The following is a 55,554-nucleotide window of genomic DNA, read 5'->3' as shown; positions in this document are numbered from 1 at the left end:
ACTTCACCACCCAGTTCCCGGCGATGGTGTTCCTGCTGCTGTGGGGCATGCCGTTCCTGGTGGAGGCGCAGGGGCTGTCACGGACCACCGCGGGCGGGCTGCTCACCCTCGTCGTCGCCGCGAACATGGGCTTCGGGCTGGTCTACGGCCGGCTCGTCGGATGGCGCCAGTCCGCGCGGATCCCGCTGGCGCTGGGCACGGTGGCGGTGACGGCCCTGCTGTGGGCGTCGGTCCTGGCGTACCCGGGCGACCGGGCCCCCATGTGGCTGCTGGTCGTCCTGTGCGTGGTGCTCGGCACCTGCGGACCGGCCTCGATGATCGGCTTCGACTTCGCCCGTCCGGCGAACCCGGCCGAACGGCAGGGAACGGCCTCCGGGATCACCAACATGGGCGGCTTCCTCGCCTCGATGACCACCTTGCTCGCGGTCGGCGTCCTGCTCGACGCCACCGGCGACAACTACCGGATCGCCTTCTCGTCGGTGTTCTTCCTGGAGGTGCTGGGCATCACCCAGATCCTCCGGCTGCGAGGCGGGGCGCTGACCCGCGAACGGGAACGAGCCCAGGAGCGTCGGCCCGTCGTCGCGGCGCCTTCCGGCGAGCCCGACCCGTCACGCCCCTCGGGTCCCGTCGCCCCGGCGTCCGCGTCGGCGTGAACCGGACGAGGGCCACGGGGCCACCGGATCAAAGGATCACGGGGTCACGGGGTCACGGGGAAGTGCGCCAGGATGGCCTCCGCCAGGTCGGGGTCGCCCTCGACCTTCACCCGGTCGGCGACCGCGCGCGGCCGTACCCGGCCCCCCGCGAGGCGGACGTACGTCTCCCAGTCCATCGTCAGCGTCACGGCCGGCCCCAGCGACGGCGACTTGTCCAGGGTCCCCTGCCCCGCCGCGTCCACCCGTACCGTCCGCATGAACTCCAGCACGCCGTGCACGTCCAGCACCACGGCGGAGTTCGCGGGCGCCCCCGCGTCCTTCGCCACCACCTTCGGCAGCCCGGCCAGCAGCATGTCCCGTGCCACGTACGCGCCCGGCGAGTCCCAGTTGCCCGGCGCGCCCAACGCCGCCCGCAGGTCCTGCTCGTGCATCCACACGTCGAACGCCCGCAGCCGCAACGCCTGCTCCAGCGTCACCTGCTCGCCCAGCGGCCCGCGCACCATCGTGGCCGGGTCCCGCTTCTCGTTGCGCAGCTGCCGCGCCCGACGGATGACGGTGTACTCCAGCTCCGAGGTCATCTCCGGCGCGGTGTGGTGGCGCCGTACGTCAACCTGCACCTCCATGTACCGGGTGAACTCGTCCACCACGTGCCGCAGATCCCGCGGCAGCGTGTGGATCGGCCGGGGGTCGCCGAGCTGCTCGCACTCGATGCCGATGACGTGTGACACCACGTCACGGACGGACCAGCCGGGGCACGGGGTCGCCCGGTTCCACTCCCCCTCGGGCAGGGGAAGGACCAGCTCGGATATCGCCTCGATGGAGTGGGTCCACGCGTCGGCGTAGGGCTGAAGGCTGGGATGGACGGTCAACGGGACCCCTCGCGTGCTGTTCAGTGGCGCGTTGTGGACTATTCCCAAAAGTACGCTGCCGGTGAGCACCCCGGCAGTGCTTTCGTGTGACGATCGTAGGCCCGAGTTGAGGGCTACAAGTCCAGGACGGTGGTAGTGTGCGCGCCTCATTGATCCAAATCGCGGTGAACGACGGGGAGTCGGTGTCCTCCCGGCGGACGCGGGTGGCCGAACTCGTACGGGAGCAGAGCGGCTCCGACCTCGTCGTGCTGCCCGAACTGTGGACGGTCGGCGCGTTCGCCTACGAGCAGTTCGAGACCGAGGCCGAGCCGATCGACGGCCCCACCTACGAGGCGATGTCCAAGGCCGCGCGCGACGCCGGGGTCTGGTTGCACGCAGGTTCGCTGGTGGAACGCGCGGGTGACGGCTCGCTCTACAACACCGCCCTGGTCATCTCCCCGGCGGGCGAGCTGGCGGCGACCTACCGCAAGATCCACCGCTTCGGCTTCGACCAGGGCGAGGCGGTGCTGATGTCCCCCGGCGACTCCCTGACCACGGTGGCCCTGCCGGAACAGACCCTCGGCGTCGCCACCTGCTACGACCTGCGCTTCCCGGAGCTGTTCCGGGGCCTGGTCGACGCCGGGGCGACGACGATGGTCGTGGTCGCCGGGTGGCCGGCCCGGCGCCGCTCCCACTGGACGCTGCTGAACCGGGCGCGGGCCGTGGAGGACCAGTCGTACGTCCTGGCCTGCGGGCTGACCGGCACCCACGCGGGCGTCGAGCAGGCCGGGCACAGCCTGGTGGTGGACCCGTGGGGCGAGGTCCTGGCAGAGGCGGGAACCGGCGAGGACGTGCTCACGGTGGAGCTGGACCCGGCGAAGGTCGCCGGGACCCGCGAACAGTTCCCCGCGCTCAAGGACCGCCGGATGGGACGCTAGGCCCTGTCAGGCGGCAGGCGTGGTTCGACACCGACAGGAAGCGGGCGTGACGTGCTGGAAACGGACGGGAACGAGAACGGGCGGGCCGGCGCCGAGGCCGCCGGGGCGGCGGCCCCGGACACGCGGGACACCGAGGCCGTGATCGAGGCGGCCCTGGAGCCCCACGACCCCTCGGCCGGGGAGGTCGCGGCGCGCGACCGGGTCCGTGCCGAGGCGGAGGGCATGGCCCACCACGAGGCCGCCGCCGCCCTGGAGACGGCCCTGAAGGCGGCGGGCGACCTGTCGCGGGCGGATGCCCCGACCCGGGCGGCGGTCGCGGAGTGGCAGCGCCTGACCGACCTCCTCCTCGACCACGGAGGCCCGTACAGCACCGGGTCGGACGCCTACGTGCAGGGACAGCTCACCGCCCGGGACAGCCACAGGCACGACCGGGTGACCGGACGGTCTTCGGGCTAGTCGTCCCGGTCGTCCGGGCGCCCGGTCGTCCCGGGCGCCCGTCCGGTCTCAGTCGTCCTCGTCCCGTTCCTTCTCGGCCATCCGGATCACACAGACCGCTACGGCGATGAGCAGCGCCGCGTCCGCGTCCTCCCGGACCACGTCGACGGCGTACGTCTCGCGGACCCGGTACCACTGGCGGGAGATCAGCGCGAGCAGTTCCCCGTCGTACTCGACCTTGAACCCGCGGTCGAGGATCCGGCCGCTGACATCGACCTCGGTGCCCTCGGCCAGCGTGACGCGGTAGTGGTTGCGCAGCAGCGACAGGCGCTTGCGCCGGATCACGGCGAGGCGCCGCTCGTCGCGCTCCAGGGTCATCGCGTCGCGGAAGGCGAACCACTTCTCCCGCAGCGTGATCAGGATGTGCCCGTCCGGGTCCTTCAGCTCCAGGGTGTCCCGCATCCGCAGGGCTTTCCCGTCGACGAGGAAGGCGTGCCGGCCCTCCTCGTCCTCGATCCGGTAGTCGTCGCCGATGGCGAGCATTTTGTCCCGTACGAGGTATTTCATGCGCTGATCCGTGCCCGCGATAGGTTGCGTGCATGCCTCTGCTCTTCGTGACCGACCTGGCGTACCCGGCGCGTGGCCGCCGCTACTGCGACGAGGACATATTCCTCACCTCCCGGCTTCGCGGGCACTTCCCGCTCGCCCTGTGCCATCCGCTCGACGCGGAGCGGCTGATGCCCGGCTTCGACGCGGTCGTGGTCCGCAACAGCGGTCCGGTCCTGCACCACCAGGCGGCGTACGACTCCTTCCGCGCCGCCGCGACGGCCGCCGGGACGCGGGTCTACAACCCGCTGACCGGCCGCGGCGACATGGCCGGCAAGCAGTACCTGCTCGACCTGACCGAGGCCGGCTTCCCGGTGATCCCCACCGTCGACGACCCGGCGCTGTTGCACCGGCTGCCGTCGGTGCCCTCGTACGCGGTGAAGCCCAAGCAGGGCGCGGACTCCATCGGGCTCACCTTCACCGCCGACCCGGGCTCGGTGACGGCGGGCGAGTTCCTGATCCAGCCGCGCGTCGACTTCGCGTACGAGGTGTCCTTCTACTTCGTCGACGACGCCTTCCAGTACGCCCTGTACGCCCCGGACCCGGCCCGCCGCTGGGAGTTGGAACGGTACGAGCCCACCGCGGCGGACCTGGACTTCGCGCGGTCCTTCATCGCGTGGAACACGCTCGCGCACGGCATCCAGCGCGTGGACGCCTGCCGCGCCCCCTCCGGGGAACTGCTGCTCGTCGAGCTGGAGGACCTGAACCCGTACCTGTCCCTGGACCTGCTCCCGGAGCCGGTCCGGGAGTCCTTCGTGACGGCCCTCGTGGCCTCGCTCAAGACCTTCACGGAAGCCGGCGACTGAAGTCGGACCGGCTGTCAGACCCGGGTGCCAGGCTCCACCCATGGACAAGCAGACCTTCTGGAAGCTGATCGAGACGGCCCGCGCGGACGCGGAGGACGACGGGGTGGCGCGGCGGGCGTCGGAGCTCCTGGCCGCGTACCCGCAGGGGCGGATAGCCACCGCCCAGCAGGTGGTGTGGGACCTGCTGGCGGAGTCCTACCGGGCGCCGCTCTGGGCCGCCGCGTACCTGATCAACGGTGGCTGCTCCGACGACGGGTTCGACTACTTCCGCGGCTGGCTGCTGACCCAGGGCGAGGCGGCCTTCACGGCGGCCCTGGCCGACCCCGACTCCCTGGCGGACCACCCGGCGGTGCGCGCGGCGGCCTCGGCCGGCGAGGAACTGTGGGACGAGGAGGCGCTCTCCATCGCCTGGACCGCGTACGGGATCGCCACGGGCCGGGAACTCCCGGCGGACTCCTTCACGATCAGCTACCCGGCCCTGGACCCGGACTGGTCCTTCGACTTCGACGACACCGCGCAGACCGCGGCCCGCCTGCCCCGCCTGAGCCTCCTGCTCGCCTCGGCGTGATGCGGACGGCGTGATGCGCGGGCGGCGTGACCCGGACGGCGGGTCGTTGCCGGCGGGGTCCTACAGCCCGGTGGTGTCGAGTTCGAGGTCGAACGGCTCCGGCAGCCGCACCGGCGTCCCGAAGGGATGGGGGCCGTCGGTCCGCGTGTAGCCGAGCCCGCCCGGCTCGGAGAAGACGGTGACGGTCTTCTCCACCCGGTCGACCAACAGGTACAGGGGCGCGCCGTACTCGGCGTACCGCCTGCGCTTGACGACGCGGTCGGTCTCCGCGTTGGACTCGGAGGTCACCTCGACGATCAGGAGCGTCTGGTCGGGGACGAGGGCGTCTCCGCCCCTGGCCAGATCTCTGGGTGCGACGGCGATGTCGGGGACGTACCAATTGGGCGATCCGGGCAGATCCAGATTGCCCGAACCGGTGACGCAGCCGAGTTCCCGGACCCGGGGTTTGATTTGATCCCGGATCTCTTCGGCGGCGTTCTCGTGGTCCCAACTCGGTGTCACTTGCGTGATGGTCCCTTCGACGATCTCCGTTCGGTCACCGCTGTGGTGACGGATCGCGTACTTCAGCGCGTGCTCGGGGTCGATGCCCCAGCCGTAGTCGTGCGCGGTGGTCATGCCGGATGCCTCCTTCGCCGTGCGGCCAGCGTGCCACGGAGGGCCCGGCCCCGTCGTCACCCGCACGGATGCTCTCGGGCGGGGCGTTCCGCCGCCGTGAGCGTGTGATCCCGCGTTCACATCAGGATGGCAAGCTTGAAGCATGAACGATGCCGCCCCGGCGCCCACCCCCGCGCCCCGCCGCCGTGCCCGAGTCCGTGCCCCCGAGCTGATCGGCAAGGGCGGCTGGCTGAACACCGGAGGCAAGGAGCTCACCCTTGCCGACCTGCGAGGACGCATCGTCGTTCTCGACTTCTGGACCTTTTGCTGTGTGAACTGCCTGCACGTGCTCGACGAGCTGCGGGAGCTGGAGGAGAAGCACCGGGACACCCTGGTGATCATCGGTGTGCACTCGCCGAAGTTCGTGCACGAGGCCGAGCACGCGGCCGTCGTCGACGCCGTCGAGCGCTACGGGGTGCACCACCCCGTGCTCGACGACCCCGAGCTGGCGACCTGGAAGCAGTACGCCGTCCGGGCCTGGCCCACGCTCGTCGTGATCGACCCCGAGGGGTACGTCGTCGCGCAGCACGCCGGCGAGGGGCACGCCCACGCCATCGAGCGGCTGGTCGAGGAGCTGGAGGCCCAGCACGAGGGCAAGGGGACCCTGCGGCGCGGTGACGGGCCGTACGTGGCGCCCGAGCCCGTGGCGAGCGACCTGCGGTTCCCCGGGAAGGCGCTCGTCCTGCCCTCGGGGAACCTCCTGGTGTCCGACTCGACGCGGCACCAGCTCGTGGAGCTGGCCCCCGACGGGGAGAGCGTCGTACGGCGCGTCGGCAGCGGCGCGCGCGGCCTCGGGCCGGATGCCTTCAACGAGCCGCAGGGCCTCGCACTGCTGCCCGACGGTCGGGTGGTCGTCGCGGACACCGTCAATCACGCGCTGCGGACCTTCGACCCGCAGAGCGGGGTCGTCGAGACCGTCGCCGGGACCGGTCGGCAGTGGTGGCAGGGTTCGCCCACCTCCGGCCCCGCCCTGGAGGTGGACCTGTCCTCGCCGTGGGACGTGGCCTGGTGGCAGGGCAAGGTGTGGATCGCGATGGCCGGCGTGCACCAGCTGTGGACCTGGGACCCGGAGTCCGGCACGGTCGAACTCGCCGCCGGCACCACCAACGAGGGGCTGGTGGACGGGCCGGCGGCCGAGGCCTGGTTCGCGCAGCCCTCCGGGCTGGCGGCCACCGAGGACCGGCTGTGGATCGCGGACTCCGAGACCAGCGCGGTGCGTTACGTCCACCGCACCGACACCGGATACGCGATCACCTCCGCCGTCGGCACCGGCCTCTTCGACTTCGGTCACCGCGACGGGCCCGCCGGGCAGGCGCTGCTCCAGCACCCGCTCGGGGTGACCGCGCTGCCCGACGGCTCGGTCGCGATCTGCGACACCTACAACCACGCCCTGCGCCGCTTCGACCCGGCGACGGGCGAGGTCACCACGCTGGCGACGGACCTGCGCGAGCCCAGCGACGCCGTGCTGGTCGGCACGGACATCGTGGTCGTCGAGTCGGCGCGGCACCGGCTGACCCGACTGCGCCTGCCGGACGAGGCGGTACGGGTGGACGCGGTCGCGCACCGCACGCAGCGGGCGGCGACCGAGGTGGCCCCCGGTCGGCTGCGCCTCGACGTGGTGTTCCGGGCGCCGAGCGGGCAGAAGCTCGACACCCGCTACGGCCCCTCGACCCGTCTGTTGGTCTCCTCGACCCCGCCGGAACTGTTGGCGGGGGGCGAGGGACCGGGCAGTGACCTGTTCCGCGAGCTGGAGTGGAACCCGGACGTCACCGAGGGCGTGCTGCACGTGTCGGCGATGGCGGCGTCCTGCGACGACGACCCGGCCAACGAGTACCCGGCCTGCCACGTCCACCAGCAGGACTGGGGCGTGCCGGTGAAGGTCACCGCCGGCGGCGCGGACCGCCTGCCGCTCGTCCTCGCCGGGATGGACGACTGAGCCCAGGCCCGGGCCCGGGGCCTCGAGGTCAGGACTTCAGCAGTACGTCGAGCAGCCGGTCCGCGAACGCGGCCGGTTGCTCGACGCAGCCGACGTGTCCGCCGGGGAACTCGGCGAGCGCGACACCGAGTCGGTGCGCCAGCGCCTCGGCCGGGCGGCGCAGGAGCAGCCCGTGCGACTCCTCGCCGGCCGCCGGGACCAGGCGGTCGGCGTGCGGGGCCAGTGCGTCGAGGTCGGGCAGGTGCCCGGTGAACTGGCGCAGTTGGTGTTCGAGGAAGAACGGCGCGTTCGCCGACATCCGCCGGAACACCTCCGGCGGCGGGGTGTGCGGGGCGGGCGCGCGGCGGTCGCCCCCGGTGCCGTCGCCCCCCGCGCGGCCTCCGGCGTCGCCGCCGCCCGTGCCCGCCGCCATCACGGCCATCGCGGCCTCGACGCCGCGCTCGCGGTGGGCCTCCACCACCGAGGCGAAGAAGCTCCGCTGCTCGGCGGCGTCCGGCAGCAGCTCCACCAGCGGCGGTTCGTGCGCCACCACCCTTCGTACCAGCGCCGGGTGACGCTGGAGCAGGTCCACCGCGACGATCGCGCCGGCGCTGATGCCGAGGACGTACGCCGGTTCATCGGTGACCGCGGCCAGCAACAGGGCGGCGTCGTCGGCCTGTTCGGCCGGGTTCTGGTCCTCGGGAGGGCCGTCGAGCGGGCTGCGCGTGGTGCCGCGCGGGTCGCAGGCCACGACCGTGAAGTGGTCGGCGAGGGTGTCGGCGAGGGGGTCCCACACGGCGGCGTCGGCGCCGCCCCCGGGCAGGAGCAGCAGGGCGGGACCGGAGCCGCGGGTTTCGTAACGGAGGGTGGCGCCGGGGACCTTGAGCGCGTGGACGTGCATGGTGCCGCAACCTTTCCTAGGGCTTCTAGGTTTCAACCTAGCCCCTCTAGGATCTTGGCGCACGGCAAAAGCCCCGCCCCGGACGGGTCCGGGACGGGGCCGTGGAACCGGGGGCGGTCAGCCCTCCAGGAACGCCACCAAGGCGTTGGCCAGCAGGAACGGGTCGTCCGCGCCGCACAGTTCACGGGCGCTGTGCATCGACAGGATCGCCACGCCGATGTCCACGGTCTGGATGCCGTGCCGGGCGGCCGTGATCGGACCGATCGTCGTGCCGCAGGGAATGGAGTTGTTGGAGACGAAGGTCTGCCACGGCACCCCGGCCCGCTCACAGGCGTCCGCGAACACCGCCCGTCCGCTGCCGTCCGTCGCGTACCGCTGGTTGACGTTCACCTTGAGGATCGGTCCGCCGTTGGCACGCGGGTGGTGCGTCGGGTCGTGCCGCTCCGCGTAGTTGGGGTGCACGGCGTGCCCGGTGTCCGAGGACAGGCAGACCGTGCCCGCGAAGGCCCGCGCCCGGTCCTCGAACGTGCCCCCGCGCGCGAAGACGGAACGCTCCATCACGTTGCCCAGGAGCGGGCCGTCCGCGCCGGTGTCCGACTGGGAGCCGCTCTCCTCGTGGTCGAACGCGGCCAGGACGGGGATGTGGTCCAGGGGCCTGTCCGAGCGCGCCGCCGCCGCCAGCGCCGCGACGCCCGCGTGGACCGACACCAGGTTGTCCATGCGCGGTCCGGCGAGCAGTTCGCGGTCGCGGCCCAGGTAGGAGGGTGCCTCGATGGAGTGGACCATCAGGTCCCAGCCCGCCACCGAGCCCTGCGGCAGGCCCTCTTCCTCCTCCAGGAACGCGATCAGATCGCCCTCCCGGACCTCGCCCAGACCCCAGATCGGCTGCATGTGCCGCTGCTTGTCCAGCTTGAGGCCGTCGACGTTCACCGACCGGTCCATGTGCACGGCCAGTTGCGGTACGCGCAGCAGCGCGCGGTCCACGTTCACCAGGCGCTCGGTTCCGTCGCGCAGCGTCAGCCGCCCGGCCAGGCCGAGGTCCCGGTCCAGCCAGGTGTTGAGCAGCGGGCCGCCGTACACCTCGACGGCGATCTGCCGCCACCCCTGGGAACTCATGTCGGGGACCGGCTTGACCCGCAGGTTGGGGGAGTCGGTGTGCGCGCCGACGATGCGGAACGGGGTGTGCGCGGCGGCACCCTCCGGCACGTACCAGGCGACGATGGCGCCGCCGCGGAGCACGAACCTGCCTCCCGAGCCCGCGTCCCAGGCGTCAGTTTCCGACACCTGCCGAAACCCTGCCTCCTCCAACCGCGCCGCGGCGTTCGCCACGACGTGGTACGGCGACGGACTCGCCGTCAGGAAGGTCTTCAGATCGTCGGTGTGGCCGCGATCGAAGCGGGTGGGAGAGCTCATGTGGTTCACCTAACGACGGTCGTGTTCGCCTTGGCCGGGCTGCGGCGGATGGCAAGGGGTCGGGGCGACGCGGGATGTGTGGTCCGCGGTCCCGTGGTCCTCAGCCCGGCGGACGCTCGAATCTGCGCTGCAACTGCCGCCGCTCGCCCCGACGGATGCGCGGGAGCATCTCGGGGGTCTGCGCCGGTCGCTGCGCGCGTCTTCTGCGTCCGGCGCAGAAGATACAGGCCTCGCCCGGCGGGGCGTCGGGGTCGATCGGCGCCCCGGGGTGTTCGGAGCATCCCGAGGCGTTCCGCGGCCGGGACAGTTCCCGGGCCACGATGAAGGCGCGGTGCAGGTCGTCCGCCATCCGCACGAACTCCTCCGGCGGGGAGGAGAGACCCAGGTGGAAGCGCCGGTCCTCGATCGTGCGGAGGAAGGCGCGCAGCACGTCGTGGGTGTACGGGGGGTCCGGCACGGGATAGCCGAGCCGGCGCTGCTCCCCGGCGGCGGGTGCGGCGCCGGCGGGCCGGCCGCCCTGGCCGCGCAGTCCGAGGCGCCGCCGGTCGTTGCAGATCAGGCAGCGGCCCCAGCCGTCGGGGGCCTCGGGGTCGAGGGCGCCGTTGGGGTGCTCGGCGCAGCCGGTGTAGCTCTTGGCGGGCGCCAGCCCGGACGCGGTCTGGAAGGCGATGTAGAGGGCGTCGGCGACGCCGTCGTACTCGGCGGGATGGGCGCCGTCGTACAGCTCCCGCATGTGGTCGCCGAGGCTGCCCAGGGTCGCCTGCAGCTCCTTGAGGGCGTACGGCCGTCCGGTCGGGACGGAGTACCCCCTGCTGCCGTGCTGATCCTGTGGGCTCATGCCTACGAGCGTGCCATGAACGACCGACAAGGGAGGAACGGCCCCGGGGAACCGGCCGGGAAACGGGCCGTGGAAACGGCGCCGGCCGGACCCCGTGACGGGATCCGGCCGTTGCCGCGTACGTACACCGCGTACAGCTGTGGGGTGCCTCGGGGCCTAGAAGGCGGCCTCGTCGAGCTCCATGAGGGTGTTGTCCACGGACTCGGCCAGCGCGCGCTGGACCGAGACGCCGGGGAGGACCTCCGCGGCGAAGAACTTCGCCGCGGCGATCTTGCCGGTGTAGAAGGGGACGTCCTTCGCGGAGGCCGTCGCCAGCTTCTCGGCGGCCACGGCCGCGCCCTTGAGCAGCAGGTATCCGACGACCACGTCACCGGAGGCCATCAGCAGGCGGGTGGTGTTCTGGCCGACCTTGTAGATGTTCTTGACGTCCTCGCCGGTGGCGGTGAGGTCCACGATCATCTGGCCGACGATGGCCTCCAGGTCCACGGCGGCCTTGGCGAGCGCGTCGCGGGCCGGGGCGAGGTCGTCGCCGCCGACGGCCTCGGCGAGGAACTTCTTGATCGTCTCGGAGAGCACGTTCAGGGAGGCGCCCTGGTCGCGCACGATCTTCCGGAAGAAGAAGTCCTGGCCCTGGATCGCCGTGGTGCCCTCGTAGAGGGTGTCGATCTTGGCGTCCCGGATGTACTGCTCGATCGGGTATTCCTGGAGGTAGCCGGAGCCACCGAAGGTCTGCAGCGACTGCGCGAGCTGCTCGTACGACTTCTCCGAGCCGTAGCCCTTCACGATCGGCAGGAGCAGGTCGTTCAGGCCGACGAGCGCGGAGGCGTCCTCGCCCGCGGCCTGCTTGACCTGGATCTCGTCCTGGACGGAGGCGGTGTACAGCACGAGGGCGCGCATGCCCTCGGCGTACGCCTTCTGCGTCATGAGCGAGCGGCGCACGTCGGGGTGGTGCGTGATGGTGACCTTGGGGGCCGTCTTGTCCATGAAGTTGGCCAGGTCCGGACCCTGCACGCGCTCCTTGGCGTACTCCAGGGCGTTCAGGTAGCCGGTGGAGAGCGTGGCGATGGCCTTCGTGCCGACCATCATGCGGGCGAACTCGATGATCATGAACATCTGGCGGATGCCGTCGTGCTTGTCACCGATCAGCCAGCCCTTGGCGGGGTGCTGGTCGCCGAAGGTCATCTCGCACGTGTTGGACGCCTTGAGGCCCATCTTGTGCTCGACGTTCGTCGCGTAGACGCCGTTGCGCTCGCCCAGCTCGCCGGTCTCCCAGTCGAAGTGGAACTTCGGGACGAGGAAGAGCGACAGGCCCTTGGTGCCCGGGCCGTGGCCCTCGGGGCGGGCGAGGACGTAGTGGAGGATGTTCTCCTCCATGTCGTGCTCACCGGAGGTGATGAAGCGCTTGACGCCCTCGATGTGCCAGGAGCCGTCGTCCTGCTGCACGGCCTTGGTGCGGCCGGCGCCGACGTCCGAGCCGGCGTCCGGCTCGGTGAGGACCATGGTGGAGCCCCAGCGCTTCTCGACCGCGATCTCGGCGACCTTCTTCTGCGCCTCGTTGCCCTCTTCGTAGAGGATGCCGGCGAACGCCGGGCCGGAGGAGTACATCCACACGGCCGGGTTCGCGCCCAGGATCGTCTCGGCGAAGGCCCAGATGAGCGAGCGGGGCGAGGTGGTGCCGCCGATCTCCTCCGGCAGGCCCAGGCGCCAGTACTCGGAGTCCATGAAGGCCTTGTAGCTCTTCTTGAAGGACGCCGGGACGGGCGCGGTGTTCGTGGTCGGGTCGAAGACCGGCGGGTTGCGGTCGGCGTCCTCGAAGGAGGCGGCCAGCTCGTTCTCGGAGAGCCGGGTCATCTCGCTGAGGATGGTCTTCGCGGTCTCGGTGTCCATCTCACCGAACGGGCCGGTGCCGTACAGCTTGTCGCGGCCGAGCACCTCGAAGAGGTTGAACTCGATGTCGCGGAGATTCGACTTGTAGTGCCCCATGGCGACGGCTCCGTTAAGGCTCGGGGAGACAGGTTCCTCGTACATACCAATCGGTAACGTCATGATGCTACCCGTCGGTAATAACAAGCAACCCCTTACCGGTGACTGTGACCAGCATCAAGCCAGAGTGACTGGAGTGTCGCCGGAAGCCCAGACCCGTGCGGGGTCGGGATCGCGGGCCTCGGGCGGGTCCGGGGGGTGGTGCGTGGGGTTGTGCGGGCTACGGGTGCGGGAGCTGCGGGGGCGGGAGTTCGGCCCAGACGGTCTTGCCGCTGTACGGGCCGGGGCGCACGCCCCAGCGGGCGGCGACGGCGTCGAGCACGGCCAGGCCCCGACCGCCCTCGTCCTCCTCGCTCGCCCGGCGCAGGACCGGCCACAGCCGGGGGTCGGGGTCGCTGACCTCCACCCGGGTGCGGCCGTCGGCCGTGCGGGTGATGGCGAGGGTCACGGGGGTGCCCTCGCCGACGTGCGCGATCACATTGCCCACCAGCTCGCTCACGCAGAGCTGGAGGTCGTGACAGGGCGCGTCCACGTGCGCCCGCACGGCCCGCCGCAACGCCGACAGCTCCTGCGGCAGCGCGAGCACCCCGGCACGGAACGGCCTCACCGGCGCGGGGCCCGGTTCAGGGCGGCGGCGAGGGCGCGGGCGGTGGCCGGGTTGCACGAACCGAGGGCGAGCAGCGGGGGCGGGGTGCGGTGGGTCGCGGCGTAGGAGGGGAGGTGCAGGTCGAGGGAGGGGAGCATGATCCCGTGCGCGATCAGCGCGCTGCGGAGCTCGGTCAGTGCCTCGATGGCGAGGCGGTCGCCGGCGTGGTCGCTCATGGGGGGCATCCGTTCCTGTGCGGAGTGTGCGGAGTGTGACGAAGCCCTCACAGAGTGGGGTTGCGGTGCGTACCGTGGGAAGGGTTTCCGGCTCCACGGCGCGAGGTGTGAAAGGCGGGCTCCGACGATGGCCGCACGCAAGGACATTGACGGCTCGGCCAGCGTTCCGGCCTTCTACGGGAAGGAGTTGCGCTGGCAGCGGGAACGGGCCGGGCTGACGCTCCAGGAGACCGTGGAGGGCAGCTTCTACGGGGTGAGCTACCTCAGCGAGATCGAACGGGCCCAGCGGCGCATGCCATTGGATCTGGCACGGCACGTGGACCGGGTGCTGCGCACGGACGGATTCTTCGAGCGGTGCTGTGAGGACGCGCGCAAGGCCCGGCACGTCGGTCACGCCAAGTACGCCGAGAAGGTCTTGGAGGCGGAGAAGGTCGCGGAGACGATCGAGGAATGGTGCCCGACTGCCTTTCCGGGACTGTTGCAGACGGCTGAGTACGCGCGCGCCTTGGCGCGAGCCGAACGCCCCTTGGAGCTTCCGGAGGAAACCAGCGTGAAGGTCCAGGCCCGGTTGGCACGGGCAGACCTCTTCGAGGATGACCATGCCAGGCCTGAGTACTGGGTCATCATGCACGAGTCGCTGCTTCGGCTGCCCGTCGTCGCGCCAGGCCTGATGGCGGAGCAACTGGGCCACATCGTGAGCCTGGCGCGGCGGAATCGGATCGTTCCACAGATCGTCCCGTGGAACACCGGAGCGCACCCGTTCATGTCAGCGGGAACCTCCCTGATCATGTCCTTCGCCGACGCACCGCCACTCGTCTATACGGAGTCCCTCCACAGCGGTCTGACAGTCGACGATCCGGCGATCGTGAAGAAGTACCGAAGGTCGTACGATCTGCTGAGGGCCGTCGCGCTACCGCCAGAGGCGTCCCTCGCCATGATGGAGGCGGCCGCAGAGGACTACCGAAATGGCAAGCAGGAGAATTGACTTGAGCGCTGCATGCTGGCGCACGAGCAGCTACACGAACAGTGACGGCGGAACTTGCGTCGAAGTCGCCGACGGCGTCACCGGTCTCGTACCCGTCCGGGACTCCAAGCGGGCGGACGGCCCCGCCGTGATCGTCACGGCCGCCGCATGGGTTCCGTTCGTGCGGGCGTTGAAGGCCGGGGAGCTGTCCGGCTGAGGGTGGTGGCCGGTACCGGCGGGTACGGCGTCGGGCGCTCGGTAGGGTGGGCCGCATGTACGGCTACGACCAGACTCCGGGCGCCCAGCAGCAGGGCTATGCGCAGCAGCCCCCGCCCCAGCAGGGCTACGCGCAGCAGCCGCCGCTGTACCCCGAGCCCTCGCCGCCGTCGCTCGCCGACGCGGTGCGCGCCTTCACGACCGGGTCGCTGTCCGCCGAGGACTTCCAGCAGATCTTCGCGACCTCGAAGGTCTACTGCCCGCGCGGTGACACCCCCGGCTTCCTGGCGCTGCACAACACGCAGCAGCCGGTGATCCCCATGTTCACCACGCTCAAGGAACTGCGCCAGTACGCCGGCAAGGAGTCCAAGTACTTCGTGATCACCGGCGCCGAGGTGATCGATCTGCTGCCGACCGGCTACGGCTTCGTCCTCGACATGGAGGGCGACCACCGGATGGTCTTCGACGCGAAGGCGGTCGAGCAGATGGTCGACTTCGCGATGCGCCGGATGTACGGCTAGTCCGGCCCTCCCCTCGCGGCACACGGCTCTCCCCGCACCTCGCATCGGCCCGTCCCGGCACCGCCGGGGCGGGCCGACGTCGTCGGGGGCTCAGGCGCGGTGTGCGGCGCGGCGGCGCCAGGCCAGGGCGGTGGCGGTGCCCAGCAGGAGTGCCGGTACGGCCCAGGCCCAGAGGAGGTCGAGTCCCGGGCGGTGGGCCAGGCTCAGTCGGACGCCCGCGAAGGCGATGACGAAGACCACGTAGCCCGTGCCCTCGCCGCCCTCGGTGACCGAGGCCCAGCGGATCAGCAGACAGCCGACCAGGCAGAAGGCGCTCCAGGTGGCGAGGTACGCCCACGGGGAGCCGGGCTGCGGCGACAGCGGCATGCCGGTCGACGCCCAGCGGAAGGCGACGTAGCCGGCGCCGAAGAGGCAGGCCGCGGTGGCGAGGGACCAGAGGAGCGCGGAGAGCGCGGACGATGTGCGGCGCTCGTCGCGCTCGTCGCTGCCGACGTTCTCGATGTGCTGGTTGCCGTTCCAGTCGATGTCGTCCACGTGGTGCCCCCTCGGTCGGTCCTCGTCCTCTGCCGGTGTAAAGACCCGGGTCAGGGGCTCGGGGTTGACGCGGGAATGACATCGGGCGGCGTGCTGTTCTGCGGGGTGTGGCAGAAAGTTCGAGTTTCAACTAAACTCGACGCCAGAAGGAGGTTCCGACCATGCCTGCAGTGACTGTGGAGAACCCGTTGACGCTCCCCCGCGTCGCGGAGCCCGCCCAGGAGACCGCCGCCCGCAAGGTGCTGGCCGTCACGACCGCCCCGGGTGGTTTCGAGGGCGAGGGGTTCCCGGTGCGCCGCGCGTTCGCCGGGATCAACTACCAGCACCTCGACCCGTTCATCATGATGGACCAGATGGGCGAGGTGGAGTACGCGCCGGGCGAGCCGAAGGGCACCCCCTGGCACCCCCACCGCGGCTTCGAGACCGTCACGTACCTGATCGACGGAACCTTCGTCCACCAGGACAGCAACGGCGGCGGCGGAGTCATCAACGGGGGCGACACCCAGTGGATGACCGCCGGTTCGGGCCTCCTGCACATCGAGGCCCCGCCGGAGTCCCTCGTCGTCTCGGGCGGACTCTTCCACGGCCTCCAGCTGTGGGTGAACCTCCCGGCCACCGACAAGATGATGCCCCCGCGCTACCAGGACATCGGCGGCGGCCAGGTGCAGTTGCTGTCCACCCCGGACGGCGGCTCGCTGCTCCGCGTGATCGCCGGTGAACTGGACGGCCACGAGGGCCCCGGCATCACCCACACCCCGATCACGATGATCCACGCGACCATCACCCCGGGCGCGCAGATCACCCTGCCGTGGCGCGAGGACTTCAATGCCCTCGCCTACGTGCTGGCCGGGCGCGGTTCGGTCGGCCAGGACCGCCGGCCGATCCACAAGGGCCAGACGGCGGTGTTCGGCGAGGGCGGTTCCCTGACCGTCCGCGCGGACGAGTCCCAGGACTCCAACGCCCCGGACCTGGAGGTCGTCCTGCTGGGCGGTCGCCCGATCCGTGAGCCGATGGCGCACTACGGTCCGTTCGTCATGAACAGCAAGCACGAACTCCAGCAGGCCTTCGACGACTTCCAGGCCGGCCGCCTGGGCACCGTCCCCACGACGGCGCGCACCCGCTGACCGACCGCCCCACGCGGTCACCCCACGACGAAGGCGCCCCCGGATCCCGGGCGGCGCCTTCGTCGCGCGCGGTGCGGTGTCGTGCCGGGTCGCGCACGGCCGCGCCTCAGGCCGGGGTCGGCTCGGGGTTCGGGGCGGGCGGGGTTTCGAAGCGGGTGCGCAGTTCCGACGCGACCCCGAAGGCGGCGGCGGTGAGGGGGACGGCGAGGAGCATGCCGAGGACGCCGGCCACGCCCGCGCCGGCGGTGATGGCGAGCATGACCACCGCCGGGTGCATCTGCACGGTGCGGCTCTGGATCATCGGCTGGAGCACGTGTCCCTCCAGGAGTTGCACGGCGATCACCACGCCCAGGACCCACAGGCCGATCACCCACCCCCGGTCCGCGAAGGCCACGAGGACGGCGATGGTGCCGGAGACGAAGGCGCCGAGGTACGGGATGTACGCGCCGACGAACACCAGCGCACCCAGCCCGAACGCGCCGGGCACGCGCAGGACCAGCAGGCCGATCGTGATGCAGACCGCGTCGATCAGGGCGATGAAGGTGGTCCCGCGCATGAACCCCTCGACGGCCTTGAACGCCCGCCGGGCCATCGCCTCCACGATGTCGCCGGCCGCGCGCGGCCCCAGCGAACGCAGGGCGCCGGCGGCGCGGTCGGAGTCCCGCAGGAAGAAGAAGATCAGCAGGAGTGACAGGACCGAGGTGCCGATGAACTCGCCGACGACGCTGATGCCGGCGATCACACCGGAGGCGGCGGTGCCGCCGAACTTGGTCAGCAGCTCCCGCGCGTTCTTGGCCAGGTCCTCCAACGAGGTGCCGGCCGCCCCGAAGTGCCGGGCGAGGTCCTCGCCGGCGCGCCGCAACGCGCTGACGATCTGATCGCCCGTCTCGATCAGCGCGAGCGTGACCGCGTACGAGACCCCGCCGACGAACGCCACCACCGCCAGGCAGGTCAGCGCGGCGGCCAGCGACCGGTTGACCCTCATGCCGACCAGCCGCCGGTGCATCGGACCGAGCAGAGCCGTCCCGAGCAGGGCCAGCAGCGCGGGCGTCACGGCGGTCCGGAAGGTGACGCACAACCAGACGAGCACCGCGACCACGCCGGCGACGAGCAGGAAGACGGCGCACCAGGCGGCCAACCGCCGGACGGGCTCGGGGAGCACGGGAGTCGACACCGGTGCATCCAACCACGCCGGGGCGCGTCGTCCCGGCCGGTCGCTCACGGCCGGGCGGGGACCGTGTCGGGATCGGGGGCCGCGTCCGAGCCGGGGGCCGCGTCCGGGGCGGGTTTGGATTGCTCGCGCAGCTCGAACCAGATGGACTTGCCCTCGCCGCGCGGGTCGACGCCCCACGCGTCGGCGAGCATCTCCATCAACAGCACCCCGCGTCCGCTCGACGCCATCTCGCCCGGATGCCGCTTGTGCGGCAGCTCGTCGCTGGAGTCGGCCACCTCCACCCGCAGCCGCCTGGTCCCCGGCTCGCCCACCGCGTCCGCGACCAGCACCGCGTCGCCGTCCGTGTGCACCAGTACGTTCGTCACCATCTCGGAGACCATCAGCACCGCCGAGTCCACCTGCTCGGAGTCCGCCCAGTCGTGCAGCAGCTCCCGGATCTGCTGCCGGGCTCCCGCGATCCGGGCCGGCTCCGCCTGCGCCACGGTCAGCAGCGTGCGGCGGGACGGGGGCGCCGGGTGGGTCTGCGGGGTGCCGCAGCCACAGCCCACGCCCTCGCGGCACAGCAGGACCACGGCTATGTCGTCCTCGCGCCGATCGGCCAGCGGGCCGGTGGTGTGGTGCGAGGACGGCCCGTGCACGGCCTGCACCAGCAGGTCGGCCAGCTTCTCCAGATGCCCGGCCGCCATGCCGTCGGCGTCGAGGGCCCCGCCGTCCGGGGTCTCGGCCTCCAGGATCGCCCGCAGTCGAGCCCAGCCCGTGTCCAGGTCGTGGCCGCCGGTCTCGATGAGCCCGTCGGTGCACAGCATCATCGTCTCGCCGGGTTCGAGGGTGAACCGGGTCGTCGGGTAGTCGGTGTCCGGGACGATGCCGAGCGGCAGCCCGCCCGCCGTGGACCGCATCAGCACCGTGCCGTCCGTCATCCGGACCACCGGGTCGGGGTGCCCGGCGCGGGCCACCTCCAGCGTGCCCGTCCGCGGGTCGCACTCCACGTACAGGCAGGTCGCGAAGCGCGGGCTGAGGAAGTCGGAGTCGTCGTAGGACGCCGAGTCGGCCGTGTCCTGGGTGGAACACAGTCCGGCGAGGAACCGGGAGGCCCGAGAGAGCACCGCGTCCGGCCGGTGGCCCTCGGAGGCGTACGCCCGCACGGCGATCCGCAACTGCCCCATCAGCCCGGCGGCCCGTACGTCGTGGCCCTGCACGTCCCCGATGACCAGCGCGAACCGGCCCGACGGCAGCGGGATCATGTCGTACCAGTCGCCGCCGACCTGGAGCCCGCCGCCGGTCGGGACGTACCGGGCGGCGAGGGTCATGCCCGGGATCTCGGGGCCGAGCTGCGGCATCATCGACCGCTGGAGCCCGGTGGTCAGCTCCCGCTCGGACTCCGCCACGCCCGCCCGCTGGAGCGCCTGGGCCAGCATCCGGGCCACCGTGGTCAGCACGGACCGTTCGTCCGGCGAGAAGGACACCGGGTGCTTGAACGCGGCCATCCAGGCACCCATGCTCCGCCCCGCCACGATCAGCGGGAGGAAGGCCCAGGAGATCCGGCCGAAGTGCCGGGCCAACGGCCAGGTCGCCGGGAAGCGGCGCTTGTAGTCCTCCGGGGACGGCAGGTAGATCGCCCGCCCGGTGCGCACGACCTCCGCCGCCGGGTAGTCCGTGTCCAGCCGCATCTCCGCGAAGGGCCCCTCCGGATCCGGCCCGTGCCCGTGGTGCCCGATGATCGACAGCCGGTCGCCGGCCACGCCGAAGACGGCCAGCCCGTCCGGGCTGAACCCCGGCATCGACAGCGACGCCGCCACCCGCAGCACCTCGGCCGTGGACCGAGCCTCGGCCAGCGCCCGGCCGGCGTCCAGCAGGAACGCCTCGCGGGAGCGCCGCCAGTCCCCGGTGATCGGGGTGTGCACGGCGGTGGTGCCGGGCTGCGGCTCGGCGATCTCCTGGATGGTGCCGATCAGCTCGTAGTCCACCCGACCGTCCGGGCTGAGGTTCTCCACGGGCTTGGAACGGCTGCGCACAGTGCGCAGCACGCGCCCGTCCTCGTCCATGATCCGCAGCCGGGCCTCGGCGAGGGTGCCCTCGGCGACGGCCAGGTTCACGATGCCGTTGATCTCGTTCCAGTCCACCGGGTGGAACCGGGACCGTACGGCGACCTCCGGCAGGACGACGTGTTCCGCGGGCAGCCCGAGCAGCCGGGCGGCCTCGCCGTCGAGCGTGACGGTCCCGGACCCGTTGTCCCATCGCCACAGGCCGGTCGCGATAGCGGCCAGGACATCCTCGGTACGCACTCGGTCATCTTTACAGGTGATGATCCGGGCGTGCCTGTTCACGGCCCCCGGCCCCGCCGCACGGCCGTCCCCCGCATCCCCTCCCGGGTCGCGCCCGGGGCCTGTCCGCGAGCCCCCGCCGCGAGCGACCACACGGCCGCCGGACCGGGCCGCCCCGGCCCCGCCCGCGCGGCCGGGGCCCGGACGGTAACCTGGGGACGGTTGAATCCACCCTGGTATCGCGAAGAACTGGATGACTGATGCATCGGTACAGGTCCCACACGTGCGGCGAGCTCCGAGCCTCCGACGTCAACGCCGACGTCAGGCTGAGCGGCTGGCTGCACAACCGTCGAGACCTGGGCGGCATCCTCTTCATCGATCTCCGTGACCACTACGGCATCACGCAGCTCGTGGCCCGTCCCGGCACCGCCGCGAACGAGGCCCTGAGCAGCGTCTCCAAGGAGACCGTCGTCCGGATCGACGGCAAGGTCCTCTCCCGCGGCGCGGACAACGTGAACCCGGAGCTGCCCACCGGAGACATCGAGATCGAGGTCTCCGAGGTCGAGGTGCTCGGCGCGTCCGCCCCGCTGCCCTTCACCATCAACACCGACGACGGGGTGAACGAGGAGCGCCGACTGGAGTACCGCTTCCTCGACCTGCGTCGCGAGCGCATGCACCGCAACATCATGCTGCGCTCGGCCGTCATCGCCTCCATCCGCTCGAAGATGGTGGCCCTCGGCTTCAACGAGATGGCGACCCCGATCCTCACCGCGACCTCCCCCGAGGGCGCCCGTGACTTCGTCGTTCCGTCCCGCCTCAACCCGGGCAAGTTCTACGCCCTGCCGCAGGCGCCGCAGCAGTTCAAGCAGCTGCTGATGATCTCCGGCTTCGACCGGTACTTCCAGATCGCGCCCTGCTTCCGCGACGAGGACGCCCGCGCCGACCGTTCGCCGGGCGAGTTCTACCAGCTCGACGTCGAGATGTCCTTCGTCGAGCAGGAGGACGTCTTCCAGCCGATCGAGCGCCTGATGACCGAGCTCTTCACCGAGTTCGGCAACGGCCGCGAGGTCACCTCCCCCTTCCCGCGGATCCCGTTCCGCGAGTCGATGCTGAAGTACGGCAACGACAAGCCCGACCTGCGCGCCAAGCTGGAACTCGTCGACATCACCGACGTGTTCGAGGGCTCGGAGTTCAAGGCGTTCGCCGGCAAGCACGTGCGTGCGCTGGCCGTCCCGGACACCGCCGCGCAGCCCCGCAAGTTCTTCGACGGCCTCGGCGAGTACGCGATCTCGCTCGGCGCCAAGGGCCTGGCCTGGGTCCGCGTGGGCGAGGACGGCGCGCTGACCGGCCCGATCGCCAAGTTCCTCACCGAGGAGAACGTCAAGGTCCTCACCGAGCGCCTCGGTCTCGCGGCCGGCCACGCGGTGTTCTTCGGCGCGGGCGAGTTCGACGAGGTCTCCAAGATCATGTCCGGCGTCCGCGTCGAGGCGGCCAAGCGCGCGGGCCACTTCGAGGAGAACGTCTTCCGCTTCTGCTGGATCGTCGACTTCCCGATGTACGAGAAGGACGAGGAGACCGGCAAGATCGACTTCTCCCACAACCCGTTCTCCATGCCCCAGGGCGGCGTGAAGGACCTGGAGGAGAAGGACCCGCTGGACATCCTGGCCTGGCAGTACGACATCGTCTGCAACGGCATCGAGCTGTCCTCCGGCGCCATCCGCAACCACGAGCCCGAGGTCATGCTGAAGGCCTTCGAGATCGCCGGTTACGAGGCCGAGACCGTCGAGCGCGAGTTCGCCGGCATGCTCCGCGCGTTCCGTCTCGGCGCCCCGCCGCACGGTGGCATCGCCCCCGGCGTCGACCGCATCGTGATGCTGCTCGCCGACGAGCCGAACATCCGCGAGACGATCGCCTTCCCGCTCAACGGCAACGCGCAGGACCTGATGATGGGCGCGCCCACCGTCCTGGAGGAGACCCGCCTGCGCGAGCTGAACATCGCGCTGCGCAAGCCGGTCGAGACCAAGGAGACCGAGCCCGTCGAGAAGTCGGTCAAGCAGCACCAGTAGGAACGGGCACGAGCCCCCGCACGATCCCCCGCACGGGGGCTCGTGCGGTTCGTGCGGCTCGCCGTGTGGTGTGTACGTGGAAGGGCGGCGACCCCGGATGTCCGGGGTCGCCGCCCTTCTGCGTGAGCGCGCTCCGGGGGTGAGGCCCCTGCGCCTCCTGAGGCCGCTGTGACTCGACCCGGGGCCCTTCCGGACCTCCGGGGGCCGTGCTTGGCGTCGCAGGGCACACCGGGGCCCTCCGAGGTCCTCCGCGGCCGGGCCGGGGCCGGGCCGGGGCCGCGTACGCGAGAAGGCCGCCGCCCCCGGGGGTACCGGGGGCGGCGGCCTTCTCTCACGTGCCTGCCGACCTAGAAGCGGTCGAGGAGGCCCTTGACCAGGGCCACCGAGGCCAGCTCGCGGGGCGCGGGCCCGGCGTGGAAGAAACCGGCGTTCTCGGCATCCAGCTTGCGCAGGAAGTCGAAGCCCTTGCTGTCGTGGTCACCGAAGCCCACGAACTGCCAGTGGATGTCGTGCGCGGCTGCGGCGACGATCGCCTGCCGGGCGGGCTGACGGTTGTCGGGGGCCCCGTCGACCTGGAAGACGACGAGGGCCGGGCCCGTTCCGCCGTCCTTCTGGTACCGCTCGACGACGGCCTCGACGGCCACGTGGTAGCTGGTGCGTCCCATGCGGCCGAGTTCGGCGTGACGGGCCTCGACCCAGGCCTCGTCGTGGCCGTCCAGGGTGAGGTCGGCGGTGCCGTCCACGTCCGTGGAGAAGAACACCGTGTGCACGGTCGCCGCCTCGTCGAGGTGCGCGGCGAGGGCCAGGGCGTGATCCGCGAGGTGCTGGGCACTGCCGTCCTTGTAGAACCCGCGCATCGAGAAGGACCGGTCCAGTACGAGGTACACCTTGGCGCGCGCGCCGGCCTTCCCCTTGGCGCGCAGCACCTGACCGGCGGCCTTGTACGCCCCGGCCACCGGCGCGGCCCGCCGCTTGACGGCGGCGAGCGCGACGGCCGGCCCCCCGACCCCGGCGGCGACCGCCTCGACGGCGGGTGCGGCTTCGGCTTCGGCGTGGGCGGCGACAGGCTCAGGCTCGACCACGATCGGCTCGACCACGGGCACGGCCACCGGCTCGGCGGCGGCTTCGGCGGCGACCGGCTCGGCTTCGACCTCGGGTGCGGGCTCGGCCACTGCGGGCTCCGGCTCGACCACGACCGGTTCGATCACGACGGCCTCGACCACGGGGGCGGGCTCGATCACGACGGGCTCGACCGCGGGGGCGGGTTCGATCACGACGGGCTCGACCGCTGGGGCGACGACGGCCTCGACCGCCGGCTCGGGCTCGACCACCGGCTCCGGCTCGGGTGTGGCTTCGGCGGCGACCGGCTCGGCTTCGGCCTCGGCCGTCACGGGCTCGGCGGCGACCTGCTCCGGCTCGACCTCGGCCGCAGCGACGAGTGCGGGCTCGACGGCCTCGGGCTCGACGGCCTCGGCTTCGACGGCCTCGGCTTCGGCGGTGGCGGTCTCGGCGGGCTCCGCCGCGACCGGCACGACCTCGGGCTCGACGGCCTCGACGTCCGCCGCGACGGCCTCGGCGACGACCGGCTCCTGAACCGCTTCGGCGGGTACCGCCTCCGCCTCGGCCACGACGGGCGCCGCATCGGCCTTGGCCGGCTCCGGCGTCGGCTCCGGCGTCGGCTCCGGCGTCGGCTCGGCGGCGGGCTCCGCCGGGCTTCCGGTACCGGCCGAAGGCGCCGGGCGGCGGGCCTCCGGGACGGCCGGCGCCGTCATCACGGTGCCGGCTTCGCGGTCCCGCGGAGCGGACTGCGGGGGAACAGTGGGGTTGTCGAAGGACGCGGCGACCAATTCGGCCGCCGAGTCCATGGGCGTACGTTCCGTCTGGCTCGGGACGGCCGCCGATGGGGCGTCCGACGTATCCGGAACCGGTTCGGTAGACCGTCCGAACACCTTGCGCAACAAGCTCCGAATACCCATGGGCCAGGCCTTTCGCATGAGTGCGTGAGTCATTTGTCCGTGCTGCGCGGTAGATCCCTGCCCAGAGTGGACACGTAAGGTTATCGGCCCCTTGGCTGGAACTTCGGCAGGGGCGCCTTTCGTGGCGCCAACCCTCGCAGACAACCGGAGCGCGTGGGGAACTGCCCCTCCGCCGTGCCGGGTTCACCGACCGTTCATCCCCGCGCCGCCGCATCGGCGCAACCCCCGCCTAGCGTCACGGCTGTTCGTTCCGACATGTTGTCGGCGCCGTGCACCCTCGGAGGACACCTCGTGCGCAAGCTTCTGCCGCTCCTCGGCAACCCGCATGGGAGCGGCCGTTCCGCTCTCACCTGCCGCTACCGCTGTGGCGACGCATGCTTCCACGAGGTGCCGAACACCAGCGACAACGAGTACGTCGGCGATGTGATCGCCCGCGCCTACTCCCGCCGCTCGATGCTCCGGTCCGCCGCCGTCGTCACGGTGGCCACCGCCGCCGGCACCGCCGTCACACTGGGCGGCAACGGCTCTTCCGCCAACGCCTCCCCCTCCGTCGACACCCGGGGCTCCGGTGCGGCGGGTGTCGGCGACGCGGCCCGCGGTCTGCGTTTCAAGGCCGTCGCGCCGAACACCGACGACAAGGTCACCGTTCCCGAGGGCCACGAGCAGAACGTGGTCATCCGCTGGGGCGAGCCCATCGTCAAGGGCGCGCCGGGCTTCAACCCCGACAAGCAGACCGCTGCCGCGCAGGCCGGCCAGTTCGGCTACAACAACGACTTCCTGAGCCTTCTCCCGCTCGGCGACGACTACGAGCGTCGGCAGCTGCTCGTGGCCAACCACGAGTACACCGACGAGAACCTCATGTTCAAGGCGTACGACCCGGCCAACCCGACCCGTGAGCAGGTCGAGATCGCCTGGGCCGCGCACGGGCTCTCCGTCGTCGTCGTGCAGGAGGACCACCGCAGCGGCAAGCTGACGGCGGTCACCCGGCACCAGCTCAACCGTCGTCTCACCGCCACCAGCGAGTTCAGGTTGACCGGCCCCGCGGCGGGCTCGGAGCTGCTGAAGACCTCCGCCGACCGGACCGGCACGAAGGTGCTCGGCACCCTGAACAACTGCGCCGGCGGCACCACCCCGTGGGGCACCACCCTCCACGGCGAGGAGAACTTCAACCAGTACTTCGCCAACGCCGGACAGGTCACGGACGCGACCCAGGCCGCCCGGCTCAAGCGCTACGGCATGACCACGGGCGCCACCGAGCGCAAGTGGGAGCGGTTCGACAAGCGCTTCGACATCGTGCAGGAACCCAACGAGTCGCACCGCTTCGGCTGGGTCGTCGAGCTCGACCCGTACGACCCGACGTCCACCCCGCGCAAGCGCACCGCGCTGGGGCGCTTCAAGCACGAGGCCGCCCAGCCGCGCCTGACCGAGGACGGCCGTCCGGTCGTCTACATGGGCGACGACGAGCGCTTCGACTACTTCTACAAGTTCGTCTCGTCGAAGCGGATGAAGAAGGGCGGCTCGCGCGCCGCGAAGGAGCACAACCTGACGCTCCTCGACGAGGGCACCCTGTACGTCGCCAAGCTGACCGGTGACTCGCCGGCCGCCGAGATCGACGGCACGGGCAAGCTGCCCTCGGACGGCCAGTTCGACGGATCCGGTGTCTGGATCAAGCTCGCCACCGGCAACGTCTCGCACGTCGAGGGCATGACCGCCGAGGAGGTGTACGTCTTCACGCGGCAGGCCGCCGACAAGGTGGGCGCCACCAAGATGGACCGCCCCGAGGACGTCGAGCCCTCCCCGCGCACCGGCCGTGTCTACATCGCGCTGACCAACAACACCGACCGCGGCAAGGCCGGCAAGGCGGGAGCGGACGAGGCCAACCCCCGCAACCTGAACAAGCACGGCCAGATCCTGGAGCTGGCCGAGAACTTCGACGACCCGGCGGGCGACGGCTTCGCCTGGCGGCTCTTCCTGGTCGCCGGTGACCCCAACGACCCGGCCACCTACTTCGCCGGCTTCCCGAAGGACAAGGTCAGCCCGATCTCCTGCCCGGACAACGTGGCCTTCGACCCGCACGGCAACCTGTGGATCTCCACCGACGGCAACCAGCTCGGCTCGCACGACGGTCTGTTCGGCGTCGCCACCGCAGGTGAGCGCCGCGGTGAGTTGAAGCAGTTCCTGACCGTGCCGCGCGGCGCCGAGACCTGTGGCCCGCTGATCCAGGACAAGCGCGTACTGGTCTCGGTCCAGCACCCGGGCGAGATCGACGGCGCGTCCGTCGAGAAGCCCCAGTCGGTGTGGCCCGACGGCCCCGGCAAGATCGTCCGCCCGGCGGTCGTGTCGGTCTGGCGCAAGGACGGCAAGAACATCGGCGTCTGAACCGGGCCGGTTGATCAGCCGGTGAACCGGGCCGGTTGATCAGCCGGTGAACCGAGCCGGTCGATCAGACCAGTTGATCAATCGATTGATCAGTCGGGTGCCCGGTCGGATCGACCGGGCACCCGGTGTCGGTGAGGGGTGTTTCACGTGAAACACCCCTCACCGTCCACTGTTTCACGTGAAACATCTCCTCGTCCCGTTCAACTGTCCGCGACCAGACGCCCGACGGGCAGGTGCAGGGTCGTCTGCGCGCCCCCGTCGGGGGCGTTGGCGAAGGTCAGCTCCACCTCCAGCACCGCGGCCTGACCCGCGGCGATCGTCAGCCCCAGACCGTGCCCCCGACCCCGACCCGGGTCGCCCGTGCGGAAGCGCTGCGGGCCCTGCTCGATCAGTTCGGGCGGATAGCCGGCCCCGTGGTCGTGGATCACCACCACCGGGCCCTCGACGGACACCTCGATCGGTGGCTTCCCGTGCTTGTCGGCGTTGACCAGCAGGTTGGCGAGGATCCGGTCGAGGCGGCGCCGGTCGGTGAGCACCACCGTGTCCCGGACCACCCGGACCGAGACGGGCAGTCGGGTGCCCGCGACGGCCCGCCGCACGGCCCGACCCAGTTCCACCCGGGACAGTTCTGCCTGTTCCACTCCCGAGTCCAGCCGGGAGATCTCCAGCAGGTCCTCGGTGAGCAGGTGCAGCGCCCGGAGCCGGTCGTTGATCATTTCCTTGGGGCGGCCCTCGGGGAGCAGCGACGCGGCGGCGAGTGAGCCTGTCAACGGGGTGCGCAGTTCATGCGCGACGTCGGCCGTGAACCGTTTCTCGGCCTCCAGCCGTTCCTGGAGCGACCCGGCCATCGAGTCCAGGGCGTGCGCGACGTCGCGGACCTCGTCGTGGTGGCGGGTGTCCCGGGGGTCGTCCGGGTCGGCGGGGAGCCCCACCCTGGCGTCCAGGTCGCCGGCGCTGATCCGGCGGGCCACGGCGGCGGTGGTCGCCAGCCGCCGGCTGATCCGGTCGGCCAGGAACAGGCCGGCCAGAGCCACGATCCCGGCGGCGAGGGCGGCGGAGGCGAGGATGGCGGTGTCCAGGTCGCGCAGCCGCCGGCGGGTCTGGTCGAAGGGGAGCCAGACGGCCAGCACCTTCGTGTCGGCGGGCCCGGCGCCCCACATCGCGGGTTCGCCGTCGTGCTCGCCGACCATGCTCCCGGTCTCCCCGCGCGCGACGAGCCCGCGCAGGGGGCCCGGAAGCTCGGGCGGGTCGACGACCACGTTCACGCCGCCGTGCACGGTGCCGTACTGGTACTGGTTGACGGCGTCTTCCAGGTCCCGGCCCACGTCCTTGCGGACCTCGCCGACGACCTGTCCGGCGACCACGTTGTGCACGAGGATCCCGAGCACGGCCGCGACCGTGCAGCACACCGCCGTGGTGGTCAGAGCGATCTTCCAGCGCAGACTGCTCGTCACCCGCATCCGGCCCGCCCCTCTCAGGCCCGGCTCGGGGAGCAGCCGGCCGAGCCGTCCTTCGCGGTGGGGCACTCGTCGAGGGTGAGTTGGGACAGGTTGAGGATCTTCGCGTCCGGGTCCCACACGTAGTCGGAGACGGAGACGTACTTGGGATTCGAGGTCGGTTCGCGTACCGCGAGGTGTTCGGCGGCGACCTCCACGCCCTCCAGTACTCCGCGCCGGTACAGGATCCGGGCGATGGCCCCGTCGTCCTGGACGGTGTAGACGCGCAGTTCGCTGTCGCGGCCGTCGAGGTCGAGAGCGGTGATCAGTTCCTCCCGGCCGTTGCCCGTCACGTCGTGCAGGACGGAGGGCCGCATCGGGCAGTCGGGACCTCCGTCCACAGCCTGTGTGCAGAGCGCCAGCCGCTGCGGCGCCCGCGGGTCGACGAGCCGTCCCGTGCCGCCGTCCTGCCGGGCGGAGGCGGTGACGTCGGCCCGTACGACGTCCAGCGGGTTCACGCCGTGCATGTCGGGGCCCGGGGCCTTGGGCAGTCCCGGGACCACGGTGGCGGTGCCCGGCTTCTGGTCCGCCGCCGGCGGCGCCGGATGGATGTTCTTCCACAGGGTCTGCGGGGCGTGCACGGTGCCCAGGTCGCCGTCGCTCTGCAGTCCCTCCACGTCGGAGCACCCGGCCGAGACCGCGAGGAGGGCGGCGAGGAAGGGGAGCGCCAGGACGCCGGGGCGTCGGCCGCGGGGGACGGGGGACCTCATGGGGCGATGCTCCCCCGGAGGGGAGCCGGCGGCCCGGGCACGGACCCATTCGGGGGACGGGCGCCCCCGCGCACGGGGGCGTCAGTCGGCGGGGGCGGCGATGGCGCGGGCCGCCGCGATCTCCTGGTGGACGGGGGCCAGCACGGAGTCCTGCCTGCCCGCAGGGGCGGGGCCGCCGCGTACCGCCGCCGGGTTCCGGCCGGCGCGTACTCCCTCCGCCAGTCCGCGCAGTTCCCGGACGGCAGCCGCGACCTCGTCCCGGTCGGGGGCGTCCGCGCCGTGGTTGACGCGGACCCGGGCGGCGGTGGTGGCGTCGACGATCCGCTCCACGGCCACCACCAGCGGCCACCACGCGGCGGCCCGCGCCCCCGTCGGCGGCGGCTCGGTCAGCGCCCGCTGGAACTCGGTTCGTACGCCCGACAGGTCCCGGTAGATCCGTCGGCGGGCCTGGAGCCGGGCGGTGCGGGCGGCCCGCAGTCCGGCCTCCGTGTCGGGACGGACCGTGCCGAACGCCCGCTCCACGTACCGGGCGGCGTCGTCCACGGTGTCCGCGAGCCGGTCCCCGATCCGGGTGTGCCAGCTCTCGGGCCAGAGCAGGTACCCCGCGACCAACGTGATGGCGCAGCCGATCAGGCTGTCCAGCAGCCGGGGCCGGATCAGGTCGAAGCCCTGGTGGTTGAGCAGGTCGGACAGCAGCAGGATCACCGGGGTGATCGCGGCGGTCTGGAAGGCGTACCCCTTGGCGGAGAACGCCGGGATCAGCGCGGCCAGCACCGCCATGACCGGCACGTCCCACCAGCCGCGCGGCACCTCGGCCAACACGGCGGCGGCGAGGACCAGCCCGACGGCCGTTCCCAGGGCCCGCAGGACGGCACGCGAGAAGACCGATCCGAAGTCCGGCTTGAGGACGAACGTGACGGTCAGGGCGACCCAGTACGAGCGCTCGATGGGGACCACCGAGACGAGGACCTGGGCCAGCCCGATGCACACGGCCAGCCGGATGCCGTACCGCCAGGACGCCCGGGAGAACATCATGTCGCGGACCGCCCGCCGGGCCCTGATGCCCAGCGCGGCCGGCCTGCCGAGCCGGTCGTCCACGTTGTGCATCCTCGGTTCGGCCAGGTGCACGATCGTCGCCGCGTGCCGCAGGGCCGCGTCGATGGCGCGCTCCGACTGGCCGTGCGGCGGGGGCAGGTCCAAGACGGGGGTCCCGGTGCGGCCCTCCTCGACGGCCGCGGCCAGTTCCCTCACGGCCGCCGGGATCTCGGGCGGCAGCGGTCGTCCTCGCAGGTGCGCGGCGGGCGCCCCCTCGACGAGGGGAATCAGCACGTTCAACTGGGCCAGCATCCGCACCAGCGAGGGGCTGCGCCCGTGCACCAGGGCCCGCCGCCCCAGGACGAGGTCGTAGGCCTGGTTCAGGGCCTGGGTGACCTCCCGGCGGCGTTCCTCGTAGTCGGGCCCGCCTGCGGCCTCCAGCGTGTCCGCCAGGGCCCGGTACCCGGCGGCGACGGCGACCCGCTCGGGTTGCCGGCCGCGCAGCGGCCAGCCCGCCAGGCTGAGCACCAGGACGAACAGTCCGCCGGCGCCGAGCAGCAGCGGCGCCGTCCACCAGGGCTCGGGCATCGGCAGGCCGGCGCCGACCACGGCGTTCAGCAGGAGCAGGAGACCGGACACGGAGGCGACCGAGCCGATCGAGGAGATCATTCCGGAGATGAGGGCGACCAGGGTGAGCACGGCGACGGCGAGCCAGCCGTGCCCGAAGACGAGGGTGCCGACGGCCACTCCGACGGCGCCGAAGAGCTGCGGTACGGCGATGTTGAGGACGCGCATGCGGTACGCGTCGGCGGTGTCGCCGATCACCCCGGACAGGGCTCCCATGGACACCAGGGCGCCGTATTCCGGTTCGTCCAGGGCGAAGCCCACGGCCAGCGGGACGGACAGCGCGATGCCGGCGCGCGCGACGGCGGCCCACGGGACGGGGGCGCTGCTCGGCCGCAGGCCGTTGAGGAGCCACGCGGGCGGGGTCAGGGGGATCTGCCGGGCCCGGGAGTGCCCGGACCGAGTGTGCTCGGTGCGTCTTTCGGTGGTCATTCCCGCTTCCGTGCCGCCGCTCGCGAATCGGTTCTTCTGTGGAGTTCTCCAGTCGTCTGCCCACTTCTCCGCAGGTTCCGCATCTTCCGAGCCTATGGTGTGCGGCGCAGCCGCCCCGCGAGCCAGCCGGCGAGCGCGGCCGCGAGCCCGAGGGCCAGCACCACCCAGGCGGTGGTCCGCAGGAACGCGGTGAGCGCGTCGTACACCGCCCCGGCCGCGGGCCGGTCGATGTCGGCCGGCAGGTCCTCCAGGGTGAGACGGCGGCACCACTGCACCGCGAGCCACAGCAGCACGGCCCCGATCGCCAGCCCCAGCCCGGTGGCGACCACGGCCCGCCGTCGTCGGACGGCGACCGCGATGGCCGCGGCGGCCAGCAGCAGGGTCAGGAGGGGAAGCCACACCCCGGCGATCTGGAGCATGCGAAAGCCCTTCCGCAGCGCGCCCAGGTCGTCGTACTCCATGACCTCGACGGAAACGTGGGTCACCGGGATCCGGTCGGCGAAGGGCACCCCGTTCTCGACGAGTTCCCCCTTCACCCGGGCGATCACGGGCGCGAGGTCGATGGTGACGGCGTCCCCGTCGCCGGTGGTGAGTGCCTTGAGGAACGCGGCGTGCGCGGCGCGGTTGGCGGCGTCCCAGGCCGTCCGGTACGCCGGGGTCCCGGAGAAGGACTGCAGGGCCTCGCCGAGGAGCGCGTCGACCCCGCCCTGGAAGGGGCCCGCGTCGATCTGGCCGGCGAGCGCGCGGGTGGCCTGGGTGACGACCACGCCCCGCACGGCGGGGTCCTCGGCGAGCGGGGACATGGCGGCGGTGTAGCGGTCGGCGTCGCCCAGCTCGCGGTCGGCCCAGTACGCGACGGCGCTCGCGGGCACCAGCAGGGCCACGAGCACGATCAGTACCGCCGACAGGAAGGTGCGCACGTCACCAGGGAATGCCGAGGGGGTGCGGCCCGCGAGCGTTGTTGCTGCGTGCGGGTGGCGGAAGTGGGCGGACCGGGCGGGGCGGGGACGGGGCGGAGTCGGGCGTCACGGCGGACCTCGCTTGATCCACTTGCCGGTCAGAGGTGGCGGGTGTGCCCTGGATGGTGGAGAGAGGAGCCCCGTCATGGCACATGCGGCACCCACCGCCCATCGGCGGCACCGGGGGACGACGACGGACCGGACGCACGATCTCGGCAAGAGCGCGATGGTCCGCGCCCTGCTGGCCGGTCTCGTCTACGGGGTCTGGGCGGCCTTCATCAAGCGCCAGATGGGCCCGGTCGACGCGGGCAACGTCTTCTACGGCATTCTGTGCGGCGCGCTCTTCGCCGCGATCATGTTCACCCTGGGCCGGATCGGCTCCCGGCTGCCGAGGGAACTGCACGCCGCCGCCTACGGCGCCTTCGGCGGCGTGGCCGTCGGCTACCTGTACAGCCTCACCGGCGACAGCGTGCTCCGATCCGCCGGGCTCGGCATCGCCGTCGCCGCGGCCACCGGGCTCACCGCTTTCTACCGCTACTACATGCGCGAGCCCTGAGCCGACGGAGCACCGTCGCCCCGCACGACGCGTCCCCCGGACCCGGTCCGGGGGACGCGTCGGGTATCCGGGGAGGGGTCACTCCTTCGCGGCGGCTTCGGCCGGGCGAGCGGCCGGGGCTTCAGGACGGGTGGAGGGTTCGGGCTCCGGCTGCTCCGGCTGCTCCGGGCGTCGGGCCGGCGGGGTGAAACGGGAGGCCTCGGCACGCAGCATGGCGTTCAGGGCTGCGTAGGGGTCGATGGGCATGGCGGAACCTCACGGTGTGCTCGGTGTTCGAGGGGGGTGTGGGTGCGTGCTGCTCGGCCCGCTCAGCAGCGCAGGACCACACTCCGTACCGTCCGCCGGGACAGGGCCGGTTCGGCCGTTCCGTTGAAGGTCACACGGGATGCCCGCGGCTCCCGGTGTTTCACGTGAAACACCGGCGGCGCCGGCTGCCGTACGCCCACCATGCCGCGCACGACCGCGCGCGGGGCCGCCCGCGCCTCGGGATCCGACGCGGGGTCGGAGGGGCTCTCCGAGGGCTCCGCCGGGGTGGACGGGGCGCTCGTGGCGGGCCGGGTCTCGACGGCCATCGCGCCGGCCGGACCGGCGCCGAAGAGGCACAGCAGCACGACGCAGGCCACCGTCAGGGCCTTCGCCGCAGCCGTCCGCGCGTACCGAGCACCGCTCATGCCCAGCTCTGTGCCCCGACACGCCGAAGCACTCCCCACCGGGGCCCAAGAAGCCCCCGACCGGGGGACGAAGACACCCCCGTCGGCTGACACCGGGCCCGATGCCGGGGCGTCAGCGGGTGCGGTGGCGGCCCGTCAGCCGGGCCACGACGGCCGTCTCCCCGCTGATCAGACGCAGTTGGGCGCGACGCCCGGCCCGCTCGCCCGTCCGCCGCTCCGACGACCCGCCCGTCCGCTCGCCGGCCTCCCGCTCCGACCGCTCACCGGCGTGCTCGCCGGGCCGGCCCGACGGGCCGGGGACGCGGGCCGGCGAGACCCGGTCCACCGTGAACACGGCCGTACGGTGGTCCGCGCGGGCGATCTCGATGGTCAGGCCCCGGCGCAGCTCGCCCAGGCGCAGCCCGTTCCCCGTGACCACGGCGGTGCCGGCCGCTCCCGGGGCGGGACCGTCGGCGTCCCAGCGGATCGCGTCGCCGTCCTCGGGGTCGGCGGTCAGCGGAACGTCCAGTCCCAGCGCGGGGATCACCAGCCGCACGGGCGGCGCGGCCCGCATCGGCGCGGCGGGGCCGGGCAGGCCGCCCCGCGCGGACCGGGCCCCCTTGCCGGGGGTGTGCGGGCCGGAGTGCTCGCCGGAATGCTCAAGTTCGCGGACGAGCCGGCGATGGCCGGACAGGCCCAGGGCCCGGGAGGGGAGCGAGTCGGCGACCGTGCCGGCGGGGGCGGGCGGCGCGCCGTCGCTGCTCCTCAACATCCCTACGCCGGTACACAGCAGAGTGACCGTCACCGCTGCGACGATCCACTGGGCGCGGGGCATGGGCAGTTCCCTCCTGGTCCGGCTCGGACGGCCGGGTCCTGTGAGCAGTGGACCTCTCTCGGCCCGCCCGCACATCGGGAGTCATCCCACGCTGACGGCACGTCACCCACACGTCACCCGGGTGCGCGTGCGTCTTCCCAGCTCGCGGCCGGTGTGCCGGTCGTGCTTCGGCCCGTGCGGGGTCCGCGCCCGAAAGGGTGAGGGAGGAGTGCGGCGCCGTGACGACTCAGAGCGGATTCGTCGGCCAGTCCAGCAGCCGCGCCCCGATCACCGCCGTCTGGAGCGTGTACCGCTGCGCGGGGTCCCCCGGATTCGTCCCGGTCAGCCGGTGGATCCGCTCCAGTCGGTAGGTCAGTGCCCGCACGCTCAGGTTCAGCCGGCGGGCCGCCTCCGCCGACACGCAGCCCGAGTCGAAGTAGGCGCTCAGGGTGTCCAGCAGCGGTCGAGCGCCGCCCCGGCCACCCCGCAGCGGCCCCAGCACGCTCATCACGAGATCGGCCATGGCGGCCCGGTCACGGGCGAGGACGGGGAAGACCAGCAGGTCGGCGGAGCGCAGTACGGGGCCCTCGAATCCCAGCCGGTCCGCCAGGTCGAGCGCGCTCAGGGCCTCTTCGTACGAGGTCACGACCCCGCCCGCGCCCTGGTGCGGGCGGCCGATCGCGACGAGGCCGCGTTCGGCCCCGGCGGCGTACGCCTGCTTCGCGAAGTAGGCCGGCACCTCGTCGTGGTCGCCCGGTGCCACGCAGATCAGTTGGCCGTCCTTGGTGGCGAGGAGGAAGGTCCGGTTGCCGAACCGGGTCGTCATCGCGAGTTCGACCTTCCGGATCGCCGAGCCGGCGTCCGCGTACGACTCGGGGCCGCGGGCCACCGCCACCGCGTGCGCGTGCGCCAGGTGCAGGCCGAAGCGGGCCGCGCGTTCGCTCAGCCGGCCGAGGTCGCTGCGGCCGAGCAGAAGGTCGTCGATGAACTCCCGGCGGGCTGCCTCCTCCTGCCGCACGGCCATCCGCTGGGCCCGCTCGTGGCCTTCGGCGAAGGCGTCCACGGCCTGCTCCACCGCCGCCATGACGTGGTCGGGGGTGTGCTGTCCGCCGAGTACCGTCCGGGTCGCGGCGAGGTGGGCGCCGACGAGGGTGCGCAGTCCGTACCCGGCCTCGGCGGCCTTCTCCCCGAGCGCGCGGCGGGCGTCGAGTTCGTCTCGGCCGGGCCGTCGGCCGGTCGCGGCCACGTTCCCGAGGATCCGGACGTAACCCTCCAGGTATTCCTCGGGTATGTCCCGTCCTGTCGCCACACCGGCCCCCGTACTCGTTCGAAACGCCCATTCTCCCCGGTCGCGGCGCACCGCCCGATCCGGGCCGGTCGTCCGGGGAGCACCGGGGCCCGTCGAGGGGCGTTTCGCGCGGGGAAGGCGCCCGGGCCGCCCACGGGGTCACGCGCGTGTCAGACGACGACCAGGGCGACGGACGTCGCGCCCATGAAGGCGGCGCAGAGGTGGACGGCGGGATGGCCGTAGTCGCCGTACCAGAGCTGGCGGACGAGGCCGCCGAGGGCGGCCAGGGCCGTGATGACACCGATCTGGGCGAACAGGGTGACGGCGGTGAAGGGGGCCAGGATCAGCAGGAAGGAGTTCAGCCAGAACGGGGCGGCGCCCGTCCAACCCCGCCACTCCCTGATCGCCGTCGGCATGTGCGACCGGCCCCCTCATCGTCAACTCGTCGGCACAGCCTCCTGGGCCGGGGTCGCGGGGACAAGGGCGCGTTCGGCTAGATATCCGAAGGCGAGGCCGAAAGTCGCCCACGTGACGGCTTGCAGGGCCAGGGTGGCGAGCCGGAACTGCCAGACCAGCGCGGCCGGGAAGCCGTCCGGTACCTCGTTGATGCCGGGCAGCAGCGCGTAGGACAGGCCGATCGCCACGAGGAACGCGAACGCGGCGACGACCGACGCGTTCCAGTTGCCGAGCTTCGGTGCGAGGCGCCGCCCCAGGATCAGGGCACCCACCGCCAGCAGCACGCTCAACGCGATCATCAGCACGAAGAGGGTGGTCCGCTGGGTGACGGTCTCGGGGTCGCCGACGGCCGGCGGGTTGGAGGGGTACTTGACGAACGGCACCAGATTGACGGTGAGGAAGAGGCCGCCCGAGACCAGCAGGGCCGTGGCGCGCGGGCCGAAACGACCGATGCGGCCCAGGGCGTAGCAGAAGACGAGCGCCGCGATGCCGCCGATCGCGACGCCGTACAGGAGAGTGCCGGTGCCGAGGCCGGCCGTGGCCTGAAGGGCCCGGCTGACGGGGGCGCCCTCGTCGCCGTGCTCGTGGGCGCCCGCCTCCTCGATGGCGATGGCGGCGTCCACCTTGGACTCGCCGAGGAGGTAGGCCACGAGGAAGGCGGCCACGCCGGCGAGCAGGCCGGCGAGCATGCCCCGCACGAGCAGGACTCTGGGGGAGATGGGGTTCATGTTCGGGTTCCCTTGCTGAGCGGTGCGGGGATCAGTGGCAGGGGAAGCCGAGCAGGTGACGACCGTCGTGCATCCACTCGTGGATGGTGTCGCCCTCGAAGATCGCGGTGGCGCCCTGTTCGGCGCCGACGAGGTACAGCAGGACCAGCATGAGGACGCCCGCGAAGACGGCCCAAGGGGCCAGTGCGGAGAGGGAAATCGGGGCGACGGCGGCGGGAGCCGTCGTGGGCACGGCGGACTGAGCCATGGCAGAACCTCCAGGGGGGAACACGCGTCCCGGTCAGTGGTGCTCTTGACGAAGGTGGCGGGTCTGACTTCCCTCCCCGAACCGCGGGAGGATTCACAGTGGCGCGACCGTGCCGGATTCTCACCGGTGCTTCCGTCATACCGTCGTCATGTCGTCCGAGACCGTACCGCGCGCCTGGCTCGAACACCACGGCGTGTGGCCGCCGTCTCACGCCCCGGTCGAGCGCTTTACGCTCCCCACATGGCCCCTGTGCGTTCCGAACCCCCGCGATCCGTCGTCCGCGTCCACCTGGTCACGCCGCCGTCGAGCCCCGAGGGCCGCCCCGGGAGGTTCGGCCGGGGGGAACCCGTCCCGGGCCACGAGGGCCTGCGCGGCCTCGCCGTCGGGACCTGGGCGGGACGGTCGCTGGAAGAGGTCGCGGCCGAGGACCCGGCGGCCGTGGGGGCGTGGTTGACCGACCCCGGGTACACGCCTCCCGGCGGAGAGTCGGTGGCCGCGCTGATCTCCCGGGTCGGCGCGCACCTGGCCGCACTGGAACCCGGAACGCACCGGGTGGTGGTCGAGCAGGCCGTCGTACGGGCGGCGGTGGTGCACGCCCTGGAACTGCCGCCGCCGGTGTTCTGGCGACTCGACGCGCGACCCGACACCGTCACCACCCTCACCGGGCGCTCCGGCCGCTGGAACCTGCTCCTGGGCCGCCCCGACCCGGACGCCGGTTGAGGAACGCGAACGGCCCGGACCCCGCGACGCGGTCCGGGCCGAACCCGCGGCGTGCTCGCGCGTTACGCCACGATCCAGTCGCTGGTGGCGATGACGGGCCGCACGCCGTCACGGTGGATGGTGCCCTCGATCAAGCCGTACATCCGGTCCGCCGCGAAGTAGACCTCGTTGTCGTTCTTGAGGCCGAAGGGCTCCAGGTCGACCAGGAAGTGGTGCTTGTTGGGCAGGTTCAGCCGGACCTCGTTGACCTTGGGGCAGTTGTCCAGCACCCGCTCGGCCATCTGGTTCAGGGTCTGCTGGAGGGAGTACGAGTAGGTCTCGGCGAAGGCCTCCAGCAGGTGCTTGCGCACCTTCTTGTACGACTGGTCCCAGTCGTACGCGCGGTCCTCGGCGGCCAGTGCCGAGTGCGCCCACCGCGCGGTCACCTTGGTCGCCAGGATGCGGTCGTACGCCTCCTGGAGGGTCGTGTACTTGTCCTTGATGTAGCCGTGGAACTCGGAGTTCGTCGAGTTCATCACCGTCAGGTCCTTCAGGCCGGAGATGACCTGGAGGCCCGTCGTCTCGCTGAACGTGACCTGCGCGGTGCGCACTTCCTGGCCCTTGAGGACGAAGGAGTGCTGCTCCTTGCGGGTGGGGACCGGGATCCGCTCCCACCCGAACTCCTCGATGCGGATCTGCGCCTCGCGGATCGGCACCTGGGAGGAGACGAAGTGCCTGGCGAGCAGGATGCCGAAGGCCTCGGGAGAGTCGATGCCGTGTTCCTTGGCGAAGGCGTACACGGTGTTCTTGGTGGTGTCGGTCGGCAGGCAGTTGGCGTTGTCACCGGTCAGGTGGACGTCGCGGAACTCGCCGCGCAGGGCCACGGAGACGTTGAGGTCGCGGATCTCGTGCCAGGAACCGTCGTTGCCCTTGCGGGTGACCTTGACGATGCGGTTCTCGGCCTTGCCGTACTGGTTCTGCGCCAGGACGTGCTTGCTCATGGTGTCTTCCTTCGGGTTCTCGGGAACACGGAGTCCGGTGGTCCGGATCCCGTACGCCCGGCGTCCAGCGCCCGCCCGAAGTTCAAGACGTGCCGCTCCCCGCCGTTCGGCCCCGCAGGACCGCCCCGGGACTGACGTGCATCCCGGTCCGTAGGTGCTGGGTACTGCTGTGTGCTGCGCTACGGATTGCAACATGTGCGCGGGGGGATCTCCCCCGCACGGATCATCCGAACACCAGCACCCACGGATTGGGCGACCCCACAGTCCGGGGAGGAAGTCCCAGGTCAGGCCATGTGCGCGTCGGCGACCGCGAGGGCCTCGTCGAGGATCGCCAGGCCCTTGGTCACGTCCTCGGCGGAGATGTTGCAGGCCGGGGCGACGTGGATGCGGTTGCCGGCGATCAGCGGCCACAGCCCGCCCTTCTTGCAGGCGGCCCCGAACGCGGCCATCGGCGCGTTGTCGGCGCCCGAGGCGTTGTAGGGGACCAGCGGCTCCCGCGTCGAGGCGTCCCGGACGAGTTCCAACGCCCAGAAGGTGCCCATGCCCCGGACCTCGCCGACGGAGGGGTGCCGCTCGGCGAGGGCGCGCAGGCCGGGGCCCAGCAGGTCCGCGCCGGTGCGGGCGGACTGCCCGACGGTGTCCTCCTCCTCCATCACGTTGATCGTCGCGACGGCGGCGGCGCAGGCGAGCACGTGCCCGGAGTACGTGAGTCCGCCCGGGTAGGGCCGGCGGGCGAAGGTCTCCGCGATGGCGGCGGAGATGGCGACCCCGCCGAGCGGGACGTATCCGCTGGTCACGCCCTTGGCGAAGCAGAGCAGGTCGGGGCGCACGTCCCAGTGGTCGGCGGCGAACCACGCGCCGGTGCGACCGAAGCCGACCATGATCTCGTCCAGGATGAAGACGATGCCGTACCGGTCGCAGAGGGCGCGCACGCCCGCCAGGTAGCCGGCCGGGGGCACGAGCACGCCGGGGGCGCCGCCGACGGTCTCCAGGATGATCGCGGCGATGGACTGCGGGCCCTCGAAGACGATGGTGTCCTCCAGGTGCCGCAGGGCGCGGGCGGACTCCTCGGCCTCGGTGGTCGCGTGGAAGGGCGAGCGGTAGAGGAACGGGCCCCAGAAGTGCACGACGCCCGCGGTCGCGGTGTCGTTGCCGAAGCGGCGGGCGTCACCGGTCAGGTTGATCGCGGTGGAGGTGGCCCCGTGGTACGAGCGGTACGCGGACAGCACCTTGGGCCGTCCGGTGTGCAGCCGGGCCATGCGTACGGCGTTCTCCACGGCCTCCGCGCCCGCGTTCGTGAAGAAGATCTTGTCGAGGTCGCCGGGGGTGCGCTCGGCGATCAGTCGGGCGGCCTCGGAGCGGACGTCCACGGCGAAGCCGGGGGCGACGGTGCACAGCTTGGCGGCCTGCTCCGCGATGGCGGCGGCGACCCGCGGGTGTTGGTAGCCGATGTTCGTGTAGACGAGCGCGCTGGAGAAGTCGAGGAACCGGTTGCCCTGGTAGTCCCAGAAGTACGAGCCCTCGGCCCCCGCGACGGCGAGCGGGTCGATGAGTTCCTGAGCCGACCAGGAATGGAAGACGTGCTTCCGGTCGGCGTCTTTCACGGCGGCGAGGGCGTCGGCTTCTGCGTTCATGAGCCGAGGGTAGTTGTCCGGGATGTGGACCCCGGGGCGCCTCCCGCGCGGCGCGTCAGGCCCACCGGTCGCCAACGGACCCGGTCGACGGACCTGACGGATCGCTCGCGTCCGCCTCGACGGGGGATCGGGCGCCGGTCTAGCGTCGCCCGGCGGGTTGCCCGGGTGGCCGGTTCGGAGGCGTTTCTCCACGGGGGTGGGAAACACGCCGCGGGAGGGCCTTCGAGGAGGCCCTCGGCGCGGTGTTCCGACGGCTTCGGGTGAGACGGTTCGTGACGAGCCCCCTTCGCGGCGCGAGGGGGGCCTCGTGCGTGGCGGGCCGCCGCGGCGGCCGATTCCGGAAGATGATGCGGTGAGGGTGTGCAACCGGCACGCGGTCACGGCGGGTGGTTTCGAGGTCCGGGCGGACGGGACGTCGGGATTGGCCGATCCGGGCGGGGGTAGGTGCGCCGCGCAGGGGCGGTGCGGAGACGGGAGGCCCTGTGGCCGAGCAGACTCGGAGGCTGGTCCTGGGCGGTGCCACGACGGGGGTCGTCACGCGCTGCCGGGACTTCACCCGACAGGCACTGGCCGACTGGCAGTGGACGCGGGACCAGGACGCGGTGGACGACGTGCTCCTCCTGGTCTCCGAAGTCGTGACCAACGCCTGCCTGCACGCGGGCGGACCCCGCGAACTCGTCCTGCGACACGCCCCCGGACACCTGCGCGTCGAGGTCAGCGACGACAATCCCGAGCCTCCGCGGCGGCGGGTGTCGGGAGATCGCAGCCGGCCGGGAGGACACGGCCTCGTCGTCCTGGAGCGACTCGCACGGAGCTGGGGGGCGCAGCCGTCGGGCGGGACGGGGGCCGGCAAGACGGTCTGGCTGGAGGTGCCGGGTCCGGGGACCCCGGGGACCGCCGCGATGCCGACTCCCGACCAGGGCACCGGTCCGGCTCCGGGTCGGTCGACTCCGGGTCCGTGAGGAGTCCGGTGCGCAGCCGGGTCAGGGTCCGGTTCAGCAGCCGGGACACGTGCATCTGGGACAACCCGAGCCGTTCCCCGATCTCCGCCTGGGTCAGCTCCTCCCCGAAGCGCAGCTCCAGCAGGCTCCGCTCGCGGGCGGGCAGCCCGGCCAGCATCGGCACCAGCGACTCCATGCACTCGATCAGGTCGTACGCGGGCTCCTCCGCTCCGAGCGAGGGCCGCGCCGTGTACGGGTCGCGTTCGCCCTCCTCCTGCGGTTGCGGCGGGGCGTCCAGCGAGCGTGCCGAGTAGGCACTCGCCGCCTTCCGGCCCTCCGCGAGTTCCTCGGGCGTGACGTGCAGCCGCTCGGACAGTTCGGCGTCGGTGGGCTCGCGGCCGAGGCCCTGTTCCAGGGCGTCGTGGGCCTTCGCGGTGTCGATCCGCAGTTCCTGGAGCCTGCGGGGGACCTTGACGGCCCAACTGGTGTCACGGAAGAAGCGCTTGATCTCCCCGGTGATGGTGGGCATCGCGAACGAGGTGAACTCGACGCCGCGGGCCGGGTCGAAGCGGTTGATGGCCTTGATGAGACCGATGGTGCCGACCTGGACGATGTCCTCCATGGGCTCGCTGCGGTTGCGGAACCGGCGGGCGGCGTACCGCACGAGGCTGAGGTTGAGCTCGACGAGCGTGTTGCGCGTGCGGGAGTACTCCTCGGTTCCCTCTTCCAAGGCGGCGAGTTCGCGGAACAGGGCCACCGAGAGGGATCGGGCCTCGTGGGTCGAGACATCGGTGAGATCGGTGTGTTCCATCGCTCTGCGCTCCTCCGGCGGCCGGCCCCGGGGGCGGGGCCGGCGTCGCGCGGTCTAGAGGGATATACCCCCTCACATCATGACCTACCCGGGCGTATCGCGCGGGTCGTCCGGCTCCGAGCCCAGAGCCTGCGCGTACAGCCGGAACAGGCGGGGCCCCGGGGAGGGAGCGGTGGCGTGGAGCCGGTCCCAGGCGCGGGCGGCGGCCGTACGGGCCGCCGCACCCGGCCAGGGGCGGGGCAGCAGCTCGGGCGGCAGCAGCGGGTCCGGGAGCATCGCCTCGGAGAAGGCCGCGGCCAGCTCCACCGCGCGCGCCAACGGGTGGGCGGGCCCGGAGCCGGACGGGTCCCGCTCCGACGGCTCTCCCCGGGACTGCCCCGGCTCGGACTGCTCAGGTTCGGACGGCCCCGGTTCGGGACGGGACGCCAGCTCGCGCAGCGCCTCGTACCGCTCCGCGATCTCCGTCAGCGGCCACAGTCGGGCGGCCAGGGCCCGCGGGTCGTCCGTGCCGCCCACCTCCAGGTCCCGGGTGCCCAGGCATGTCAGTGCGGACCCCACCCCCAGTTCGGCGGCCCGGGCGCGGACGTACGGTCCGATCGGGTTCGGGGTCACGTACAGGCCCCCTTGCAGGGGCGCCGCCCCCAGGCCCGTCAGGGTGTCCCGCAGGGCGTCCCGGGCGGCCCGCGCGGATTCGGGCACGGCGAAGGCGAACACGTGCCACACCCCGTCCCAGGGCTCCAGGCCGCGGTCCTGCCGGTAGGCGTGCCGGACGTACCCCGCCTCGGGCACCGTCGGCAGTCCGCCGCCCGGCCCCACCGCGCGCAGCACGGCCCGTCGCCCCCGCCCCTCGACCTCGAAGCGGCCCTCGGCCACCAGCCGCTTCACGCACAGGCGGACCTGCTGGTCCGTCATGCCGAGCGCGCCGGCGACCTCGTACAGTTCGCCGCCCTCCACCGTGCCGTCCTCGCGGACCAGCGCGTGCACCACCAACCGCGTGGGGATCATCGGGCCGTCACCGCCTTGTGCATCGTCGTGACGGCCCCGAAGCCCAGTACGTCCCGCAGCCACGGCGTCCGTCGCACCTTCACGGCCCGGAAGCCGCGCCGCTCGTACAGGGCCCGCGCCCGCGGGTTCTCCTCGACCACGTCCAGCCGGATCCGCCGGCAGCCCTGCTCCGCGGCCACCTCCTCGATGCCGTCCAGCAGCAGGGCGCCGATGCCCTCGCCCCGGCGGGCGGGGTCGACGGCGATGCCGTCCATGACCAGCTCGCCGCGGGCCGGGGTGCGTTCCAGCAGCGCCAGCAGGAACACCCGGTACAGGCCCCTGACCTGCCCGTACCCGGCCCTGATGGCCGCCGCGTCGCCGCCGACGAGGCCGCGGCCGGCGAGCTGGTACCCGGCGACGCCCAGCACCCGCCCGTCGTCGGCGACGACGGTGAGGGCCCGGTCCGCGTGCAGGTGGTCCGCGATGAACCGGCGCCCCGGCCCGGCGGGGCCGAGGGCGGCGCCCAGTTTGTGGCCGAAGGCCTCCCAGTACAGCTCGGCCACCCGTTCCTCGGCGCCCTCGGGCAGTCCGCGCAGCAATGTCGTCGTCATACGAACAAGCATAATACGTTCACAGTAAGTACGATCGTTCCAAAGTCGATAGTTTCATCGGTCCCGCGTTCCTGCTCCGATCGACGCGGACCTCACACGGGGGTACCTGCATGTCCCGCACGCGACGCACCACACGACGCACCCTCCGCGATCTCCTCCTCCTCGTCCTCGCCGGCGCGCTCCTCCTCACCGGGGTCGTCGTCTGGCAGAACGACTACGACCTCCGCGAACAACGGGTCACCGTCCCCGCCGCGGGACACGAGCTGTCCGGGGTGCTCGCCACCCCCACGACCGGCCAGGGGCCCTTCCCCCTGGTCGTGTTCGTGCACGGCGACGGCGAGGTCGACGCCACGCACGACGGCTTCTACCGGCCCTACTGGGAGGCCTTCGCGCGCGCCGGCTACGCCTCCCTCTCCCTCGACAAGCCCACCGACTGGCTCGACCAGACCATGGACGACCGGGCCCGCGAGAGCCTCGACGCCCTCGCCTGGGCCGGCCGGCGGCCCGAGATCGACCGGTCCCGGATCGGGCTCTGGGGCGCCAGCCAGGCCGGCTGGGTCCTGCCCAAGGTGGCCGCACGGGCCCCGGCACCCGGCGTCCGCTTCGTGATGGCCGTCGGCACCGCCGTGAACTGGGAGCGCCAGGGGGAGTACAACCTGCGCGCGGAACTGCGCGACGAGGGGGCCGGCCCGGAGCGCGTCGCGGACGCCCTGCGCCGCAGGGAGACGGTCGGCGCGCTGCTGCGGCGCGGCGCGACCTACGAGGAGTACCGCGCGAGCTTCGACGCGGATCCGCAACTGTCCGACGAGCGCTGGACGTTCATCGGGCGCAACCACACGGCCGACGCGACCGCCGACCTGCGGGCGATGCCACACGTGCCCGTGCTGCTGATCTCGGGCGCCGACGACCTCAACGTCGACGGCGCCGAGACCGAGACCGTGTACCGGGAGTCGCTCGCCCCGGGCACCCTCACGGTCCGCCGCTACCCGGGGGCCACCCACTCCCTTGTCCGCACCGCCGTCGAACGGTCCTCGTGGCGGCTGCCGTTGACGGCGCTGTTCGCCCCGAGGCGGCTCTTCCCCCCGCGGCTCCTCGACGACCAGCGGGCCTTCCTCGCGGCGCAGACGCCCTGACGTGAGGCCGACCGCCTTCGAACCGGGCTCCGAACCGGTCCTCGAACCGGGCGGCCCGCGCGGTCGAGAACCCCGCGTCCGGGGCCCGCCGGTCGATCCGGCGCGCCCCGGACACGGGGCCCGTTTCCGGTGACCGACGTGCGGTCACTCGTGGGCGCGGGGTTGCAGGAGCGCCGGTACCAGGGCGGCGGCCAGCGCGACGACCACCCACAGGTAGGTGTCCTGGAAGGCGCCGGCGAGCGCGGGGGCCGACGTGCCGCGGGCGACGGCCAGTCCGCCGCCGCCGGCCGCGGCCGTGGTCAGCAGGACCGAGAACAGCGCCATGCCGATCGACCCGGAGATCTGCGAGTTGATGTTGATCAGGGTGCTCGCGGCCGGCACCCGGTCGGGGCCGAACCCGCGGGTCGCGCCGGTGACGGTCGGCATCATCGTCATCCCGACCCCCGCGCCGGCCACCGTCAGCGCGGCCATGAGCCGCCAGTACGGGACCCCGGCGTCGCCGATCTGGGCGGTGAAGGCCGCGTAGCCGAGCACCGCCAGCGACACCCCGACCGGCACGATCCGCCCCGCCGGCACCCGATCGGTGAGTCGGCTCGCGATCTGCAGGGCGATTCCGGTCGCCAGCACCTGCGGAATGCCCAACAGCCCCGACACCGTGGCGCTTTCGCCGCGTACGAGCTGGTAGTACATGGGCACCAGCATCAGCGCCCCGAAGTAGGCCCCCGCGAACAGCGCCATCGTGCCCACCCCGGCGGAGAAGGCCCGTACCCGCAGGAGCCGCAGGTCCAGCAGCGGCGAACGGGCCGTGAGCGCCCGTACGACGAAGGCCGCCACCAGCACCGCGCCGACGACGGTGGGCACGAGCGCGGCGGGCGAGGCGAAGTCACCGTGCTCGCCGCCCGTGGCCAGGCCGTAGATCAGCGCGGCGAGGCCCGGGGAGAGCGTCAACAGACCGACCACGTCGAGCGGGCGGGACGCGCGGGCGGTGTCCCGGGGCAGGATCCGCGCGGCCAGGGCCACCGCGAGGAGCCCGACCGGAACGTTGACGAAGAAGATCCACCGCCAGGAGGCCTCGTCCACGAGCCACCCGCCGAGCACCGGTCCGACCAGCGGCCCCACCAGCACGGGAAGGCCGAGGAGGCCCATCATCCGGCCCTTGCGTTCGGGTGGGGCGGCGTTCAGCACGATGGCCATCCCGAGCGGCATCACCATGCCGCCGCCGAGGCCCTGCAGGACCCGGAACGCGATCAGGGTCTCGATGTCCCAGGCGAGCCCGGCGAGGGCCGAACCGGCCGTGAACAGGACGATGGAGGTGACGTAGAGCCGCTTCGTGCCGAAGCGGGCCGCCGCCCAGGCGGTGAGCGGGATGACGGTGGCGAGCGCGAGGGTGTAGGCGGTCGCCGTCCACTGCACGGTGGCGAGCGGGGACGCGAAGTGGCGCGAGAGACCCCCCAGGGCCACGCCGAGGATGGTGGTGTCGAGCACCGTCATGAACGACCCGAGAACCACCACCATGACGATGGCGAGCGGGGAGGGGACGGGAGTCACGGACCGCCGGAGGGCGGCCGGTTCGGTGGTGGTCATCGGTGGTTCCTTCCGTTCCGCCGGTGATCCGCGGCCGGCGGGCGCCGTCGCAGGCGGTGACGCCCGACGAGCCGATCGACCGTCGGGCCCGGTTTCCCCGGGGTCAGTTGCCGTACGGGCGGGCCGCGCGGCCCTCGCGCAGGGTCTGCCCCCACCAGGCGAGCTGGTCGAGCAGGACCTTGGCCGCGCCGGCGGCGCCCGCCGGGTCGTCGGCCCGACCGTCCTCGCCGAAGTGGTCCCAGGCCGAGTGGAAGCTGACGACGTCGCGGACGGTCACGCAGTGCAGTTCGGCGAAGATCTGCCGCAGGTGCTCGACGGCGCGCAGCCCGCCGGCCTGACCGCCGTACGACACGAAGCCCACGGGCTTGGCCCGCCACTCGGAGTGGTGCAGGTCGATGAAGTGCTTCAGGTGGGCGGGGTAGCTGTGGTTGTACTCGGGGGTGAGGACGACGTAGGCGTCGGCCGCCTCGACCCGGGCCCGCAGCGCGGTCAGCCCGGGCGTGGGCTCGGTGCCCCAGTCGGGATGGACGTCGGGCAGCTCCAGCGCGGCGACGTCGATGACGTCCAGGTCGAAGTCGGCGTGCCGGCGGGCGATCGGGGCGAACCAGTCCGCGACGGTGGGGCCGAAGCGGCCTTCGCGGGTGGAGCCGACGACGAGGGCGAGACGCAGGTTGTTTTCCATGCCCCGAACCTACGAGCGGGCGGGGCGGCGGGTCCTCTGTCGAGTGACCGGGTTCCGACGACCGGGATCGTGACGGGGTCCGGTCCCGCGCCGGCGGAGACGGGCTCCCGCGCACCGGACCCGCTTCCCGCCGGGCCTTTTCAGGCCGCCGGGTCCAGCCGGGTCAGCTCCATCCGCGAGGTCACGCCCAACTTCGGGTACGCGTTGTACAAGTGGTACCCGACCGTTCGTGGACTGAGGAACAACTGCGCCCCGATGTCCCGGTTGGTCAGACCGGTCGCCGCGAGCCGCACCACCTGCAACTCCTGGGGCGTCAGACGATCCAGGTCGGACCCGGCGGCGGGCTGCTCCGACCGGCCCTCGCCCGCCGCGCGCAGCTCGCCGGCGGCACGCCGCTCCCAGGGGGCAGCGCCCAGCCGCGCGAAGGCCTCCCGGGCCGCCCGCAGCGGCCCCCGGGAGTCGACCGGGCGCCGCTCCCGGCGCAGCCACTCCCCGTACAGCAGAGCCGTCCGGGCCTCCTCGAAGCGGTCCGTGTCCCCTTCGCCGTGCAGGGCCAGGGCACTCAGGAACAACTCCTCGGCGTCCTCGGCCAACAGGGCCTCGCACCGTACCTCCACCGCACGGATCGCGGGCCGGTCCAGCTGCCGGGACAGGTCCCGCAGCCGCTCCCACGCCGCAACGGCCGCGCGCGGCCGACCCGCCCGCAGGGCCGCCTCCACCTCGTCGCCGTCCCGGCCGCAACACGTGCACGCAGCGCCGGCGGGCGCCGCGGCGGCCCGGTCCGCGGCCGCCTCGTGCCGGCCGAGCCCCAGATCGAGCAGGATGCCCGCCGACGCCAACCGGTGCCGCACGTCGGGCAGATCGACGGTCCCGGCGATGCCCGCCAGCTCCCGGTACCAGGTCTCGTCGCCCCGCGCCGCAGCCAGGCCGGCGAGTGTTCCCGCGAGCTGCGCGGCCGTCCGGGCCTGCCCCGTGTCGGCGGCGATCCGCAGCCCCTCCGTACCGCCGGCCAGTGCGTCCCGGTGCAGCCCGAGCCGCAGTTGGGCCTGGCACACCTCCAGCAGGGCGCGCGGCAGCACCCCGATCGCGCCCTGCGCCCGGCACTCCCGCTCGACGGCGGAGGCCCGCTCGAAGGCCGCCCGGTGATCGCCCAGGAACCCCGGCCAGCACGCGGAACGCAACGCCTCCCGCAGGTCCCCGATCCGCCCCGGGGGAGGGGCCGAGGAGTCGCGCAGGAACCGCAGCGCGTCCGTCCGCTCCCGCGCGTCCGGCGACGACAGCCGGGCCAGCGCCCGGATCTCCGCCAGGTTCGGCACGCCGGCCAGCGTCGCCGACTCGGTCGCCCGCGCCACGCCCTCCGGGTCCCCGCCGACCCACGCGCTGCCCACGGCGAGGAACAGCATCCGACCCGCGACCCGCGGATCCTCGGCGGCCACCGCCGGCGCCGCCTCCACCAGCAGGGTGTGCGCCCGCGCCAGGTCGCCCCGCTCGTCGGCGATCTCCGCGACGATCGACGCGAGCCGGGCGTTCGCCGCCGCACCGCCCGGTGCGACGCGGGCGGTCGCCGCGAGTGCGCACGCCCGGTCCAACTGGCCCGCGTGCAGGGCGGCCTGGGCCGCCGCGCCGAGCCGGCGCCCGCGCTCGGCGGGATCCGGGCTCAGCTCCGCGGCCCGCTCGTACACCCCGGCCAGCGCGGCGTGCCCGCCCCGGGCGCGGACCTGTTCGCCGCCGCGCTCCAGGGCCGCGGCGACGTCCTCGTCGGGGGCCGTCGCCGCCGCGGCCAGGTGCCAGGCCGCCCGGTGGCCCTCGCCGGCCTCCGCCAGGGCGCGGTGCGCGGCGAGCCGGCGGGCCGCGGGGACGGCCCGGTACGCCGCCGACCGGATCAGCGGGTGGCGGAAGACCAGCCGGGTTCCGTCGAGCCGCACCAGGCCGTGCTGTTCGGCGGGCTCCAGGTCGGCGATTCCCGCGCCCAGGTTGCCGGCGGCCTCGAAGACCGTCCCGGAGTCGTGCTCGTCGGCCGCGGCCGCCACCAGCAGCAGCGTTCCGGTCGGCTCGGGCAGCGCGGCGATGCGGGTGGCGAAGCTCTGCTCGATCCGGCCCCGCGGCCCCTCGTACGGGGATCCGTGGCCCTCGCGCCGCGCCGTGGTCAGCTCCAGCAGTGCGAGCGGGTTGCCCTCGGCCTCGCGCAGGACGTCCTGCCGCTCGTGGTGCCCGAGGTCGGCGGCGTACAGGGCCAACAGGTCGGCGGCGGTGGACCCGTCGAGGCGCCGCAGCCGCAGCTCGTCGAGCCCGGCGGGCCGGAACTCGGGCGTGTGCGGGTCCCGCGCGCAGAACACGAGGGCGATCCGTTCGGCGTGCAGCCTCCGGGCGGCGAACACCAGGGCCTCGGTGGACGCCTGGTCCAGCCACTGGGCATCGTCCACGAGGCAGAACAGTGGTTCCTCCTCGGCCAGTTCGGCCAGCAGCGTCAGTACCGCCAGCCCGACCAGGAACCGGTCGCCGCCGCCCGGAGCGGCCTCCCCGGTGCCCAGGGCCGTCCGCAGCGCGGCGGCCTGTGCGCCCGGCAGCGCGTCCACCCGGTCGAGCACGGACCGCAGCAGCAGGTGCAGTCCCGCGTACGGCAGGGCGCTCTCGAACTCGATGCCCGTCCCGCGCAACACCCGTACCTCGTCGCCCGCCTCGGCGAGCACGCCGTCCAGCAGCGCCGTCTTCCCGATGCCGGCCTCGCCCCGCACCACGAGCACTCCGCTGTGGCCGTCGCGCGCCCCGGCCAGCAGCCCTTCGATCGCGGCCCGTTCCGCACTCCGGCCCAGCAGCATCGGACGTCCCCCTCGGATCCCCGTCACCCGACAGATGCCCGGGCCGTCCCGGTGCTCCTACCGTCGAGCCGTCAGCTCGACCACCCACCGTACGCGGAGGCCCCCGATGAAGATCGAATTCACCCTCGACATCCCCTGCGTCTGGTCGTACTTCGCCTTCGCCCGCCTCACCCGCGAGGCCGCCCGGGCACGCGCCGCCGGCGGCACCGTCGATCTGGTCTTCCGCCCCCACCAGTTGGCGCCCGAGGCCACCGTCGAAGGCGAACCGAAGGTGGAGGTGCTGCGGCGGGCGTTCGGCGCCGACGTCGGCCCGGCGATGGCCCGGATCACGGCACTGGCCGCCGCCGAGGGTCTGGAGCTCCACCACGAGGGAGCCGTCTTCTCCCACACCTTCGAGGCACACCGCCTGATCGCGGTCGCCGCCGCGCAGGGCCGGGCCGAGGCCGCCGTCGAGCGGCTCTTCCGGGCCCACCACACCGACGGCCTGAACATCGCCGATCCCGCCGTCCTGCGCCGCCTCGCCGCCGACGCGGGGGTCACCTGGAGCGACGAGGGAGCCGACGCCGTCCGGGCGGCACTGGCAGCGGTGCGCGCCGAGGCCCTGCCCGGCATCCCCCACCTGCGGTTCCCGGGCGGGGTCACCTTCACGGGCAACCCGTCGCGGGAGGCCCTGGCGGTCGCCCTCGCGCCGGCCGTCGCCGCCGCGTAGCGCCGCCCCCGCCCGCCGCGGGCGGCGCGGATACCCGCTCCCGGGCCCGGCGGCAACCGCACGGCGTCCCCGGGCGGGGATCGGGACGCGCAAATACGATGGGCGTACCGCTCGGTCGTCCCACGTCGTCCCACGGAGAGAGGTCCAGACGCCCATGGCCCCGCGTCGTGCCCCTCGGCAGGCGAGCGCCGACGACCTCCTGGCCACCCTGGGACGGCTCACCGCCCAGGCCCGGGAAGGCGCCGAGCTGCAGCGCGCCCGGGTCCAGCTGGCCGAGGCGCTGCAACGCGAGATGCTGCCGCCCTCGCTGCCCGACGCCCCCGGGCTGCGGACCGCCGCCCGGTACGCGCCCGCCCGACAGGGCCTGGACATCGGCGGCGACTGGTACGACGGCTTCCCGCTGACCGACGGCTCGCTCGGCTTCTCCATCGGCGACGTACAGGGCCACGACGTGGAGGCGGCGGCCTTCATGGGACAGATCCGCATCGCCCTGCGGGCCGTCGCCGCAGCCGCCGAGGACCCCGGCGACGTGCTCAGCCGGGCCAATGACCTGCTGATCTCCGTCAACCAGGAACTCTTCGCCACCTGCACCTTCCTCCGCTTCGACCCGAGCACCTGGGAGATCGACGGCGCCCGCGCCGGGCACGTCCCGGCGGTCTGGGCCACGGTCGACGGCGACTGCGGGACGGACGAGGACGAGGGCGGCCTCCCGCTGGGCGTCCTCGCCGGCTCCGAGTACCCCGTCACCCGACGGCGGCTGCACCGGCCGGGCGCCTACGTCCTGCTCACCGACGGGGTCGTCGAGGGTCCCTCGTTCCCCATCGAGACGGGCCTGGCGGAGGTGGTCCGGGTGGTGCGGGACGGGGCGGGCGCGGACCCCGAGGAGTTGGCCGCCGAGGTGATGAAAGTGGCCGACTCGACCGGCCACGCCGACGACGCGGCGGTCCTCGTCCTGCGCCACGACGCACCACCGGGGGCCGGGTAGCGCGTGTCAGGCGCCCCCGCGAGCCGCCGGCCGTTGTCTCATACATGGGGTGCACACCGAGCGATGGCAACGCCGAGGCTTCCCGTACCTGCTGCTGTCGATCCTCGCCGTCGCCCTCGCCTATTACCTGGGCGGACGCATCGGCCTGCTCCAGCGCGTGGTCCTCGCGGGGGCCCAGGTCACACCCCTGTGGCTGCCCACCGGGATCGCGGTCGCCGCGCTGCTGTGGCTGGGTCCCCGGATCTGGCCGGGGATCGCGCTGGGGACGTTCTGCGTCATGCAGACCCTGAGCCCGTTCGAGCCGGTCGGCCTCGCCATCGTCGCGGGGAACACCCTCGCGCCGCTGTGCGCGTACGCGATGCTCCGCCGGGTCGGCTTCCGGACCGAGATGGACCGGTTGCGGGACGGCCTGGCGCTGGTCTTCCTCGGCGGGCTGCTGCCGATGCTGATCAGTGCCACGATCGGCACCGGGGTGCTGGCCCTGAGCGGCCGCCTGCCGGCGAGCGGGTTCTGGCCGGTCTGGTGGTCCTGGTGGGCCGGAGACGCGATGGGCGTGTTGGTCGTGACCCCGCTGCTGCTGGTCCTGCCCCGGTTCCGACTGACCTCCGACCCCTACCGGCTCGCCGAGGGGGCGGCACTGGCGGTCACGGCGGTGGTGGCCACCCTGCTGGTCACCCGCAGCCCGCTCTCGCTGCTCTTCCTGGTCTTCCCGCTGCTGATCTGGGCCGCCGTGCGCTTCCAGCTGCCGGGTGCGGCGCCCTGCTCGCTGCTGATCTCCGTCCTGGCCATCGCGGCGGCCACCGAACGGGCGGGCCCCTTCGGGGACCACAGCCTCTTCGAGATCATGGCCAACCTGATGGCCCTCAACGGCTCGGCCGCCCTGACGGCCCTCCTCCTGTCGGCCCTGGTCACCGAGCAGCAGAACGTCCGCCGCAAGATCGAGCACGCCTGTGTGGAGCTGGCCGAACTGGTCGCCCGCCTGTCCCCGCCGTGACCCGGGCGATGCCCGCGCGGCGCCCCCGGGATGTACCCGAACCCGACGGATGTTCTATGTTGCACAGGCAAAACACCGGGGGAGGCGACGGACGACGCATGGCACGGGACTACGACAGCCAACTGCTGGAGTCGGTGGCGGTACGCCGTCGCCGGATGCGCGACGCGCTGCTGTTCGGGGCGGGCCGGGCGCGACGCACCGCCGACGAACGGCTCGGGAAGGTGTTCGCGGGGGTCGCCATCGCGGCCGTCCTGTGCGCGGGATGCGTCGGATGGTCCTTCATCCAGGCCACGCTGGCGAAGCAGAAGGCCGAACAGGAACAACAGAGGCAGCGACAGCAGGGCCTCGTGCAGCCGTACGCGCAGCCGTCGGTGACGCCGGCCCCCTCGAAGGAGGCTCCGGCCCCGTCGAGGGCGGCCTCCAAGGCCGTGTCCGGGCACGCCACCGGGCATGTCACCGCGCCCGCGTCCGGGTCGCGGTCCCCGAAGCCCTCGAAGTCCGTGACCCCGGCCGGGTCGGCGACCCCGTCGAAGACCCCCCGTCCCGCCAAGACCCACGCGTCGCCGTCGGCGACGAAGTCGCCCAAGCCGACCCATTCGTAGAAACCTTGACCCTGAAGGGCCGCAACGCCGCGATGATAGGTTCCCGCAAGTGGTGAGCACAGCAACGACTTCCCGAGCGCAACTGTCCCGCGTGACCCTGGTCGGCGAGCGACGCCGGGCCGACATGGTCCTTCCCTCGGACACCCCGATAGGGCAGCTGCTCCCGGACATCCTCCAGTTGCTCGACGATCGTGCCGCCTCGCGCCCCATGACACGCCAACTGGTGACGTCGGACGGTTCGGCGCTGCCGCAGGACAGCACCCTGGCCGGCGCCGGCATAGCCGACGGCGCGGTCCTGCGGCTGGTCAGGACCCACTCCGCGCCGCCCGCCCCCGTCGTCCACGACGTCGTCGACCTGGTGGCCGACGACCTCGACCTCCAGGCCTGGCGCTGGCGCCCCGCCGCCCGCAGGGGCAGCGCGGGAGTGGCGACCGTCGCCTTCGCGGTGACCGCCGCACTGCTCGCCCGCCGCGAGTTCGCACTCGACGCCCTGGCCGGCGCGCTGCTCGTGGTCAGCGTCCTCCTGCTCGCCGCCGGCGCCCTCGGCGCACGCGTCGGGAACGGAAACCGGGGCCTGGCCACGGCACTCCTGCTCGCCTCCGGAGGACTCGGCATCCTCACGGCGTGGACGGCCGCCGACGCCTACCAGTGGCCGGGCACCGCCCGACTGGCCGCCGTCGCCGCCGCGCTCGTCCTGACCCTCGTCATGCTCGGCTGGTTCTCCCCGCTCGGTCGCGGCGGATTCATGGGCGCGGCCGCCATCGCCACGATCACCGCCGTGTGGGAGGTGGTCGCCTCCGTCCAGGACGACGCGGCCCGACTCGGCGCGGTCATGGCCGTGTTCTCCGTCGTCGTGCTCGGCCTGCTGCCGCGCCTCGCGCTGATGGCCTCGGGGCTGACGGCGCTCGACGACCGGCGCTCCGGCGGAACCTCCGTGAGCCGGCACCAGGTGGGCAACGCGCTCGCCGCCACGCACCGGGGCCTGGCCCTCGCCACGATCGCGGCGGCCGTCTCCGCGGCGGCGGCCGGGTGGTTGCTGACGCTGGCCGGCGAACCGAGCGTGTGGACGGTGGTCCTGCCGTCGCTCGTCGCCGTGGTGCTCCTGTCGAGGGCGCGGGCCTTCCCGCTGGTCGCGGAGGTCGTGGCGCTGATCGCGGCGGCGGGGTTCCTCCTCGTACGCCTCGTGATGCTGTGGATCGGTCACGGCGGCGGCGCGGGAGCCCTCGCCGTGCTGTGCGCGGCCGCGTTGCTGCCGCTGCTCGGGCTCGCGATGCAGCCGCCGGACCACGTGCAGGTGCGGCTGCGGCGCACGGCCGACTTCGTCGAGTCCGTCGGGGTGGTGGGGTTGTTCCCGCTGGCCGTCGGGGTGTTCGGCATCTACGGGCAGTTGCTCGACAAGTTCTGAGGTCCACGCGCAGGTGCTCCGCGCGGGGCGGCAGGTCGGAAGAAGAGGGCAGGGGCAGACATGTCACAGGCAGACAACTGGCAGGGCGACGTCCTGCGGGACCTGAGGGGCGGCGGCCGGCAGCCCGCCCCGCAGGGCGGGGCCGGGCCCGCCGGGCAGGGTGCCACCCCGCCGCCCGCGCCCCCCGGACCGGGGCGGGATTCCGCGCGGCCCGGCGACCCGCAGGCCCCGGTCCCGCACCCGACCCCGCACGCCGCCCCGCAGGCCCCGCCGTTCGCCGGTCCACACCCCGACGCCGGCCCCCGGGTGCCCGCCGTCCCGCAGCCGCAGGGCCACGCCCCGGCCCACGGCCCCGCGCACGCGGCCCCCGCCCGTGCGAGCCGTACCCCCGACTCGCGCCCCGCGGTCGATCCGAGCCTCGCCTCGGCGAGCCGCAAGCCGCGCAACGGCGAACCCTTCGGGGCCCGGGTCGCCCGAGCGATCTGGCGAACCGTTTCCTCATCCGTGGCGCGGGAGGTCGCCGAGGTCTCCCGCATCGCCGAATCGCTCCAGCAGCCGGTGACCACCGGCCGCCAGATCGCCGTCACCTCCATTCGCGGCGGCGCCGGCAAGTCCACCGTCGCGGCCCTGCTGGGCACCACGTACGCCCACTACCGCCAGGACCCCGTCCTCTTCGTCGAGGCCGACCCCGCCCTCGGCTCGCTGCCCATCCGGCTCGGCGCCGAATCACTGCGCTGGACCACCGGGGACGTCGCCGACATCGTCCAACCCCAGATGTCGCTCCTCGACATCACCGGCTACCTCGTCCAGCTCCGCGACAACGCCTGGCTGCTGCCCGGCAGCCAGGGCCAGATCGGCGCCATGCTGGACTTCCGCTCCTACGAACGCGCCATGGTCGCCCTGCGCCGCTACTTCGGCGTCACGGTCGTCGACTGCGAGACGCTCCCCGCGGAAGTGGCCCGCGTCGCACTGACCGCCTCCCAGGCCTGCGTCCTCACCACCCCCGCGACCCTCGACGGCGTCGCCAGCACGCACGCGGTGCTCCAGTGGATGCAGGGCCTGCCCCCGCACGTGATCGGCGGCACCGTCGTGGTCCTCACCGAGCAGGCCCCGCACTCGGGCATCGACACCGACGAGGCCGTGCGCACGCTCCGGTCCACCGGCACGAGCGTCCACGTCCTGCCGTACGACCGCCACCTCGCGGACGGCGGCGCGATCCGCACCGACCTGCTCGCCCAGGCGACCAGGACGGCCGCCACCCGCATCGCTGCGGACGCGTTCCAGCTTTCCCAGAAGCGCCACTGACGGACGACGACGGACGACGAAGATGAGCACCCGACTGATCCACCGCCCGGCCCGGACGGTCA

At 72.8% G+C, this 55,554-nt stretch carries 54 protein-coding genes and 1 pseudogene (2 of these 55 only partly in view); 23 read left to right on the top strand and 32 right to left on the bottom strand.

The annotated features are described in order from the left end of the window. A protein-coding gene (locus ACQEVM_RS01080; RefSeq protein WP_433073588.1) for an MFS transporter crosses the window boundary here: on the top strand, positions 1-653 show its end. 730 nt of this gene lie to the left of the window's left edge; only the last 653 of its 1,383 coding nucleotides appear in the window; its start codon lies beyond the left edge, outside the window; its stop codon occupies positions 651-653. A 44-nt stretch (positions 654-697) separates the two neighbouring features. Here the strand turns inward: ACQEVM_RS01080 and ACQEVM_RS01075 are convergent, their stop codons facing one another. Further along, positions 698-1,522, bottom strand: coding sequence for a maleylpyruvate isomerase family mycothiol-dependent enzyme (locus ACQEVM_RS01075; protein ID WP_433073585.1), 825 nt, complete (start codon positions 1,520-1,522; stop codon positions 698-700). A 137-nt stretch (positions 1,523-1,659) separates the two neighbouring features. Here ACQEVM_RS01075 and ACQEVM_RS01070 point away from each other — a divergent pair, with 137 nt between their 5' ends. Continuing rightward, positions 1,660-2,439, top strand: coding sequence for a carbon-nitrogen family hydrolase (locus tag ACQEVM_RS01070; RefSeq protein ID WP_433073582.1), 780 nt, complete (start codon positions 1,660-1,662; stop codon positions 2,437-2,439). Positions 2,440-2,490: 51 nt separating this feature from the next. Further along, positions 2,491-2,895, top strand: coding sequence for a hypothetical protein (locus ACQEVM_RS01065; protein WP_433073579.1), 405 nt, complete (start codon positions 2,491-2,493; stop codon positions 2,893-2,895). A gap of 48 nt (positions 2,896-2,943) precedes the next feature. Here the strand turns inward: ACQEVM_RS01065 and ACQEVM_RS01060 are convergent, their stop codons facing one another. Then, on the bottom strand, positions 2,944-3,441 hold the full coding sequence (locus ACQEVM_RS01060; RefSeq protein WP_433073576.1) for an LURP-one-related/scramblase family protein: 498 nt from the start codon (positions 3,439-3,441) through the stop codon (positions 2,944-2,946). Positions 3,442-3,473: 32 nt separating this feature from the next. On the opposite strand from ACQEVM_RS01060, the gene ACQEVM_RS01055 reads away from it, so the two are divergent. Both ACQEVM_RS01055 and ACQEVM_RS01050 read left to right on the top strand, forming a co-directional pair. Then, the gene (locus ACQEVM_RS01055; RefSeq protein WP_433073573.1) at positions 3,474-4,286 is read left to right on the top strand and encodes a hypothetical protein; all 813 of its coding nucleotides are present in this window, start codon (positions 3,474-3,476) and stop codon (positions 4,284-4,286) included. A 40-nt stretch (positions 4,287-4,326) separates the two neighbouring features. After that, positions 4,327-4,854, top strand: a complete 528-nt coding sequence (locus ACQEVM_RS01050; protein WP_433073570.1) for a DUF4240 domain-containing protein — start codon at positions 4,327-4,329, stop codon at positions 4,852-4,854. Between the two features lie 60 nt (positions 4,855-4,914). Here the strand turns inward: ACQEVM_RS01050 and ACQEVM_RS01045 are convergent, their stop codons facing one another. Further along, the gene (locus ACQEVM_RS01045) at positions 4,915-5,469 is read right to left on the bottom strand and encodes a Uma2 family endonuclease (protein ID WP_433073567.1); all 555 of its coding nucleotides are present in this window, start codon (positions 5,467-5,469) and stop codon (positions 4,915-4,917) included. Positions 5,470-5,611: 142 nt separating this feature from the next. Between ACQEVM_RS01045 and ACQEVM_RS01040 the strand changes: the two genes are divergently transcribed. Further along, positions 5,612-7,444: an NHL domain-containing thioredoxin family protein gene (locus tag ACQEVM_RS01040; protein ID WP_433073564.1), complete on the top strand. Its 1,833-nt coding sequence runs from the start codon at positions 5,612-5,614 to the stop codon at positions 7,442-7,444. Between the two features lie 28 nt (positions 7,445-7,472). Here ACQEVM_RS01040 and ACQEVM_RS01035 read toward each other — a convergent pair whose 3' ends face one another. The 6 genes from ACQEVM_RS01035 to ACQEVM_RS01010 form a co-directional block, all read right to left on the bottom strand. Continuing rightward, positions 7,473-8,324 carry an alpha/beta fold hydrolase gene (locus ACQEVM_RS01035; RefSeq protein WP_433073561.1) on the bottom strand — a complete coding sequence of 284 codons (852 nt, stop codon included), beginning with the start codon at positions 8,322-8,324 and terminating at the stop codon, positions 7,473-7,475. A gap of 117 nt (positions 8,325-8,441) precedes the next feature. Beyond that, the gene (locus ACQEVM_RS01030; RefSeq protein WP_433073558.1) at positions 8,442-9,737 is read right to left on the bottom strand and encodes a M18 family aminopeptidase; all 1,296 of its coding nucleotides are present in this window, start codon (positions 9,735-9,737) and stop codon (positions 8,442-8,444) included. 100 nt (positions 9,738-9,837) lie between these two features. Further along, positions 9,838-10,575: a hypothetical protein gene (locus ACQEVM_RS01025; RefSeq protein WP_433073555.1), complete on the bottom strand. Its 738-nt coding sequence runs from the start codon at positions 10,573-10,575 to the stop codon at positions 9,838-9,840. A gap of 156 nt (positions 10,576-10,731) precedes the next feature. Beyond that, positions 10,732-12,558, bottom strand: a complete 1,827-nt coding sequence (locus ACQEVM_RS01020; protein ID WP_433073552.1) for an acyl-CoA dehydrogenase — start codon at positions 12,556-12,558, stop codon at positions 10,732-10,734. A 220-nt stretch (positions 12,559-12,778) separates the two neighbouring features. Beyond that, the gene (locus tag ACQEVM_RS01015; protein ID WP_433073549.1) at positions 12,779-13,144 is read right to left on the bottom strand and encodes an ATP-binding protein; all 366 of its coding nucleotides are present in this window, start codon (positions 13,142-13,144) and stop codon (positions 12,779-12,781) included. A 17-nt stretch (positions 13,145-13,161) separates the two neighbouring features. Continuing rightward, positions 13,162-13,380 (bottom strand): hypothetical protein, encoded by a 219-nt coding sequence (locus ACQEVM_RS01010; RefSeq protein WP_433073546.1) that lies wholly within the window; start codon positions 13,378-13,380, stop codon positions 13,162-13,164. A gap of 127 nt (positions 13,381-13,507) precedes the next feature. Between ACQEVM_RS01010 and ACQEVM_RS01005 the strand changes: the two genes are divergently transcribed. The 3 genes from ACQEVM_RS01005 to ACQEVM_RS00995 are packed head-to-tail and all read left to right on the top strand — an operon-like array spanning position 13,508 to position 15,081. Then, positions 13,508-14,365 carry a helix-turn-helix domain-containing protein gene (locus tag ACQEVM_RS01005; protein WP_433073543.1) on the top strand — a complete coding sequence of 286 codons (858 nt, stop codon included), beginning with the start codon at positions 13,508-13,510 and terminating at the stop codon, positions 14,363-14,365. Between the two features lies 1 nt (position 14,366). Then, the gene (locus ACQEVM_RS01000; RefSeq protein ID WP_433073540.1) at positions 14,367-14,561 is read left to right on the top strand and encodes a DUF397 domain-containing protein; all 195 of its coding nucleotides are present in this window, start codon (positions 14,367-14,369) and stop codon (positions 14,559-14,561) included. A 55-nt stretch (positions 14,562-14,616) separates the two neighbouring features. Next, positions 14,617-15,081 carry an SseB family protein gene (locus ACQEVM_RS00995; RefSeq protein WP_053675664.1) on the top strand — a complete coding sequence of 155 codons (465 nt, stop codon included), beginning with the start codon at positions 14,617-14,619 and terminating at the stop codon, positions 15,079-15,081. A 90-nt stretch (positions 15,082-15,171) separates the two neighbouring features. Here the strand turns inward: ACQEVM_RS00995 and ACQEVM_RS00990 are convergent, their stop codons facing one another. After that, positions 15,172-15,615, bottom strand: coding sequence for a hypothetical protein (locus ACQEVM_RS00990; RefSeq protein ID WP_433073537.1), 444 nt, complete (start codon positions 15,613-15,615; stop codon positions 15,172-15,174). Positions 15,616-15,776: 161 nt separating this feature from the next. Between ACQEVM_RS00990 and ACQEVM_RS00985 the strand changes: the two genes are divergently transcribed. After that, positions 15,777-16,739 (top strand): pirin family protein, encoded by a 963-nt coding sequence (locus tag ACQEVM_RS00985; RefSeq protein WP_433073534.1) that lies wholly within the window; start codon positions 15,777-15,779, stop codon positions 16,737-16,739. A gap of 106 nt (positions 16,740-16,845) precedes the next feature. Here the strand turns inward: ACQEVM_RS00985 and ACQEVM_RS00980 are convergent, their stop codons facing one another. Then, on the bottom strand, positions 16,846-17,913 hold the full coding sequence (locus ACQEVM_RS00980) for an AI-2E family transporter (protein ID WP_433073531.1): 1,068 nt from the start codon (positions 17,911-17,913) through the stop codon (positions 16,846-16,848). 44 nt (positions 17,914-17,957) lie between these two features. Then, positions 17,958-20,198, bottom strand: coding sequence for a SpoIIE family protein phosphatase (locus ACQEVM_RS00975; protein WP_433073528.1), 2,241 nt, complete (start codon positions 20,196-20,198; stop codon positions 17,958-17,960). A 239-nt stretch (positions 20,199-20,437) separates the two neighbouring features. On the opposite strand from ACQEVM_RS00975, the gene aspS reads away from it, so the two are divergent. Then, the gene (gene aspS / locus ACQEVM_RS00970; RefSeq protein WP_433073525.1) at positions 20,438-22,243 is read left to right on the top strand and encodes an aspartate--tRNA ligase; all 1,806 of its coding nucleotides are present in this window, start codon (positions 20,438-20,440) and stop codon (positions 22,241-22,243) included. A 347-nt stretch (positions 22,244-22,590) separates the two neighbouring features. On the opposite strand, the gene ACQEVM_RS00965 is transcribed toward aspS, so the two are convergent. Beyond that, entirely contained in the window at positions 22,591-24,108 is a 1,518-nt protein-coding gene (locus tag ACQEVM_RS00965) for a VWA domain-containing protein (protein WP_433073522.1), read from the bottom strand. Between the two features lie 402 nt (positions 24,109-24,510). Here ACQEVM_RS00965 and ACQEVM_RS00960 point away from each other — a divergent pair, with 402 nt between their 5' ends. Continuing rightward, complete coding sequence (locus ACQEVM_RS00960) at positions 24,511-26,598, top strand: PhoX family protein (RefSeq protein ID WP_433073518.1); 2,088 nt, start codon at positions 24,511-24,513, stop codon at positions 26,596-26,598. Between the two features lie 200 nt (positions 26,599-26,798). Here the strand turns inward: ACQEVM_RS00960 and ACQEVM_RS00955 are convergent, their stop codons facing one another. The 4 genes from ACQEVM_RS00955 to ACQEVM_RS00940 form a co-directional block, all read right to left on the bottom strand. Then, positions 26,799-28,058: a sensor histidine kinase gene (locus ACQEVM_RS00955; protein ID WP_433079740.1), complete on the bottom strand. Its 1,260-nt coding sequence runs from the start codon at positions 28,056-28,058 to the stop codon at positions 26,799-26,801. Positions 28,059-28,072: 14 nt separating this feature from the next. Then, positions 28,073-28,804, bottom strand: coding sequence for a hypothetical protein (locus tag ACQEVM_RS00950; RefSeq protein ID WP_433073515.1), 732 nt, complete (start codon positions 28,802-28,804; stop codon positions 28,073-28,075). An 81-nt stretch (positions 28,805-28,885) separates the two neighbouring features. Then, on the bottom strand, positions 28,886-30,895 hold the full coding sequence (locus ACQEVM_RS00945) for an FUSC family protein (protein WP_433073512.1): 2,010 nt from the start codon (positions 30,893-30,895) through the stop codon (positions 28,886-28,888). A 92-nt stretch (positions 30,896-30,987) separates the two neighbouring features. After that, positions 30,988-31,815, bottom strand: coding sequence for a hypothetical protein (locus tag ACQEVM_RS00940; RefSeq protein ID WP_433073509.1), 828 nt, complete (start codon positions 31,813-31,815; stop codon positions 30,988-30,990). 184 nt (positions 31,816-31,999) lie between these two features. Between ACQEVM_RS00940 and ACQEVM_RS00935 the strand changes: the two genes are divergently transcribed. Then, entirely contained in the window at positions 32,000-32,410 is a 411-nt protein-coding gene (locus ACQEVM_RS00935; protein WP_433073507.1) for a hypothetical protein, read from the top strand. A 78-nt stretch (positions 32,411-32,488) separates the two neighbouring features. On the opposite strand, the gene ACQEVM_RS00930 is transcribed toward ACQEVM_RS00935, so the two are convergent. From ACQEVM_RS00930 to ACQEVM_RS00900, 7 genes are all read right to left on the bottom strand, one after another. Next, a complete protein-coding gene (locus ACQEVM_RS00930; RefSeq protein ID WP_433073505.1) occupies positions 32,489-32,656 on the bottom strand; it encodes a hypothetical protein in 168 nt (55 codons plus the stop codon). A gap of 62 nt (positions 32,657-32,718) precedes the next feature. Then, positions 32,719-33,081, bottom strand: a complete 363-nt coding sequence (locus tag ACQEVM_RS00925) for a hypothetical protein (RefSeq protein ID WP_433073502.1) — start codon at positions 33,079-33,081, stop codon at positions 32,719-32,721. A gap of 112 nt (positions 33,082-33,193) precedes the next feature. Next, positions 33,194-33,895: a hypothetical protein gene (locus tag ACQEVM_RS00920; protein ID WP_433073499.1), complete on the bottom strand. Its 702-nt coding sequence runs from the start codon at positions 33,893-33,895 to the stop codon at positions 33,194-33,196. A gap of 226 nt (positions 33,896-34,121) precedes the next feature. Beyond that, complete coding sequence (locus tag ACQEVM_RS00915; protein ID WP_433073496.1) at positions 34,122-35,183, bottom strand: PucR family transcriptional regulator; 1,062 nt, start codon at positions 35,181-35,183, stop codon at positions 34,122-34,124. 149 nt (positions 35,184-35,332) lie between these two features. After that, positions 35,333-35,578, bottom strand: coding sequence for a hypothetical protein (locus ACQEVM_RS00910; RefSeq protein ID WP_433073493.1), 246 nt, complete (start codon positions 35,576-35,578; stop codon positions 35,333-35,335). 21 nt (positions 35,579-35,599) lie between these two features. Then, positions 35,600-36,346, bottom strand: a complete 747-nt coding sequence (locus ACQEVM_RS00905; protein WP_433073490.1) for a CbtA family protein — start codon at positions 36,344-36,346, stop codon at positions 35,600-35,602. Between the two features lie 31 nt (positions 36,347-36,377). After that, positions 36,378-36,593, bottom strand: a complete 216-nt coding sequence (locus ACQEVM_RS00900; RefSeq protein WP_053675696.1) for a CbtB domain-containing protein — start codon at positions 36,591-36,593, stop codon at positions 36,378-36,380. A gap of 240 nt (positions 36,594-36,833) precedes the next feature. On the opposite strand from ACQEVM_RS00900, the gene ACQEVM_RS00895 reads away from it, so the two are divergent. Next, on the top strand, positions 36,834-37,313 hold the full coding sequence (locus tag ACQEVM_RS00895; RefSeq protein WP_433073487.1) for a histidine phosphatase family protein: 480 nt from the start codon (positions 36,834-36,836) through the stop codon (positions 37,311-37,313). Positions 37,314-37,375: 62 nt separating this feature from the next. On the opposite strand, the gene pucL is transcribed toward ACQEVM_RS00895, so the two are convergent. Together pucL and ACQEVM_RS00885 are read right to left on the bottom strand one after the other, a co-directional pair. Then, the gene (pucL, locus tag ACQEVM_RS00890) at positions 37,376-38,293 is read right to left on the bottom strand and encodes a factor-independent urate hydroxylase (protein ID WP_433073484.1); all 918 of its coding nucleotides are present in this window, start codon (positions 38,291-38,293) and stop codon (positions 37,376-37,378) included. A 284-nt stretch (positions 38,294-38,577) separates the two neighbouring features. Further along, complete coding sequence (locus ACQEVM_RS00885) at positions 38,578-39,927, bottom strand: aspartate aminotransferase family protein (RefSeq protein WP_433073481.1); 1,350 nt, start codon at positions 39,925-39,927, stop codon at positions 38,578-38,580. 386 nt (positions 39,928-40,313) lie between these two features. Here ACQEVM_RS00885 and ACQEVM_RS00880 point away from each other — a divergent pair, with 386 nt between their 5' ends. Then, the gene (locus tag ACQEVM_RS00880; RefSeq protein ID WP_433073478.1) at positions 40,314-40,889 is read left to right on the top strand and encodes an ATP-binding protein; all 576 of its coding nucleotides are present in this window, start codon (positions 40,314-40,316) and stop codon (positions 40,887-40,889) included. Here the strand turns inward: ACQEVM_RS00880 and ACQEVM_RS00875 are convergent. The 3 genes and pseudogenes from ACQEVM_RS00875 to ACQEVM_RS00865 form a co-directional block, all read right to left on the bottom strand. Next, positions 40,882-41,652: pseudogene (locus ACQEVM_RS00875) on the bottom strand (SigB/SigF/SigG family RNA polymerase sigma factor); the annotation flags it as partial. The gene ACQEVM_RS00880 and the pseudogene ACQEVM_RS00875 sit on opposite strands and share 8 nt — an antisense overlap. Positions 41,653-41,763: 111 nt before the next feature. Beyond that, a complete protein-coding gene (locus tag ACQEVM_RS00870; RefSeq protein ID WP_433073475.1) occupies positions 41,764-42,684 on the bottom strand; it encodes a PaaX family transcriptional regulator C-terminal domain-containing protein in 921 nt (306 codons plus the stop codon). After that, positions 42,681-43,274, bottom strand: a complete 594-nt coding sequence (locus ACQEVM_RS00865; RefSeq protein ID WP_351914523.1) for a GNAT family N-acetyltransferase — start codon at positions 43,272-43,274, stop codon at positions 42,681-42,683. Before ACQEVM_RS00865 ends, ACQEVM_RS00870 begins: the two co-directional genes overlap by 4 nt. A 110-nt stretch (positions 43,275-43,384) precedes the next feature. On the opposite strand from ACQEVM_RS00865, the gene ACQEVM_RS00860 reads away from it, so the two are divergent. Further along, on the top strand, positions 43,385-44,407 hold the full coding sequence (locus ACQEVM_RS00860) for an alpha/beta hydrolase family protein (RefSeq protein ID WP_433073471.1): 1,023 nt from the start codon (positions 43,385-43,387) through the stop codon (positions 44,405-44,407). 144 nt (positions 44,408-44,551) lie between these two features. Here the strand turns inward: ACQEVM_RS00860 and ACQEVM_RS00855 are convergent, their stop codons facing one another. From ACQEVM_RS00855 to ACQEVM_RS00845, 3 genes are all read right to left on the bottom strand, one after another. Next, on the bottom strand, positions 44,552-45,991 hold the full coding sequence (locus ACQEVM_RS00855; protein ID WP_433073468.1) for a DHA2 family efflux MFS transporter permease subunit: 1,440 nt from the start codon (positions 45,989-45,991) through the stop codon (positions 44,552-44,554). Positions 45,992-46,094: 103 nt separating this feature from the next. Continuing rightward, positions 46,095-46,673: an NADPH-dependent FMN reductase gene (locus ACQEVM_RS00850; RefSeq protein WP_433073465.1), complete on the bottom strand. Its 579-nt coding sequence runs from the start codon at positions 46,671-46,673 to the stop codon at positions 46,095-46,097. Positions 46,674-46,813: 140 nt separating this feature from the next. Continuing rightward, positions 46,814-49,492 (bottom strand): helix-turn-helix transcriptional regulator, encoded by a 2,679-nt coding sequence (locus ACQEVM_RS00845; protein WP_433073462.1) that lies wholly within the window; start codon positions 49,490-49,492, stop codon positions 46,814-46,816. A 106-nt stretch (positions 49,493-49,598) separates the two neighbouring features. On the opposite strand from ACQEVM_RS00845, the gene ACQEVM_RS00840 reads away from it, so the two are divergent. The 7 genes from ACQEVM_RS00840 to eccCa all read left to right on the top strand — a co-directional run. Beyond that, entirely contained in the window at positions 49,599-50,201 is a 603-nt protein-coding gene (locus tag ACQEVM_RS00840) for a DsbA family protein (RefSeq protein ID WP_433073459.1), read from the top strand. 154 nt (positions 50,202-50,355) lie between these two features. Further along, positions 50,356-51,186 carry a PP2C family protein-serine/threonine phosphatase gene (locus ACQEVM_RS00835; protein ID WP_433073456.1) on the top strand — a complete coding sequence of 277 codons (831 nt, stop codon included), beginning with the start codon at positions 50,356-50,358 and terminating at the stop codon, positions 51,184-51,186. 49 nt (positions 51,187-51,235) lie between these two features. Continuing rightward, on the top strand, positions 51,236-52,180 hold the full coding sequence (locus tag ACQEVM_RS00830; RefSeq protein WP_433073453.1) for an MASE1 domain-containing protein: 945 nt from the start codon (positions 51,236-51,238) through the stop codon (positions 52,178-52,180). A 98-nt stretch (positions 52,181-52,278) separates the two neighbouring features. Continuing rightward, complete coding sequence (locus ACQEVM_RS00825; protein ID WP_433073450.1) at positions 52,279-52,782, top strand: hypothetical protein; 504 nt, start codon at positions 52,279-52,281, stop codon at positions 52,780-52,782. 49 nt (positions 52,783-52,831) lie between these two features. After that, positions 52,832-54,187 (top strand): type VII secretion integral membrane protein EccD, encoded by a 1,356-nt coding sequence (eccD, locus tag ACQEVM_RS00820; protein WP_433073447.1) that lies wholly within the window; start codon positions 52,832-52,834, stop codon positions 54,185-54,187. A gap of 60 nt (positions 54,188-54,247) precedes the next feature. Further along, positions 54,248-55,492, top strand: coding sequence for a MinD/ParA family protein (locus tag ACQEVM_RS00815; protein WP_433073444.1), 1,245 nt, complete (start codon positions 54,248-54,250; stop codon positions 55,490-55,492). 22 nt (positions 55,493-55,514) lie between these two features. Continuing rightward, positions 55,515-55,554 carry the beginning of a type VII secretion protein EccCa gene (gene eccCa / locus ACQEVM_RS00810; protein WP_433073441.1) on the top strand. The gene runs 3,935 nt beyond the window's last position, so the window shows 40 of its 3,975 coding nt (coding positions 1-40); its start codon is at positions 55,515-55,517; the stop codon falls past the right edge of the window.

It is taken from the genome of Streptomyces sp. CA-243310, assembly GCF_050936775.1.
Taxonomy (GTDB): Bacteria; Actinomycetota; Actinomycetes; order Streptomycetales; family Streptomycetaceae; genus Streptomyces.
The sequence above is the reverse complement of the archived record's forward strand: the minus strand, read 5'-3'. Positions and strand labels throughout refer to the sequence as shown.

Coding starts and splice junctions, on each gene's coding strand:
- ACQEVM_RS00855 (WP_433073468.1), bottom strand. CDS start 45,991: ATGACCACCACCGAACCGGCCGCCCTCCGGCGGTCCGTGACTCCCGTC.
- ACQEVM_RS00885 (WP_433073481.1), bottom strand. CDS start 39,927: ATGAACGCAGAAGCCGACGCCCTCGCCGCCGTGAAAGACGCCGACCGG.
- ACQEVM_RS01050 (WP_433073570.1), top strand. CDS start 4,327: ATGGACAAGCAGACCTTCTGGAAGCTGATCGAGACGGCCCGCGCGGAC.
- ACQEVM_RS00945 (WP_433073512.1), bottom strand. CDS start 30,895: ATGACCACCGAAAGACGCACCGAGCACACTCGGTCCGGGCACTCCCGG.
- ACQEVM_RS00870 (WP_433073475.1), bottom strand. CDS start 42,684: ATGATCCCCACGCGGTTGGTGGTGCACGCGCTGGTCCGCGAGGACGGC.
- ACQEVM_RS01055 (WP_433073573.1), top strand. CDS start 3,474: ATGCCTCTGCTCTTCGTGACCGACCTGGCGTACCCGGCGCGTGGCCGC.
- ACQEVM_RS00995 (WP_053675664.1), top strand. CDS start 14,617: ATGTACGGCTACGACCAGACTCCGGGCGCCCAGCAGCAGGGCTATGCG.
- ACQEVM_RS01020 (WP_433073552.1), bottom strand. CDS start 12,558: ATGGGGCACTACAAGTCGAATCTCCGCGACATCGAGTTCAACCTCTTC.
- ACQEVM_RS00955 (WP_433079740.1), bottom strand. CDS start 28,058: ATGCGGGTGACGAGCAGTCTGCGCTGGAAGATCGCTCTGACCACCACG.
- ACQEVM_RS01040 (WP_433073564.1), top strand. CDS start 5,612: ATGAACGATGCCGCCCCGGCGCCCACCCCCGCGCCCCGCCGCCGTGCC.
- ACQEVM_RS00930 (WP_433073505.1), bottom strand. CDS start 32,656: ATGCCCATCGACCCCTACGCAGCCCTGAACGCCATGCTGCGTGCCGAG.
- ACQEVM_RS01060 (WP_433073576.1), bottom strand. CDS start 3,441: ATGAAATACCTCGTACGGGACAAAATGCTCGCCATCGGCGACGACTAC.
- ACQEVM_RS00935 (WP_433073507.1), top strand. CDS start 32,000: ATGGCACATGCGGCACCCACCGCCCATCGGCGGCACCGGGGGACGACG.
- ACQEVM_RS00910 (WP_433073493.1), bottom strand. CDS start 35,578: ATGCCGACGGCGATCAGGGAGTGGCGGGGTTGGACGGGCGCCGCCCCG.
- ACQEVM_RS00835 (WP_433073456.1), top strand. CDS start 50,356: ATGGCCCCGCGTCGTGCCCCTCGGCAGGCGAGCGCCGACGACCTCCTG.
- ACQEVM_RS00920 (WP_433073499.1), bottom strand. CDS start 33,895: ATGCCCCGCGCCCAGTGGATCGTCGCAGCGGTGACGGTCACTCTGCTG.
- ACQEVM_RS01035 (WP_433073561.1), bottom strand. CDS start 8,324: ATGCACGTCCACGCGCTCAAGGTCCCCGGCGCCACCCTCCGTTACGAA.
- ACQEVM_RS01045 (WP_433073567.1), bottom strand. CDS start 5,469: ATGACCACCGCGCACGACTACGGCTGGGGCATCGACCCCGAGCACGCG.
- ACQEVM_RS00850 (WP_433073465.1), bottom strand. CDS start 46,673: ATGGAAAACAACCTGCGTCTCGCCCTCGTCGTCGGCTCCACCCGCGAA.
- ACQEVM_RS01010 (WP_433073546.1), bottom strand. CDS start 13,380: ATGAGCGACCACGCCGGCGACCGCCTCGCCATCGAGGCACTGACCGAG.
- ACQEVM_RS01025 (WP_433073555.1), bottom strand. CDS start 10,575: ATGAGCCCACAGGATCAGCACGGCAGCAGGGGGTACTCCGTCCCGACC.
- ACQEVM_RS00950 (WP_433073515.1), bottom strand. CDS start 28,804: ATGAGGTCCCCCGTCCCCCGCGGCCGACGCCCCGGCGTCCTGGCGCTC.
- ACQEVM_RS01030 (WP_433073558.1), bottom strand. CDS start 9,737: ATGAGCTCTCCCACCCGCTTCGATCGCGGCCACACCGACGATCTGAAG.
- ACQEVM_RS00865 (WP_351914523.1), bottom strand. CDS start 43,274: ATGACGACGACATTGCTGCGCGGACTGCCCGAGGGCGCCGAGGAACGG.
- ACQEVM_RS00840 (WP_433073459.1), top strand. CDS start 49,599: ATGAAGATCGAATTCACCCTCGACATCCCCTGCGTCTGGTCGTACTTC.
- ACQEVM_RS00925 (WP_433073502.1), bottom strand. CDS start 33,081: ATGAGCGGTGCTCGGTACGCGCGGACGGCTGCGGCGAAGGCCCTGACG.
- ACQEVM_RS00965 (WP_433073522.1), bottom strand. CDS start 24,108: ATGGACTCGGCGGCCGAATTGGTCGCCGCGTCCTTCGACAACCCCACT.
- ACQEVM_RS00985 (WP_433073534.1), top strand. CDS start 15,777: ATGCCTGCAGTGACTGTGGAGAACCCGTTGACGCTCCCCCGCGTCGCG.
- ACQEVM_RS00845 (WP_433073462.1), bottom strand. CDS start 49,492: ATGCTGCTGGGCCGGAGTGCGGAACGGGCCGCGATCGAAGGGCTGCTG.
- ACQEVM_RS00825 (WP_433073450.1), top strand. CDS start 52,279: ATGGCACGGGACTACGACAGCCAACTGCTGGAGTCGGTGGCGGTACGC.
- ACQEVM_RS00815 (WP_433073444.1), top strand. CDS start 54,248: ATGTCACAGGCAGACAACTGGCAGGGCGACGTCCTGCGGGACCTGAGG.
- ACQEVM_RS00860 (WP_433073471.1), top strand. CDS start 43,385: ATGTCCCGCACGCGACGCACCACACGACGCACCCTCCGCGATCTCCTC.
- ACQEVM_RS00905 (WP_433073490.1), bottom strand. CDS start 36,346: ATGAACCCCATCTCCCCCAGAGTCCTGCTCGTGCGGGGCATGCTCGCC.
- ACQEVM_RS00900 (WP_053675696.1), bottom strand. CDS start 36,593: ATGGCTCAGTCCGCCGTGCCCACGACGGCTCCCGCCGCCGTCGCCCCG.
- ACQEVM_RS00895 (WP_433073487.1), top strand. CDS start 36,834: ATGGCCCCTGTGCGTTCCGAACCCCCGCGATCCGTCGTCCGCGTCCAC.
- pucL (WP_433073484.1), bottom strand. CDS start 38,293: ATGAGCAAGCACGTCCTGGCGCAGAACCAGTACGGCAAGGCCGAGAAC.
- ACQEVM_RS01005 (WP_433073543.1), top strand. CDS start 13,508: ATGGCCGCACGCAAGGACATTGACGGCTCGGCCAGCGTTCCGGCCTTC.
- aspS (WP_433073525.1), top strand. CDS start 20,438: ATGCATCGGTACAGGTCCCACACGTGCGGCGAGCTCCGAGCCTCCGAC.